The sequence below is a fragment of the Mesorhizobium sp. M1169 genome (assembly GCF_040318345.1).
GTDB lineage: Bacteria > Pseudomonadota > Alphaproteobacteria > Rhizobiales > Rhizobiaceae > Mesorhizobium.
On the sequence record NZ_JAMYME010000021.1, the window covers coordinates 1 to 56145 of the forward strand.

Here is a 56145-nt window from a genome sequence, read left to right on the forward strand (position 1 = left end):
CCCGGGCCCCCCGCTTGCCCGGCCCGGGCTCGACCGTGCGCGCCCCCGTTTGCCATACCCCCCCCGGCGCCAGGGGCGCAAACCCGCCGCGGGCCGCCGCCCGCGCCGGCGCCAAGGTGCGCATGGTCGGCGCGGTCGGCAAGGACAGCTTCGCCAGCGACGCTCTGGCGCTGCTGCGCGACGGCAAGATCGACCTGTCCGGCGTCGGCGAGACCTTTGCCTCGACCGGTACCGCGTTGATCATGGTCGGCGCCGACGGCGAGAACGTGATCGCCGTTGTGCCGGGCGCCAATGATTCGGTCGTGCCGGGTGACCTTTCCAAGGCTTTCGTAAAAAACGGCGACGTCGTGCTGCTGCAACTGGAGATCCCGCTGCAGACCGTCGAGGCAGCACTCGACGCGGCAAGCACGGCCGCCGCGATCACCGTGCTCAACACCGCACCTTTCCATGGCGACGCGGCCGGCTTCCTCGGCAAGGCCGACTATCTCGTCGCCAACGAAACCGAGTTCGACCTCTATGGCGAGGCGCTGTCGTTGAATGGCCGCGACCGCCCGGCACGGATGCGCGACTATGCCGCGAGAACCGGCCGCACCATCGTCGTCACGCTTGGCTCGGACGGCGTTCTGGCGGCAACGCCGGACGATCTCCTGATGGTTCCGGCGCTGAAGATCACCCCGCTCGACACGGTCGGTGCCGGCGACACGTTCTGCGGCTATTTTGCAGCCGGGCTGGCAGCCGGCCTGCCGCTCGACCAGGCGCTAGCCCGCGCTGCCGCAGCCGGTTCGCTGGCCTGCCTGAAAGCCGGTGCACAGCCGGCCATCCCGCTGGCCAGGGACGTCGATGCCGCCCTGCAGAAATCTGCAGGCTAAAGCGGGATGACAGCCATGCGCCCGACGACGAAGCACGCGGTGCCGCCCGCCGGCGACATCTGCCGCCTGTCTGCCGTGGCGCTTGCCGGGAAGATCAGGCGCCGGCAGCTTTCGGTGCGCGAAGTGGTCGCGGCATTCCTCGACAGGATCGAGGCGGTGAACCCGCTGGTCAACGCTATCGTTTCATTGCGTGAGCGTGCCGACATCCTGCGCGAGGCCGACAGCGCTGACGCTCATCTGGCGCGAGGTGGAGATACCGGATCGCTGTTCGGCCTGCCGATCGCGATCAAGGATCTTGCGCTGACAAAAGGCCTGAGAACCGCCTTCGGCTCGCCGATCTTCGCCGATTTTGTGCCTGAGGAAGACGACTTCTTCGTCGAGCGCGTCCGCAAGGCCGGCGCGATCATCATCGGCAAGACCAATGTTCCCGAATTCGGGCTCGGCTCCAACACCTACAACACCGTGTTCGGACAGACGCTCAACGCATTTGACCCGGCGCTGACCGCCGGCGGCTCGAGCGGCGGTGCGGCGGTCGCGCTGGCGCTCGACATGGTTCCCGTTGCCGATGGCAGCGATTTTGGCGGTTCCCTGCGCAATCCCGCTGCCTACAACAATGTCTATGGCTTCCGTCCATCGCAGGGATTGGTGCCGGCCGGCCCAGACCTTGATGTGTTTCTTGCGCAAATGGGCGTCGAAGGGCCGATGGGGCGTAACGTGCGTGACATGGCGTTGCTGCTCGACGTTCAGGCCGGCTATCATCCTCGCGCGCCGCTGTCGCATGATAAGCCAGGCTCGTTCCTCGAAGGGCTGGACGCACCGGCGGCCGGCGGGCGCATCGCCTGGCTCGGCGATCTCGACGGCCATCTGCCGGTTGAAGCAGGCATTCTACAGCTTTGCGAGGCAGCACTCGGCCGGTTCGCGGATGTATCCTTCGAGGCCGAGCCGCTGATGCCGAAATTCGACTTCGAAGCGCTGTGGCAAGCCTTTGTAACGCTTCGCCAGGCGAGCAGCGGTTGTGCGCTCAAGGCGCATTACGACGATCCCTCGAAACGCAGCCTGCTGAAGCCGGAGGCCGTGTGGGAGGTGGAACATGCACTGCGCCTCACCGCGCCGCAGATCCACGCCGCCACGGTGAGGCGCTCGTCCTGGCACCGAATGCTGCTATCGCTCTTCGAGCGTTTCGACCTGATTGCGCTGCCAGCCGCACAGGTCTTTCCCTTCGATGTCGTCACCCACTGGCCAAGGCAAGTGGCCGGGCGTGCCATGGACAGCTATCATCGCTGGATGCAGGTTTCAGCGTTCGCCACGCTGGGCGGCTGCCCGGCTATCAATGTGCCGGCGGGCTTCGACGCCAGGGGCAGGCCAATGGGCATGCAATTGATCGGGCGGCCGCGCGGTGACCTCTCCGTGCTGAGGGCGGCTGCCGCCTATGAGACAACGCTGCCATGGCAGGCCGGCGCCTGCTGAAATCAACTCCGCATTGTCGGCGCCTCGCCGGCTTGCACGCAACTCATCGCCATGCATTGATCGCGACAGCGCGCCGCACGAGCGGCATCTGTGGAGGGAAAAAATGTCGTTGGAACTCTACGCCACCTATGTCGTCGCCTGCATCGTCATCATCCTGGTGCCGGGGCCGACGGTGACGCTGATCATTGCCAACAGCATCCGCCACGGCTCGCGCGCAGGGCTCGCCAATGTCGCCGGCACCCAGGCCGGGCTAGCCATCATGATCGCCATCGTCGGCATCGGATTGACTTCGCTGATCGCGGGCATGGGCCACTGGTTCGAGTGGGTCCGGCTGATCGGCGCCGCCTACCTGATCTGGATGGGCGTGCAGATGTTCCGCTCGAAAGGCAAGCTGAACGCCGACGGAACGGCAAAAAGGCCACGTGGCGGCTTCTTCCTGCAGGGCCTGCTGGTGGCGATCAGCAATCCAAAGACGCTAGTGTTCTTCGGCGCCTTCTTTCCGCAGTTCATCGCTCCCGAAGGCAATTACGCACTACAGATCGGCGTCATGGGTCTCACCGCGATGATCTTCGCCGCAGTCTCGGATTCGACCTACGCGCTGGCCGCCGGCCGCGCCGGACGCCTGCTGTCGGCCGGCCGCCTCAAGCTCTTGTCGAGGATCAGCGGCAGCTTCCTGGTCGGCGGCGGCCTGTGGCTGGCCTTTTCCAAGGCGAAGTAACGGCCGCGAGCCCGGCGACGCCAACAGCAACATCCTGGAATAGGAAAGCCGATTGAAAGTCGGCCTTCAGGCCACCACATGGATCAACAGTTGGGGATTCATGTCTATGCCGTGGAGTTACGCGGATTTGAAAAGGAACGCGTTTGGCGTGATCCTGTTCATCGCTTTGTTCGCGGCGATGGTTCCGTCGGCTCTGAACAAATGGGCGAATGACGCAAGTCCGATCCGATCGGTCGACCCGGTCGATGCGACGATCAAAAGTGGACAGGGTAAAGGGCGCAATATCCAATATCTGCTGGTCCTTGAGAACGGTTCGACGGTCCTCGTTTACGACGACCTCCCGCATCTGATCGGCTCGCGCGTAGGCATCGAGCGCGTCACGCGCGACAATGGCTTCGTCTTTTACCGGTTTGCAAATTGAACGACGATCGATCGATAAGCTGTTTTCAAAGGTGACGCGAGTGACATGGCTTTTTCGGGGAATCGCTCTTGAACAAAGCCCCTATGCTACTCAACTCTAAGGTATGGGGCCGGCAAATCTTTCTCTTAGAACCCGCATTCTTTTGCTTCGGGAAGAGTTTCGCGACAGAGTTGTTGGCATCACAATCTTGTGTGCGCTCGCTCTCGCGATCGCTGTGCCGATTGTAACCAGGCAGAACAGTCCGATCACTGGCACACAACTCGTAGGAGGCACCGTCGAAGATGTTGCGACGATGCCTCTAAATCCGAGGGGTTCCGTCGGACATGGACTTTATTATAGATATGAAGTCCGCCTCTATGAGGGCAACGCTCGGATATTTGTCGATGGTGAGGTGGAAACACCCCACATGATTGGATCGGAAGTCTCGATCGAAGAACAACAACGCCAGGACGGTACCACCACCTACCGCCTGCTCAACTACTGAGCAGCCCTAAAGCCGCCCCAGCCGTTCCAGCAACAGCGCGAAAAACGCATCATGGTCGATGTCGCGCATCACCATGGCGTTCTTCGGCCGCTTGGTCACCCCCCACCAGTCGATCACCGTCATGCCCATGGTGAGCTCCGAGGCGGTTTCCACGCTGACATTGCAGTTGCGCCCCTTGAACAGCTTCGGCTTCAGCAGATACGCGATCACGCAAGGATCGTGCAGCGGGCCGCCGTCGGTACCGTATTTCTCCTCGTCGAAACGTTCGAAGAATTCCAGCATGTCCGCGGTGGCCGTGCCGACCCTGGTGCCGAGCTTGCGGAAGGCCTTCGTACGCTTGGCGGTGGTCAGCGCCTTGTGGGTGACGTCGAGCGGCATCATCACGATCGGAATGCCGGATTTGAACACGACATCGGCAGCATGCGGATCGACATAGATGTTGAACTCGGCGGTCGGCGTGACGTTGCCGCCCTCGAAGAAGCCGCCGCCCATCAGCACGATTTCCTTGATGCGCGGCGCGATTTTCGGCTCGCGGATCAGCGCCAGCGCAACGTTGGTGAGCGGCCCGAGCGCGCACAGCGTGATCGTGCCGCTCTCCTCGTTCATCAGCGTCTCAACGATGAAATCAACCGCATACTCGTCCTGCAGTTTCATCTTTGGTTCGGGCAGTTGCGGCCCGTTGAGGCCGGTCTTGCCATGCACTTCCTCGGCGGTGACGAGTTCGCGCGCCAGCGGCCGGATGGCGCCTGCATAGACCTTGACGTCCGGCCGGCCGGCCAGCTCGCAGATCTTGCGGGCGTTTTTTTCGGTAAGTTTCAGCGGCACGTTGCCGGCCACCGCGGTGATGCCGACGATCTCCAGCTCGGCGCTGCCCAGCGCCAGCAATATGGCGACGGCATCGTCCTGGCCGGGGTCAGTGTCGATGATGATCCTGCGGGATTGGGGCATTTCAATTCCTTGTTTTGGCAAGTCTTTTTGGGCGGGACGTGTGACGGCTTGAAGTCTGCCGGGCGGCGGACCATATCAAGACCATCGGGAAAAATGCCATCCGGGTTTTTCCACTTTATGTCGCTCTTGAGAGGACACTGTAACATGAGCCGAATGACGCCTTTTTCCAGCCCGCTTCTCCTCGGTTTCGATTCCATGGAAAAGACGCTGGAGCGGTTGGCAAAGTCCGGTGACAGCTATCCTCCCTACAACATCGAGCGCCTCAGCGGTGCCGACGGCAAAACCGAAAGGCTGCGTATCACGCTCGCCGTCGCCGGTTTCGCGGAAAGCGATCTCGATGTCACAACGGAGGAGAACCAGTTGGTCGTGCGCGGCCGTCAGAACGACGACACCGAGCGCGAATTCCTCCACCGCGGCATCGCCGCGCGCCAGTTTCAGCGCTGTTTCGTGCTGGCCGACGGCATGCGGGTGATTGCGGCGGAATTGAAGAACGGCCTTCTGTCGATCGATCTCGATCGGCCGGAATCCGAACGGCTGGTACGAAAAATAAACATATCGGTGAAAGACTGATTTTTGCCGATAGCTCTCATGCGGGATGGCCTTGAGCGGCATCTCGCGGCAAGGAGGCTTGAAATGACCAGAACTAACGAAAATATCATCATGACCAGCGGCGAATTCGCCCATCTCGGCGAAGGTTCTGTCGCCTATCTCAGGAAAGTGTCGAGCGACGATCTGCGCGGCCGTTTCCCGGGCCTCGGCGAAATCGCGCCCGGGCTGGAACTGTGGGCCCTGTTTGCCGCCAATGGCCAGCCGATCCTGCTTTCGGACGCTCGCGACCGGGCACTGGCTGGCGCGCTGGAAAACGATCTGACCCCGGTCGCTATCCACTAACGTCGTTATCCACTGACAAATACGGCGCAGCGATCTGGTTGGAAACGGACAGGGCCGCTCACGGCGGCCCTTCAACGGATTTAATCAAAACCTCAGGCGGCGTGCGAGGCCTGTGTGTCCGACAGCAGCGCGTGGATGGCTACGGCGTCGCGCGTGCCCCTGATCTTGGCAACCGTGTCGGCGTCGCGCAGCACCCGCGCAATGCGCGACAGCGCCTTGAGGTGGTCGGCGCCGGCGCCTTCGGGAGCCAAAAGCAGAAACACCAGGTCGACCGGCTGATCATCGAGGGCCTCGAAGTCCACCGGTGTCTCCAGCCGGGCAAAAACGCCGGCGATCCGCTTCACCCCGGCCAGCTTGCCGTGCGGAATGGCGATGCCGTTGCCGACGCCGGTGGAGCCGAGCCGCTCGCGCTGCAGGATGGTGTCGAACACCTCTCGCTCCGGAATGCCGGAAATCGCCGCCGCCCTTTCGGACAGCAATTGCAGCAGCTGCTTTTTGGAGTTCGCCTTCAACGCCGGCATGATTGCCGGAACGCTGACGAGATCGCTCAGATCCATGCTTGAAATCCCTTGTTCGCCTGCCGTCGCCAGTCCCCACGCTCGCGTGCGGCTGGTTTTTACCCCTGCGCGACCTTGGCCGTGGACGGGTCGATCCAGCCAATATTCCCGTCCGGCCGGCGATAGACGATGTTGAGATGGTCGTTTCCGGCATTGCGGAAGACCAGGACCGGGCTGTCCTTGGTGTCGAGTTCGATCACCGCTGACGCCACCGACATGGTCCGCAGCGTCATGGTCGATTCGGCGACGATGGCCGGCGCGAAATTCTCCGGTATGTCCTCCTCGTCGTCGGCAAGCGGCGCCATCACCGTATAGGCGACGTCGGTGAGCTCGCCGTTGCTATTGCCTGAATTGTGCGACTTCAGCCGGCGCTTGTAGCGCCTGAGGCGTGTTTCCAGACGGTCCGCCGCGGTATCGAAGGCAAGCGTTGGATCCTGGGCATCGCCGGTCGCCTGCAGCGAAGCACCGGAGTCCAGCCGGATCATGCAATCGGCCGTGTAGCGCGACCCCGATTTGACGACCACGATTTGCCCTGAAAAGCCCCGATCGAAATATTTCCCGATCACTTCCCCGACACGGTCGTTGATGCGCGTACGGAACGCATCGCCGATATCCATGTGTTTTCCCGATATGCGCAGTGTCATCTGAAAACTGACCTTCCTTGCTCAGGCTTCAAACTGTCCCGAGTTTATACTCGTGGTCCGCGCGCACAAGCTTTTGCGGCGTCACTTGCGCCGATTTTAGATCCGAACTTTCCGGTTGATCACAAGCCGCCTTCTTGGCCGTCCCGTGGCCTACATCGTGACGGACCATCTCTCGTGCGGGCATCGGCGAACTCAAATCCACTCGCCAGCCCGTCCCATGCGGGCGGGCTTCTAGCCACTTCGTCGCCGCTTGTCAATGAAGGGCGAAAGCTGTGGAAATTCCGCCGGAGATCAACGGCCGGCGCTGGCCAAAGCGCGTTTTTCACGCCGCCGCTGCACCGAAGAGGGTATGTTCATGCCTTCCCGGTATTTGGCCACCGTGCGCCTGGCGATGTCGACGCCGCTTTCCCGCAGCATGTCCACGATGGCATCGTCGGAAAGCACATCGATGGCTTTCTCCTCGTCGATCAGCTGCTTTATGCGGTCGCGCACCGCTTCCGACGAATGCGCATCGCCGCCACCTGACGAAGCGATCGAGGCGGTGAAGAAATAGCGCAGCTCGAACACGCCGCGCGGCGTCAGCATGTATTTGTTTGCCGTGACCCGGCTGACCGTTGATTCGTGCATGCCGATGGCGTCCGCCACCGTGCGCAGGTTGAGCGGCTTCAGGTGCCGCACGCCGTGGACGAGAAAAGCGTCCTGCTGGCGCACGATCTCAGAGGCCACCTTGAGAATGGTCTTCGCCCGCTGGTCGAGGCTGCGCGTGAGCCAGTTGGCGTTCTGCAGGCATTCGGCAAGGAAATCCTTTTCCGCCTGGTTTTTCGCATGTGGCGTGACCTGGGCGAAATAGATGTGATCGACCAGCACGCGCGGCAGCGTCTCGGCATTGAGCTCGACCGTCCAGCTGCCGTCATTGGCTGCACGCACCTCGATGTCGGCCACGATCGCATCGCTGGCACCGCGCGAAAACGCCATTCCCGGCCGTGGGTCGAGCGCCCGGATCTCGGCCAGCATGTCGAGCAGATCCTCTTCGTCGACGCCGCAAATCCGCTTCAGCGTCTGGAAATCGCGCCGTGCCAGGAGTTCGAGATTGGCGATCAGCGCCTTCATCGCCGGATCGAGCCGGTCGCGCACGGCCAGCTGCAGCAACAGGCATTCGGCGAGGTCGCGGGCGAATATGCCGGCGGGCTCGAATGTCTGGCAGACCGCCAGGACCGTTGCCACCGCCGTGGCGTCCGTGCCGAGGCGGGCGGCGATCTCGGCCATGTCGGCACGCATGTAGCCGGCCTCGTCGAGGCCGTCGGCAAGCTCGCCTGCGATCAGGCGCGCCGCCGGATCGGCAAAGGCGAGCGCCACCTGCTCGCCGACATGGTCGCGCAGCGTGATGGCCGCCGCCGCCATATCCGCGACGTCGAAGCCGTCGGAGGAAGAGGTGGAACCGTTGCCGGACGCCGATTTCCATTGTGCCGTCAGGTCGGGCCCGAGCCGCTCGCTCGTACCAGGATCGTCGGGAAACAGGTTTTCCAGCGATGTATCGAGCTTTTCCGAGATCGCCTCGGCGCTCCACGCCGTTTCCGCCTCGAACCAGTCGCCGTCGGCAGCCGGTTCCGATGCAGCGTCGCCCTTCTGCGCCTGGTCGCTGGCGGCGTCCTCCTGCGGTTCGGCGCGTTCCAGCAGGGGATTGCGTTCGATCTCGTCGTCGATGAAGCGTTCCAGCTCGAGATGGGTGAACTGCAGCAGGCGGATCGACTGCATCAGCTGCGGCGTCATCACCAGCGACTGCGACTGTCGTAGCTGTAGTTTTGCCGCCAACGCCATGGTTCGGTTTCAAACGCTCCGTCTACGCACCCGCACTGCTGGAAGGAATTTTCCAGGCCAGCATAGAAACTGGCCCGGCTTTTGCTTGTCAAGGCGAGGAGCGGCAAAACTCGCCTGCCGGCACGTTTTCAGGCAGAAAATTGAAGAAAAGCTGCTGGACTACGCCGGAAATCCCGCTCGAGCCGGAATTTCGCATTTAGAGTGTAAATCCCTCGCCGAGATAAAGCCGCCGCACGTCGGCATTTGCGACCACTTCGTCGGCTCGACCATGGGTCAGCACCTGGCCGGCATGGATGATGTAGGCGCGGTCGATCAGGCCAAGTGTCTCGCGGACATTGTGGTCGGTGATCAGAACGCCGATGCCACGTGCCGTCAAGTGGCGCACGAGTTGCTGGATGTCGGCGACGGCGATCGGATCGATGCCGGCGAAAGGTTCGTCGAGCAGCATATAGGCGGGGCGGGTTGCCAAGGCGCGGGCAATTTCGAGGCGTCGCCGCTCACCGCCGGAGAGCGACAGCGACGGAGCCTTGCGCAGATGGCTGATGTGAAATTCCTCGAGCAATTCGTCGAGCAGGCGCTCACGCTCCTTGCGGCTCTTTTCGACGACCTCGAGCACGGCCCGGATGTTTTGCTCGACATTCAGGCCGCGAAAAATCGACGCTTCCTGCGGCAGATAGCCGATGCCGAGACGGGCGCGGCGATACATCGGCATCGACGTGACGTCGAAACCGTCGATTTCGATCGTGCCTTCATCGACCGGCACCAGGCCGGTTACCATGTAGAAACAGGTCGTCTTGCCGGCGCCGTTGGGGCCGAGCAGCCCAACCGCCTCGCCGGCGCGCACGCCCAGCGTCACGCCGCTGACGACTTTGCGGCCCTTGTAGCTTTTGGTCAGCCCCTTGGCGATCAAGGTTCCCTTGAACTTTGCCGCTTCGACGGTGACCCTGGCCGGTGCCGCAAGTTTGCTGGCGGCGCGCCCTGGAAGACGCGCCAGCAGCGACGATATGCCGGTCATCAGGGTTTCGCTGCTCCAGACTTCGCCGGCGGCGTGATCGACATCATGACGCGGCCGCCGCAAGCGTCGACCTGGGCAAGGCCGCTCTTCATCTGCACGGTAAGCTTGCAGCCGACAAGCACGTTATCGCCTTGCGAGAGCACGACCTTGCTGCCCGAAAGCACCAGCACTTCGGTCTTCATGTCGAAGGTGCCGCGGTCGCCGGTGGCAACCTGATTGTCCGATTTGATGTAGACCTTATCGTCGACCTCGAGATGGTCGATGTTGGCGGATCCGGTCATCGCCGCGGCACCCGCGGGCTGGGCGCCTTTAGCGGCGCCTGCATCCCTGACGTAATAGACCGTCATTTTGCCGGCCTTGAGCACGGTTGGACCCTGGACGACGTTGACGTTGCCGGTGAAGACGGCGACGCTTTCCGCCTGGCGCACCTCGAGCTTGTCGCTTTCGATCTGGATAGGCTTGTCGCCCGACAGCCTGAGGCCGGACATTTGGCTGGTGGCACTGGATTGCGCCAGCGACGGCGCCGTCCCGAAGGTCAGCCCCAAGGGCAACCCGAGCGTCAACGCCGAAATCGCGGCGAGGCGCCGTGCCGAACTACTGAACCGCATTGGTCTCTCCGCTCTTTGCCTCTGCCGCCTTCAAACTGGCGGGATCGATGTCGACGCGCACCTTGTTCTCGAAAACCAGGACCTTGCCATTGTCCTGGACCGACATCGAATCCGCCCTGATCCGCGACCCGCCGCGGCTGACATCGACGGGCTCGCTTGTCTTCATAGTGCCTTCGCCCATGTCGAGATAGACTGATTTGAATTTTGCCACCACACCATCCGTGGTCGACACGGTCACATCGCTGGTCAGGCTGAGCGTGTTGCCGTCGCGATCATAGGTGCCGTGCGTGGCATCGATGGCGGCCGTGTTGTCGGTCGCAATCGGCAGCTTGGCCTTGATGCCCTCCAGATCGATGATGCCTTGTTTGCTGACATCCTGTATGGCGCGCAGGGCTGTCATCGAATAGGGCAGGTTCTGTTTGGTGAAGCCGTTGAGCTTGGGGTTCGCCATCACCAGCTTGCCATCGGCAAAGGCGCCGCCGTCGGCCTGCACCTCGATTGCAGCGGGAGCCATGAGATAGGAATAGACGGGAAACGCGACCGCAATCACGGCAGCGACCAGCGGCACGGCCAGCTTGAGGACACGGACCCGGCGCGAATGACGCTGCGCAACGTCAAACGCGTCGACCCGCGCCCGGCCTGCGGCCTTGGGAGCCAACTCCGTCTCGGTGTTGGTCGGTTCGATTGGTCCCGCTAACATGACTGCTTCTTCTAAACCCCTGCCCGCCAGGCCGCCCTATAGGTGGGGTGCCGGCGCCCTCAAGCAAGCACAAGCCGAGGAAAACCGCAAAAATGTGACAGCCGCCCCTGTACAATGAAAATGGCCCCAGCGCAGCCTGTACCTCATACCAGATATGGGCGCACAGTGTTAGAGCCTGTGGAACGTGACAGGTTGAGGCTTGCCGCGAATGCCTAACGGCCTTTGGCGCAAGGCCGTCAGGAAACGGTAGCCGGGCGCGAATGGTTGCTTTAAAAGCATCTGCTCCCACCGACTACGAGGCTGACCATGGTATTGAGAGCCGACGACCTGATCGACCGCCGCCGCTTGCGCCGCAAGCTGACATTCTGGCGTGTTGCGGCGATTATCGTCGCAGCAGCCGGACTGATCGCCTTCTCGGCATGGATCTATGGTGACGACTTCACCGGCGCGGCTGTCGACCACATCGCCAAGGTCAAGATCGAAGGTACCATCACCGAAGACGAAGAACTGATCAAGCGGCTGGAGGCAATCCGTCAGTCGCCGCGCGTCAAGGCTGTGATCCTGTCGATCGATTCACCCGGCGGCACCACCGTCGGTGGCGAATCGATCTATGAGGCAGTGCGCAAGCTTGCCGCCGAAAAGCCGGTGGTGGCCGAGGTCGGCACGCTCGCGGCTTCGGCGGGCTATATGATCGCCACCGCGGCCGACCATATTGTCGCACGCAAATCCTCGATCGTCGGCTCGATCGGCGTGCTGATTCAGTACCCGGACGTCAGCGGCCTCATGGACAAGCTCGGCGTCAAGCTGGAGGAGGTGAAATCCTCGCCCTTGAAGGCCTCGCCTTCTCCCTTCAAGCCGACCAATGACGATGAGCGCGCCATGGTCCGCAAGCTCATCCTCGACAGCTACGACTGGTTCGTCGGCATCGTCGCCGAGCGCCGCAACATGACCAAGCCGGAGGTGCTGGCGCTCGCAGACGGGTCGATCTTCACCGGCCGGCAGGCGGTCACCAACAGATTGATCGACGCGGTCGGCGGCGAGGCCGAAGCAATCGACTGGCTTGCAGGCAAGGGTGTCGATGCCAAGCTCAAGGTGGTGGAATGGAAGGACACGGAAAAACGCGGCGGTTTCCTGTTCTCCAAAGCGATGGCGCAGACCGTCGGTGCTGCGCTTGGCCTGGCCGGCCATGACGGCGACGTCCTTCACGAAATTGGAGCGGACCGCTTGTTTCTTGACGGTCTCGTTTCCGTCTGGCACCCTTGAGGAACCGCTTGGGACGAGTGAAAAACCAAATAAAATCATTCTGATAATTTCGGCGGCACTGCTTTTACGGGGAGCCTTTTCATGATCAAATCCGAACTTGTGCAGATCATCGCCACGCGTAATCCGCATCTTTTCCTGCGCGACGTCGAAAACATTGTCAGCGCCATCTTCGATGAAATCACCGACGCGCTTGCCGAGGGCAACCGGGTCGAGTTGCGCGGCTTCGGCGCGTTTTCGGTGAAAAATCGCCCTGCCCGCACCGGCCGCAACCCGCGCACCGGCGAATCCGTAGAGGTCGAGGAGAAATGGGTACCGTTCTTCAAGACCGGCAAGGAATTGCGTGAAAGGCTGAACGGAGGCAAGTAGGCGTCGCGCCCGCCGTCCCGCTCCGATAGCAGTCCCTACGGAAAAACATGTTCAATCGCTTAATCCTCATCGTGGTCTTCGTGCCGCTGGCCATCATCCTGATCGCGCTGGCCGTTGCCAACCGCGAACCGGTCGCCTTCACGCTCGACCCGTTCAATCCGGGCAACCCGGCGCTGACGCTGACCTTGCCGCTGTTCATATTCCTGTTCCTTGCCCTTGCCATCGGCATGATCGTCGGCAGCCTGGCGACCTGGATCAAGCAAGGGCGCTATCGCAAGCTGGCGCGCCAGCGCGGTGCCGAGGCCGAGAATCTGCGCCAGGCGGTAAGCCGCGCGCCTGCCGCGCCTCGGGGCCAGGCTTTGCCGAAGGCGACAAACTGAAGCGTCGCTGACATATCTTTCGCGGAGCCTTTCATGCTGACCATTTCGGCCGCCGAGGTCGACAGCGCGCTGACCTTTCCCGGACTGATCGAGACGCTGCGCGCCGCCTTTCGCGATGGCGCCATACAGCCGGTCAGGCACCATCATACGATAGAGCGGCCCGACGGCGCCGCTTCAACGCTGCTTTTGATGCCGGCCTGGACCGACTTCAACGCGGCTGGCACCTCCGCCGGCGGTCACATCGGCATCAAGATCGTCACCGTGTCGCCCGACAACAACGCTGTCGGAAAACCCGCGGTGATGGGCCTTTACCTCTTGCTCGACGGCGCCACCGGCGAGCCGCAGGCCATGATCGACGGCCAGCGGCTGACGCAGTGGCGCACGGCCTGCGCCTCGGCGCTGGCCGCCTCCTACCTGGCCCGCGAGGACGCCTCGCGGCTGCTCGTGGTAGGCGCCGGCGCGCTGTCGCCGTTCCTAGCGAAGGCGCATTCGGCTGTGCGGCCGATCACCAGCATCCGCATCTGGAACCGCACGCCGGCCAATGCCGAAAAGGTCGCTGCAAGATTGCGTGCGGAAGGTTTTGCGGCCGAAGCCGCAGGCGATCTCGACGCCGAACTCGGCCAGGCCGACATCATTTCCTCGGCGACAATCACCACCGAGCCGCTGGTCAAGGGCGCCTTGTTGCGACCCGGAACGCATGTCGACCTCGTCGGCGGCTTCACTCCGGCGATGCGCGAAAGCGACGACGACACGGTTGCGCGGGCCCGCGTCTATGTCGACACCCGCGCCGGCGCCACCAAGGAAGCCGGTGACATCGTCCAGCCGCTGGCCTCCGGCGTGTTGAAGCCGGAAGCCATCGTCGCCGACCTTTATGAACTCACGCGCGGCCAGAAAAAAGGCCGGCAGAACGACGACGAGATCACGCTGTTCAAGTCGGTCGGCGCAGCCCTCGAGGACCTCGCCGCCGGCATTGGCGTGTATCGCGCAAGCGTAGGGCAGTAGGGCAGTAGGAAACCGCACTGATCGTGCGGCGCCGCGCCAGCTATATTTCCTGTCACGTACTCCCCTACTGCCTTACTCCCTTTGCCAATAAACCCGCAGCCGATGATTGTCGGGATCGAGCGCGACGAAGGTCCGGCCGAAATCCATGTCGGTCGGGCTCTGCAGGATTTTCAGACCCCGTCCGGCCCAATCGGTGTAGGTGGCATCGACCGCCTCCGGCGTGTCCAGCGCAAAGACGATCTCGGCGCCACCGCCTGCTGCCGCGGCGGCCGGTTCCACGGTGTGACGCGACCAGAGGCCGAGCTTGAAGCCGTTGTCGAGCACGAACAGCACGAAGGTCGGCGAGGTCTCGACCGGCTGCCGCCCAAGCAGCGCGCTATAGAAGGCGCCGCTTTGCTCAGGCTTGTCGACATAAAGGATGACGAAATTGGGCGGTGTCATGAATTGCTCTCCAGATCGTTTCGACTGGAGGAGCATACCGTACGCCACTGCCAGATTCTGGCAGCAGTCTCAACTGAGCAGCAGCCTTAGCTTGGCGTGTCGAGCGTCGCCCGCCATTCTTTGAGCAGCACCTGACGGCGGCGCGGATAGCGCATCTCGGTGGCATTGAGGCCGGATATCCGGTCGGCGCGAAAGTGCCTGAAATCCTGGCGCATCTCGCACCAGGCCGCGACGACGCGCACCTTGTCGAAGAAGCCGAGTGCGAACGGCCAGACAGTGCGCTCGGAGGCAGCGCCGCCGGCGTCGCGATAGACAAAGCTCAGCTTGCGCTCCTCGCGGATGGCCTGCCGCACCACGCCGAGATCGATGCCTTCGGTGACCTCGGTGCGCGACCCGACCAGCAGCGTCGAGGCGTCGAGCTCTTCGCGCAAATCGTCCGGCAGCACCGCCGCGATCTTGGCCAGCGCGTCGGTGGCGGCGTTCGCAAGCCGCCAGTCCGGCTGCTTGGCCACCCAGCGCGAACCGAGCACGATCGCCTCGATCTCCTCATCGGTGAACATCAAGGGCGGCAGCATGAAACCGGGCCTGAGCACGTAACCCAACCCCGCCTCACCCTCGATCGGCGCGCCCTGCCCCTGCAGCGTGGCGATATCGCGATAGAGCGTGCGGATCGACACACCCATTTCGCCCGCAAGGCTGCGGCCGCTGACCGGCCGGCGATGCCGGCGCAGGATCTGGATCAGGTCGAGCAGGCGTTCAGCACGGGACATGAATCATGACCTGGTTTCAATCACGATAGAGCCCCAGCGCTTTCGGCGGCAAGCGACATGGGTGGCGGACGGGAACGTCTGCGTCCTGACGCCGTTGTCTGGCCACTATGGATATGCGCGGGTTCCTGTTGTTCTGGTCGGTTTTGACCGCCATCGTCGCTGCGCTCAGCCTCGGACCATCCTTCGCCCATGTGCTGGAATCGGTGCCGCGGCTGACCAGTTGGCCGCCTTCGCTCTGGCGTGAAACCACTGTCTTCAACGCTCAGTTCCAATTCTTCGCGATTGTCGGCGCACCGCTGGACGTGGCCGCGATCGCCTGTCCGGGGCTTCTCGCCTGGATGCTGCGCAGCGACCGCCCGGCGTTCTGGTGGATTTTGGCCGCCACCGTGCTTTATCTGATGGCCCTCGTGGCGTGGTTTACCCTGGTCAAACCGGCAAACGATGTCCTGGCCACCTGGGTGCCTGGACCGATCCCGGACAATTTCGAAAGTATCCGGAGCAGTTGGGAAACCGGCCATATGGTCGTCACCGGCTTCAAGGCCGTTGGTTTCATAGCGCTCGCAGTCGGCCTGCTGTCGATCAGGCGCGGCTGATCCGGTTTCACACGTCGGCAGCCCTTTTGTTGCGCCGGTCAATGTGCTGTGGCAGAAGCGGCGAGCCGCCGTCCGGAGATGCGCCTTCTTGAAACCTTTTCGCGACAAACGCCGCGACAGCCGCCCGCCCCCGAAGGGCGGGGCGGAGCAGCCGCGGCGGCGCGACGCCGGCCTGACCGCCGGTTCGGAGCCTAAACTGCAGGACCGGTCCGAGCCGAAAGCCGCGCCGCGCCCTCTATCCCGCCGCGATGGCGCGCTGCCTGCCGAACATCTGCCGCTGATCCTCGAGGTCGGCCCCAATCAGGACTACGCGTTGCTCGACAGCGGCGCCGGAGAAAAACTCGAGCAATACGGCCCCTACCGCATCGTTCGGCCGGAGGGCCAGGCGATCTGGCAAAAGGCTTTGCCGGCCAGGGACTGGGAGCGCGCCGACGCCATTTTCACCGGCGATACCGACGAGGAAGGCATCGGCCGCTGGCGCTTCCCCAAGACGCCGCTCGGCGAGACCTGGCCGATGAAGCATGACGGCATAGATTATCTCGGCCGCTTCACTTCGTTTCGCCATGTCGGCGTCTTTCCCGAGCAGGCCTCGCACTGGGACCACATGGCCGGACTGATCGCGGCGGCAAAACGGCCGGTGAAGGTGTTGAACCTGTTCGGTTACACCGGCCTTGCCTCCTTGGTGGCGGCGCGTGCCGGCGCCGAGGTCACCCACGTCGATGCTTCCAAGAAGGCGATCGGCTGGGCGCGCGAAAACCAGCAAATGGCGGGCTTGTCGCAAAAGCCGATCCGCTGGATCGTCGACGATGCCGTGAAATTCGCCGAACGCGAGGAGCGCCGCGGCAGCCGCTACGACATCATCCTGTTCGACCCGCCCGCCTATGGCCGCGGACCGAAAGGCGAGGTCTGGCAGCTGTTCGAGGACCTGCCGGCGCTGACCGATATCTGCCGCACGATCCTGACGCCGAAGCCGCTCGCCGTGGTACTGACCGCCTATTCGATCCGCGCCTCTTTTTTCGCCATCCATGCCCTGATGCGCGACACCTTCGCCGGCATGGGCGGCACGGTCGAGTCGGGTGAATTGATCATCCGCGAGAAATCTGCCGGTCGGGCGCTTTCGACCTCGCTGTTCTCGCGCTGGGTGGCCTGAATGAGTGCGTACGAACGGCACGCGGGCGCGCCAGGGCAGGTGAAGGAAGTCACCAGCCTCGCCAACCCGCTGGTCAAGGACATCAAGGCGCTCGCGCTGAAGAAATTCCGTGACCAGCAGAATGCCTTCATGGCCGAAGGCCTGAAGCTGGTCATCGACGCGCTCGATCTCGGCTGGTCGATCAGGACACTGGTCTTCGCCAAGGCCGGACGTGGCAATACGGCGGTTGAAAAGGTCGCGGCGCGCACGGTCGCCGCCGGCGGCACCGTCCTTGAAGTTTCGGAAAAAGTGCTGGTCGCCATCACCCGCCGCGACAATCCGCAAATGGTCGTCGGCGTGTTCTCGCAGAAATACCTGCCGTTGAAGGACATCCGCGCCCGTGACGGCGACGTCTGGGTGGCGCTCGACCGCGTCCGCGACCCCGGCAATCTCGGCACCGTCATCCGCACGGTCGACGCTGTCGGGGCCAGGGGCGTCATCTTGGTCGGCGAGACCACCGATCCCTTTTCGGTCGAAACGGTGCGCGCCACCATGGGCTCGATTTTCGCCGTGCCGGTCGCCAAGGCGTCGCCCGAAGCTTTTCTCGCCTGGCGAACGAGCTTCCCCGGCCTCGTCGCCGGCACCCATCTGAAGGGTGCGGTCGACTACCGCTCGGTCGATTTTTCAAAGGGCCCGGTGCTTTTGATGATGGGTAACGAGCAGCAAGGCCTGCCTGACGAGCTTGCCGCAAGCTGCGACAAACTGCTGCGGATACCGCAGGCCGGCCGCGCCGATTCGCTCAACCTTGCAGTGGCCACCGGCGTCATGCTGTTCGAGATCCGGCGCGGCGCGCTGGATCTCGGCCCGGAGGACGCCAGATCGTGACATCTCAAACCGTGAAACTGCAAACCATGAAGTCCTGGAGGCCGTATGCTCTTCTGGTCGTCGCCGCGATAGCGCTCGACCAGTGGGTGAAATACCTAGTCGAAACCGGTCTTGCCTTTCAGGAACGGCTCGACCTGCTTCCGTTCCTGGCGCTGTACCGCACCTACAACACCGGCATCGCGTTCTCGCTGTTTTCGTCCTTCGGCGACACCGGCCTGGTGGTCGTCGCGGTTCTGGTGGTCGCTTTCGTGCTCTATCTTGCGGCCCGCACGCCGCCGGGCCACCTGCTTGCCCGCATCGGCTTCGCGCTGATCGTCGGCGGCGCGCTCGGCAACCTGATCGATCGCGCAATCTACGGTCATGTCATCGACTATGTCCTGTTCCATACGCCGGTCTGGTCCTTCGCGATCTTCAACCTCGCCGACGCCTTCATTTCGGTTGGTGCGGTGCTGGTCGTCTTCGACGAACTCATTGGCTGGCGGCGCGGAGCGTCGAGCGATTGACCTCACTCGCCTGGCGCCGCACATTCTGATCTGCAAGCCCGAGGAGAAAAAATGCCCGAAACCTTCAAAGCCATCCTCGTTTCGCGCGACGCCGAGAAAAACCAGTCGGTCGCGGTGACCGAGCTTACCGAGGCAGACCTGATGGAGGGCGACGTCACCGTCGCGGTCGAGGCGACGACGGTGAACTACAAGGACGGTCTTGCAATTACCGGCAAGGCGCCGGTAATCCGCCGCTGGCCGCTGGTGCCGGGCATCGATTTCGCCGGCACCATCATCTCGTCTTCCAATCCTGGCTGGCGCAAGGGTGACAAGGTCATATTGAACGGCTGGGGCGTCGGCGAGACGCATTTCGGCGCCTTTGCAGGGCGCGCCCGCGTCAAGGGCGACTGGCTGGTGCCGCTGCCGGACGGCATGAGCCCGCATGATGCGATGGCGGTCGGCACCGCCGGCTACACCGCCATGCTTTGCGTCATCGCGCTGGAGCGGCACGGCATCGTGCCCGATCGCGGCCCGGTGGTGGTGACCGGCGCTGCCGGTGGCGTCGGCTCGATCGCGGTCTCGATCCTGTCCAGCCTCGGCTATCACGTCATCGCCTCGACCGGCCGCGCTGCCGAAAGCCCCTATCTGATCGACCTCGGTGCCGCGGAAGTGATTTCACGCGACGAGCTCGCCCAGCCGGCAAAACCGCTCGCCAAGGAACGCTGGGCCGGCGGCGTCGATGCGGTCGGCAGTCACACGCTGGCCAACGTTCTGTCGATGACCTCCTATGGCGGCGCCGTTGCCGCTTGCGGCCTCGCCGGCGGCATGGGCCTGCCGGCCAGCGTCGCCCCCTTCATCCTGCGCGGCGTCTCGCTGCTCGGCATCGATTCGGTGATGGCGCCGAAGGCGGTCCGCCTCGAGGCCTGGCGCCGCATCAGCGCCGATCTCGACCACGCAAAGCTTGCCAGCCTGTCGACGAGCATCGGCTTCGACGGCATCATCGGCGCCGCGCATGACATCGTCGAGGGTAAGATCCGCGGCCGCGTGGTGGTGGATATGTGAGCCCCCAAGGGATAAAAAAGAGCGCGACCGCTAAAATTCGAGCGATCAACCACAACCTTCGATAAGCTCTCTCTGGCAGGATTTCCGTATGATTGCGGAACCCGGCATCAGAGAGGCGGAACCAGCCGAACGGGCCGACGGGACGGCCCCCGCGGCGCCAGGACGGCAGCTTGTCGCCGCGCCACCGCTGGCGCCGGAACTGCCGGCCTCCAACCGCGAAGGCCTGCCCTTCCTGACGCTCGTCGCCATCGTCGTGCTGGCAGGCTTTTCGCATCTGACCGGGGCGCCGGTCTTCATCACCATCGGCCTTTTGGCGACAGCCATCGCCGGGCTCGCCATGCATCTGCGCAACAGGCGCACCGAGCGCCGCGCGGTTGCCCTGCTCGATGCCACGACCGCCCGCAGCCGCGCCGAAATCGAGACGCTGGCCGACCGCATGTGGGAGATGCAGGAGAGCGAGGAGCGCTTTCGCGGGCTGATCGATGCACTCGGCGATCTCGTCGTCCATCGTGACCGCGACGGCCACATTGTCTACGCCAACAAGGTTTTCGCCGACCTTGTCGAAACCGACCAGCGCGACCTTGCCGGCAAGACCCTGGCCGAACTAGGCATCGATGTCGGCATCGTCCCCGACGCCGCGTTTTCCGACCATGAATGCCTGAGTTCCACCGACGTCGCCATTCGCACGCCGGATGGCCCACGCTGGTTCTCTTGGATCGAGCTGTCGGTGCGCGACAAGGACAGCGGCGCCGTTTCGCATCGCGCCATCGCCCGCGACATCACCGCTCGCAAGCGCGCCGAATCCTCGCTGATCACCGCCCGCGAGCGGGCCGAATATGCGAGCCAGGCCAAATCGCGCTTCCTCGCCACCGTCAGCCATGAGATCCGCACGCCGATGAACGGCATCATGGGCATGGCCCGGCTTCTCGCCGACACCAGCCTTTCGCCCGAGCAGCGGACCTATGTCGGCGCCATCTCGACCTCGGCCAGCGCGCTGCTGGCGCTGATCGAGGACCTGCTCGACTACTCCAAGATCGAGGCCGGCCGCTTCGATCCCGAACCGCAACCGATGTCGGTGCGCGAGATCGCCGACAATGTCATCGAGCTTTTGGCGGCGCGGGCTTTTGCCAAGGATATCGGCCTCGGCTGTCATGTCGAACCCGACGTGCCGCAGCTGATCACCGCCGACCCCGGCAGGGTCAGGCAGGTGCTGCTCAATCTCATCGGCAACGCCGTCAAGTTCACCGACAGCGGCGGCGTCCTGGCAAGCATCGCCCGCGTCCGCACCGAAACCACCGACCGCATCCGCTTCACCATCACCGACACCGGCCCCGGTCTGCGCGAGGAGGACATGGAGCGCATATTCGAGGACTTCGAACAGGCTGACGGCACCTCGACCCGTGCGCATGGCGGTGCCGGCCTCGGTCTCGCCATTTCCAAGCGCCTGGTGACCGCCATGGGCGGCACTATCTCTGTGTCAAGCCGGCTTGGCCAGGGGTCCGAATTCGTCTTCGAGATTCCCGCTATTTCCGCCGTCGAGGCGCCGCAGATCCGCCAGGACGCGCTGTCGGGCCGGCATGCCGTGATCGTGTCGAAGAACCTGGTCGAGGCCGAAGCCCTCGCCCGCACCATTCGCGCCAATGGCGGCACGGTCGATCTGGCCACCGCCGCCGCCCAGGCCACCCCTTTCGCCGAGAGCTGCGACGTGCTGCTGATCGATGCTGCCATGGAGCAAAGCGACGGCAGGCTGCTCAGGCGCCTGCGCCAGAGCGGATTTGCCGATTGCGAGGCAGTGACGCTGATTGCACCGACCGACCGTGGCATGCTTGGCGAGTTCCGTGCCAATGGTTACGCCACCTTCCTTGCGAGGCCGGTGCGCGGCGAGACATTGCTGCGCGTGCTTTTGACCAGCCACGCGCCGGTCATCGCCGAGCCGCAACTGCAAAGGCGCGGCGCGCAGGCGGGGCACGCCATTGGCGCCCGCCAGCAGGGCCTGTCGGTGCTGATCGCCGAGGACAACGACATCAACGCCATGCTGGCCCGCGCCACGCTGCTGAAGGCCGGGCATCGCGTGAAAGTGGTCGGCAACGGCAAGGCCGCCGTCGAGGCGGTCATCAGCACCGGCCACAAGCACCGTTACGACGTGGTGCTGATGGACTTGCATATGCCTGTCATGGACGGCCTGGACGCCATCGCCGCCATCCGCCGCCATGAGGAGGAGACCGCGGTGCCGCCAGTGCCGATCATGGTGCTGTCGGCCGACAGCCAGGAAAAGACCCGCCACGCCGTGCTCGCTCACGGTGCCAGCGGCTTCGTCACCAAGCCGCTCGACCCCGATGCCCTGGTTCATGCGGTCGAAGGGCAAGCGGCCGCCTGAGGCACAACATAGACGGTTGATAGATTGCCCAGCCGACGAAGTATTGCCCGCAGAGCCGTATCACGGTACTGTCACAATCCTGTTGCACCTACACCGTATCCCCGTGCCAAGAGGGATGGCTCGAAGGAGAATCACTCGTGCATACAGTCATGCCGGAATGTGATGCTCGGCCGAACGCCAGCGGGCCTTTGCTCGTCGGCCGGAACGCCGATGCCGTCATAGAAGGCGCATCGCTCGGCCGCATCGGCAATCTCGAAGTGCGGCTCGCCCGCAACGAGGCCGAGATCGCTGCCGCGCAGGAAGTGCGCTACCGGGTGTTCTACGACGAGCTTGGTGCCAGGAAGGACCTGTTCCAGATGCAGGACCGCCGCGATGCCGATCGCTTCGATCCCCTCTGCGATCATCTGCTGGTCTTCGATACTTCGCTTTCCGGCCCCGAGCATCGCCGCATCGTCGGCACCTACCGCCTGCTGCGGCAGGAGATTGCCGCGGCCGCCGGCGGCTTCTATTCCGAAGGTGAATTCGAGCTGACCAAGCTCATCGCGCGGCATCCCGGCCAGCGCTTCCTCGAGCTCGGCCGCTCCTGCGTTCTGCCGGAATACCGCTCGAAGCGCACCATCGAGGCGCTGTGGCAAGGCATCTGGGCCTACATCAACCATTACGGCATCGGCGTGATGACCGGCTGCGCGTCGTTCCACGGCACCGTGCCTGCGGCACATGCCGAGGCGCTGACCTATCTTGCCCACCACTGCCGGACGAATTCATCCTGGGACGTGCGCGCCGTCGCCGGGCGCTATTGTTCCATGGATCTGATGCCGATCGAGGCCGTCAACACCAAGGCGGCGATCGCCGCGATGCCGCCGCTGGTCAAGGGCTATCTGCGCGTCGGCGCACGCATCGGCGACGGTTGCGTCATCGATCGTGAATTCTCGACGGTCGACGTGTTCGTGGTGATGCCGGTCAAGGAGATCGGTGCCCGCTACGTCAATTATTATGGCGGAGAAGCGCAGCGGTTTGCGGCCTGAATAAGGGAGTAGGCGGAGAGAAGGCAAGGGCGCGAGTAGGCAATTGCTACTTTACCCGACGTAGCGCTATTCCCTACTCCCGTACTGCCCTATTCCCCTACTCCCCTAACTTACGCATCTTTCTCAGCCTGCTCGTTGACCGGCCCCGGCTCCACTGGCGCTTCGCTTGCGACATGCTTGGGGCCGCCCTTGGCGACGCCGACCATGGCCGGCCGCAGAACACGCTCGCCGATCGAATAGCCGGGCTGCACGACCTGCACGACCGTGTTGGCCGGTACGTCGGGATTGGGCACCTCGAACATCGCCTGGTGGAAATTCGGATCGAATTTCTCGCCCTCGGGCTCAAGCTTCTTCACGCCGTGGCGTTCCAGCGCCGACAGCATGGCGCGCTCGGTGATCTCGACGCCGTCGATCAGCGCCTTGAAGCCGGCATCGCCCGACGCCTTGGCCTCCTCCGGGATGGCATCCAGCGCACGGCGCAGATTGTCTGACACCGAAAGCATGTCGCGGGCAAAATTGGCAACCGCATAGGCGCGCGCATCGTGGACGTCCCGCGCGGTACGGCGGCGCAAATTCTCCATGTCGGCCGCGACGCGCAGCGCGCGATCCTTCAGCTCTTCGTTTTCCTTCAGAAGCCGCACAAGCGCCTCATAGTCGCCGTCGACGCCACCTTCCCTTGGCTCCGCGGCAGCCTCGGTCTTCTCGGCTTCATCGGGCGCGCGTTCGTCTTTTGCCTGGTCGCTCATCGCCGTTTCCCGTCATTTTCGAATGGTGTGGATTTGCGCCCGATATCGAGGTTTAGCGGCCAAAAATCAAGGGGCAAGCGATACTGCAGCCGCTGTCGCTGCTTGATGGCGGACGGCGCAGACCTTTCGATTTTAATTCAAACTTTACCGTACCCGACGGCTTTGCTTGCCGGGACACTACAATGCGGGAACCATTCCTCCCTTGGAAGAGTTTCGAAGCCGACACAGGATTTTGGATGATGCCCCGCAGGAATGGCGAAAAACGCGACGGGCTCGCCGCCGATATCCGGCGCCAGCTCGGCACCGAGGCGACCAAGCGCTTTCTGCGCACCTTACCGGCCTTCCGCACGGAGTCCGATATTCCCGACCGTCTGAAGGAATTGCTCGACCGCCTGGACGGCGTCGAAGCCAAGGTGGTCGCAGGCGGGCGCCGTCGGTAGACACCGTCGCCAGCAACGCGACCTGCGATTGCGGCCGCAATTCCTCGCCATCGCGCGACATTTACCCGCAGTAACTTTGCGTGATCTCCGCCTTGCGGCAGCGCGCCGCTCCGCCTATGTTTCATGATGAACATGATTTCCCCCGAAGCTGTGGCAAACAGCAAGCGCGCCTGGTTGAAGATCCTGTCGCGCTATAAAAAGCCCGACAGGCGTCGCAGCGCCGTCGAACTCGCCATCACCCTCATCCCCTTCGCCACGCTGTGGGCACTGTCCTCGGCCGCTTATGCCTATGGCCATTGGTGGGGTCTGGTCCTCATCCTTCCGGCAGCCGGCTTTCTGGTGCGTATCTTCATGATCCAGCACGATTGCGGCCACGGCTCCTTCTTTGCCAACCGCTATGCCGACGACTGGATCGGCCGCGTGCTTGGCGTGTTGACGCTGACGCCCTACGATTGCTGGCGCCGCGCCCACGCAACCCATCACGCCAGCGCCGGCAATCTCGACGAGCGCGGCACCGGCGACATCAAGACACTGACGGTCGCTGAATATCGGCAACTGTCATGGCGGGGCCGGCTCGCCTATCGCCTCTATCGTCATCCGCTGGTGATGTTTGGCCTTGGCCCGATATGGATCTTCATTTTCGAGCAGAGACTGCCCTTGGGCATGATGCGGGGCGGTTTCACCCCCTGGGTGTCGTCGATGTCGACCAATCTCGCCATCGCGGTCATCGCCGCGCTGCTCATCTGGTTCGTTGGCCCCGGCGCGTTCCTGGTCGTGCATTTGCCGATCGTCATCCTCGCCGGATCGGCCGGCATCTGGCTGTTTTATGTCCAGCATCAGTTCGAGGAGACGGAGTGGACAAAGGACTCCGAGTGGGAATTCCAGCACGCTGCCCTGCACGGTTCGTCCTATTACGACCTGCCGCCGGTGCTGAACTGGATCACCGGCAATATCGGCGTCCACCACGTGCATCACCTCTCGGCCAAGGTGCCATGCTACCGGCTTCCGGAAGTGTTGAGGGACTATCCGGAGCTGCGTGAGATCGGCCGCGTCACACTCCTCGACAGCCTGCGCTGCGTCAAGCTGGCGCTGTGGGACGAGAGTCGCAGCAAGCTGGTATCGTTCCGCGAAGCGCGGATGGCCGTGTAAAGCATACCGCCGCACCTAAAGCGCGTCGCGCTCGACCGGCCTCACGCGACGCGCTTTAGGTTGTTGTTTATGCATGCCGTTATCGCAAAACCGCTGACACTTTTGCGCGACATGCGTTAGGGGTGCGGCGGGCTCCACATTCCGAGCTTAAGCCGCCCGGCGCTGGTCGCGCATCAGGATCTCGCCCTGGCGGATCTCGGTGCCCAGCACTTTCAGGCATTCGCGCATGAAGGCGGCAAGGCCCGGCCAGCCCTTGGCCGACACCAAATTGCCGTCGACATGGGCGCCGGTCGGCGCAACATCGATATAGATGCCGCCGGCCAGCGTGACTTCCGGCTCGCAATATTGCAGCGCCGCGACTTCCCTGCCGCGCACCACGCCGTCGACCGCGATCAGGATCTGCACGCCGTGGCAGATGGTGAAGATCGGTTTTCCCGTCTCATGGAAATGCCGCACCAGCGCCTGCACGCGCTTGTCGATGCGGATATATTCCGGCCCGCGCCCGCCCGCCGCGTAGACGGCATCGTAGTCGGCCGGATTGACCTCGGAAAACGTCTTGTTGAGGATGTAGTCGTGGCCGAGCTTTTCCGTATAGGTCTGGTGGCCCTCGAAGTCGTGCAGGGAGGTCTTCAGGATATCGCCGGCCTTCTTGTCGGGGCAAACGACATGGACGGTGTGGCCCACCGCATGCATGGCCTGTTCAAAGACGAAAATCTCGTACTCCTCGCTGAACTCGCCAACGAGCATCAATATCTTCTTGCCAGCCATACCCGGTTCCTCCCTTGTGGCCACATTTATTCGGATCGCGAAATAATGGGCCTATCCTAAGGCGGAGAGGCGCAAAATAAAAGGCTGAATCGGGAATGTGGTCCGACCAGACAGGGCTTCTGGCCCTCTGGAGCGGATCAGCCGGCGCGCACCCGCCGCCAGGAATATTTCGGGCCTTTGGCCTCCGGCTTCACCGCCGGCTGATAGAACAGCGGCAGTCCGCCGGTGCGGCCTTGCTCGAGCCGCTTCAGCAGCACCGGGTGCGATACCTCGAATTCATCGAAGCCGACGCGCAGCATATGCGGCAGCTGATCGATCAGCACCTGCCCGGTGGCGCGCATAGCGCCTGCAAAATGATAACGGCTGCGCAGCAATTCGCCCTTGGAGAACGAGCGGCCGTCATTGAACGCCGGAAACGCCAGCGCAACCAGCGACAGCTGATCGAGCAGGCCTGCGATCTTCTCAAGCTGATCGCCGGGCTGCAGCAGCACACCGATGCGCTCCTTCGCCGACCGCCGCACCTCCGGATCGAGGCCCAGAAACGCCTGCAACGGCAGGATGAAACGGCCATTGCCGACCAGCGCCTCGGCGCTTTCGGCATGAACCCACTCGTCCTCGCGGAACCCATCCGGTGTCCACAGCCGCATGGCGTTTTCGGCTATCAAGTCGCTCATCAAGAAAATTCCCAAGTCCAAAGATTCTAAGTGCAAAACACCTCAGGGTGCGTTGAGATTCAGGTCAGGCCGAGCCGGAGCCGAAGGCGGGCGCGAAGCGACCAAACTGCGTGGCTTCCGAGAACCGGAGCGGAGCGTACTTTGGGTACGTGAGCGCCGGAAGCGCAGGAAGCCGCCGTTTGAAGGCCGGCTGAATATCAATATACCCTAAAGTGATGCGTCGGTCAGCGACCTTTCCAGCCCCGACAAGTGGATGCCGCATTCGGTCTTGGCGTGCCCGGCCCAGCGGCCGCTGCGCGCATCGTCGCCCGGTTGCACCGGCTGCGTGCATGGGAAACAGCCGATCGACAGATAGCCATAGGCGACCAGCGGGTTTTCACGCAGCGCATGCGCGCGCATGTAGCGGGCCTGGTCCGATGTCGTCCAGTGCGCCAGCGGATTGATGCGGATGCGCGAGCCGACCGCCTCGAACACTGGGAGCGCTGCCCGGGTCGCCGCCTGGAAGCGCTTGCGGCCGGTGAACCAGGCGCGGAACGGCTCAACGCCGCGCGCCAGCGGCTCGACCTTGCGCACGTCGCAGCAGGCGTCGGTGTCCGTCTCGTTCAGATTGCCGGTCGGGTCGATCCTTGCCAGCGCCGCATCGTCGGGCCTGATCACCCGGATATCGCTCAGCCCGAAATCGGCGGCCAGCGCGTCACGATAGCCGAGCGTTTCCTCGAAATGCTTGCCGGTGTCGAGAAAGATCACCGGCAGCGTGCGGTCGATCTCGGCGATCATGTGCAGCAGCACCGCCGAATCCGCGCCGAAGGACGAGACGGCGGCGATTTCGCCGTGAAAGAACTCCCGGGTCGACCGCTCGATGATCTCCAGCGGCTTCAGATGGCCGTAGAGCGCGTCGAGACCCGCCGCTTGGGCGGCGATGCCGGCCTCCACGTCGACGATACGGTCAAGCGGCCTTGGCTTCGCCAGCATAGAGCGCCTCCTTGAACGGCGCGGGACCGACTCGGCGGTAGGCGTCGATGAATCTTTCGTTTCTGTCCAGCCGAAGCCCGAGATAGGTCTCGACGATCTGCTCGATGGCATCGGTGATCTCTTCCGAACTGAAGCCGCGGCCGATGATCTCGCCGACCGAGGTGTTCTCGTCGGCCGAGCCGCCGAGCGTCACCTGGTAAAGCTCGGCGCCTTTCTTCTCGACGCCCAGGATGCCTATATGGCCGACATGGTGATGGCCGCAGGCATTGATGCAGCCGGAAATCTTCAGCTTCAATTCGCCGATGTCGCGCTGGCGCTCCAGCGAAGCAAAGCGCCGCGAGATTTCCTGCGCCACGGGAATGGAACGCGCCGTTGCCAGCGCGCAATAGTCAAGGCCGGGGCAGGAGATGATGTCGCTGATCAGGTTGGAATTGGCCGTCGCCAGCCCGATATCGACAAGCGCGTCATAGACCGCCTTGAGGTCGGCCCGCGCGACATGCGGCAGGATCAGGTTCTGCTCGTGACTGACGCGCAGCTCGTCGAATGAATATTTTTCGGCAATGTCGGCGACCGCTTCCATCTGGCTGTCGGAGGCATCGCCCGGCGTCTCGCCGATGCCCTTGAGCGAGATGGTCACCGCCGCGTAGTCCGGATGGCGATGGGTGACCACATTCTGATCCAGCCATTCGGAAAAGCTCTTGGAGTCGAGGCGGGCAAGCTTGACCGCCTCGTCGCCTTCCGGCCGGTCGACAAGCGGAGGCGGCGCGAAATAGGCATCGATGGCGCGGATGTCTTCTTCCGGCAGCCTCAGCTCGGCGTCCTTCAACTCCTGCCATTCGGCCTCGACCTGGCGGGTGATCTCCTCGACGCCGGTCTCATGGACCAGGATCTTGATGCGCGCCTTGAACTTGTTGTCGCGCCGGCCATAGAGGTTGTAAACGCGCAGGATCGCCGTGCAGTAGGACAACAGATCCGCTTCGGGCAGGAAATCGCGGATCTTCTTGGCGACCATTGGCGTGCGGCCCTGGCCGCCGCCGACATAGACGGCGAAACCGAGCTCGCCGGCGGCGTTCTTCTTCAGATGCAAGCCGATGTCGTGCGTCTGGATGGCGGCGCGGTCGCGCTCGGCGCCGGTCACCGCGATCTTGAATTTTCGCGGCAGGAACGAGAACTCCGGATGCACCGAGGACCATTGCCGCAGGATTTCGGCATAGGGGCGCGGATCGGCAACCTCGTCAGCGGCGGCGCCGGCGAAGTGGTCGGCGGTGACGTTGCGGATGCAATTGCCGCTGGTCTGGATGGCGTGCATCTCGACGCTTGCCAGATCAGCCAGGATCGCCGGGATGTCCGACAGCGCCGGCCAGTTGAACTGGATGTTCTGGCGCGTCGTGAAATGGCCGTAACCTTTGTCGTATTTGCGGGCGATGTGGCCGAGCATGCGCAGCTGCTTGCTGTTCAGCGTGCCGTAGGGCACCGCGATGCGCAGCATATAGGCATGCAGCTGCAGATAGACGCCGTTCATCAGCCGCAGCGGCCGGAACTGGTCCTCGGTGATCTCGCCGGCAAGGCGCCGCGCGACCTGGTCGCTGAACTCGGCGACGCGGGCCTTGACGAAATCGTGGTCGAACTCATCGTAACGGTACATATTCAGGTCTTTCCGGGCGCGTCCGCCCGTTATTTTCTTCGTTCGAGCATGATCGGGATCATGCTTGTGTCATCTATGCCGCGCGTGCGGCTTGCGGACGGGCCTGCTTGCCCAGGTCGTTGCGGGTGGTCGGGCCGGCGGCACGGATCTTTTCACGCAGCCGGACCGCTTCGACCGTGCCGTTGGCCACGGTCACGTCTATCAGGTTGACGTCGACCACTTCGTTGTTGGCGGAGGCCTTGGCGCCGATTGCCTCCAGCCGGTCCTCGGCCGCCTTGTCATGGGCGATGTCGGCATGGTCGATGATCTCGGCCCAGCCGCCATTGGCGTACCAGACGGCTATGCCGTCGGCGAGGCGGTTCGCGGTCAGGACTTTCATTGGCTCACTCCTTGCGCGGCAGCACTCGCCACGCTTTCCTGCCTGTGTGCCGCCAGCGGCTCGGACCGTTCGAAATTGGCCCCGGCGACCGCGTCGCCGATGATGGTCATCACCGGGCCGCTGAGGTCGGCGCGCGCCTCCAGCGACGGCAGGTCGGCGAGCGTGCCGTGGAAACGGCGGCGGTTGGCAAGGCTGGCATTCTCGACCACGGCGACGGCCGTATCCGGCGACAGGCCGGCTTCGATCAGCCGGCCGGCGACCTCGGCGGCGACCGAGCGGCCCATATAGACGGCGACCGTCGCGCCGGAAATGGCGAGCTTTGCCCAGTCGGGCAGCGAATTTCCCTTGAGGTCATGGCCGGTGGTGAACACCATCGACGACGACACGCCGCGCAGCGTCAGCGGCAGTTCGAAATCGGCGGCGGCGGCGAAGGCCGCGGTGACGCCCGGAACCACTTCGTAGGCGACGCCGGCATCGCGAAGTGCCGCCATCTCCTCGCCGGCCCGGCCGAACACCAGCGGGTCGCCGGACTTCAGCCGCACGACACGCTTGCCGGCGTGGCCAAGCTCGACCAGCAGCGCATTGATCTCGGCCTGGCTCTTGGAATGGCAGCCCTTGCGCTTGCCGACCGGCAGGCGCTCGGCATCGCGACGGCCCATTGCGACGATCGCCTCCGGCACCAGCGCGTCATGGACGATCACGTCGGCTTCCATCAGCAGGCGATGGGCGCGCAGCGTCAAAAGGTCCTCGGCGCCTGGACCGGCGCCTACAAGCGCGATATGGCCCGATGCCGGTTCTGTCGAAAGCAGCAAGCCGACGGCCGCATCATGCGCCTGCGAAAGCTCGCCTGCCTCGACAGCGCGGGCCGGCGCGCCGCCAAAGAAATCGCTCCAGAAGCGGCGGCGGGCATTGCCCTTCGGCAGCAGTCTTTCGGCGGTGTCGCGAAAAGATGCGGCGAGCGCCGCGAGCGGCCCGAGCGAGGGCGCCAGCATGCGGTCGATGCGGCTGCGCAGCATCTGCGCCAGCACCGGGCCAGCACCTTCCGTGCCGATGGCAATGGCGACCGGCGCGCGGTTGACCAGTGCCGGCGTGAAGAAATCGCATAGCTCCGGCCGGTCGACGGCATTGACCGGAATGCCCAGCCGGCGCGCATCCCCGGCAACGCGGCGATCGAGCGCCTCGTCGCCGCTGGCGGCAAACACCATCACCGCACCATTGAGATGTGCTGCATCATAGACGTCGGCGATGTGGGCGGCCCCCGTCTCGGCGATAAAGGCCAGCAGCTCCGGGCTTGTTTCATCGCTGACGATGCGCAGCACAGCGCTCGACTGCGCGAGCAGCCGCGCCTTGGCCAGCGCTTCCTCTGCGCCGCCGACGATGGCTATGGCTTCGCCCTCGACCCGCATGAAGACGGGAAAGGCATTGAGCTTGGGTGTGGCTTGCGGCATGACGAGCGGAATCCTGGAACCGTTTGTCAGTTCTACGCGGAGGCGCGAAAAACCAGAAGGCACCCACTCGCGCATCGCTTCGTAGCAGGCAATCTCTTTTCTGCAAGCATGAAGGCCAAGAGAAAAATATTCCACATTCAAATGCGGGGCAGATTGAAGCTGCTGTTGCAGCCCTTGATCCGCTGCCTTTTTAGCGGCCGGAGGAGCTAACCACAAAACAGATTTTTCTAAATTCTATCAATTTAGTAGATTAAGCCGCCGGATGCTGACCGAGCGATCGACGGCAGCCGCGCACTCTCGCCGACCCCTGTCGGAGCACCGGGTCCGAGTGCCGGAACATTCCCGCCTCGGCACGCGTTTGCCCTATGGACCCAGGCCCGGTCACACCCCTGCGGCAAAGGCCCGGCGATGGGTTCGAAAAATCAAAAAAGGAGCGCCCCATGAGCAACGTCAGACTGAAACGCGGACTGTGGATCGTGGTGGCAGATGGCGAAAAGGCGCTGTTCCTCGAGAACCGTGGAGACGTCCAATATCCCGACCTTCAGGTCGTGCACGAGATGGAGCAGGAAAATCCGGCAACCCGAGAACAAGGCACGGACCGCCCCGGCCGCTACAGCGACGGCCCTTCCGTCCACCGCAGTGCGGTCGAGGACACCGACTGGCACCGTCTCGGCAAGGAGCGTTTTGCCGAAGAGATTGCCGACAGGCTCTACAAGCTCGCGCACCGCGGCAGCTTCAAGGAGATCGTGCTGATCGCGCCGCCGCCGGTGCTGGGCGACATGCGCAGGAAACTGCACAAGGAGGTCACCGACAAGATAACGGCCGAAATTCCAAAGACGCTGACCAACCACAGCATACCCGATATCGAGAGCCTGCTGCAGGCGACCTGATCGGGCATCGGCGGCGCGCAACTTTCGTTTCCGTAGCAATAGCCTGGCTGGAGCAGGCCGCGCCGGGTGGCAACGCTTGCCGGCTCAACGCCTTTTTGCCGCCTTGCCATCGATTTCATGGGGATTGCGGGTTGTTTCGCGACTGTCCCAGCCTCCATACTGCCAAGGCGGCGGCTTTTGGACGGCGCATATCCGACATCGCGATTCCTGAAGGCGCTCCATAGACAATGCCGCATGACACGCCCCTTATCGCCACCATCGTCGCCGGTCTGGGGCTGGCTTTCGTCTTCGGCGCACTTGCCAACCGTTTTCGCGTGCCGCCGCTGGTAGGCTATCTCATCGCCGGCGTTCTGGTTGGACCGAACACGCCGGGTTTCGTTGCCGATGCCGGCCTCGCCAATGAACTTGCCGAGATCGGCGTCATCCTGCTGATGTTCGGCGTCGGCCTGCATTTCTCGCTGAAGGACCTGTTGTCGGTCCGCGCCATCGCCGTGCCCGGCGCCATTGTGCAGATCGGCTTCGCGACAGCCCTCGGCGCCGGCCTTGCCTGGATGCTCGGCTGGTCGATCGGCGCGGGACTGGTCTTCGGCCTGGCGCTTTCCGTGGCCTCGACCGTGGTGCTGTTGCGCGCCCTGCAGGAGCGGCGGCTGATCGAGACCGAGCGCGGCCGCATCGCCGTCGGCTGGCTGATCGTCGAGGATCTGGCGATGGTGCTGGCGCTGGTGCTTTTGCCGGCGTTGGCCGGCGTGCTCGGCGGCCAAGAGCAGGTGGAGGTGCACTCCAGCGGCCTGCTGTCGCTGCCGGCGAGCTACGGCGTCTGGGGCGTCGTCGCCGTCACACTGGCCAAGGTCGCGGCCTTTGTCGTGGTCATGCTGGTGGGCGGCCGCCGGCTTATCCCCTGGATCCTGCACTACGTCGCCCATACCGGATCGCGCGAACTGTTCCGGTTGGCGGTGCTTGCGATTGCGCTTGGCGTCGCCTTCGGCGCGGCCAAGCTGTTCGGCGTGTCGCTGGCTCTCGGCGCTTTCTTCGCCGGCATGATCATGAGCGAATCCGAGCTCAGCCACCGGGCGGCCGAGGAATCGCTGCCGCTGCGCGACGCCTTTTCCGTGCTGTTCTTCGTTTCGGTCGGCATGCTGTTCGACCCGTTCAGCGTGATCAGCAATGGCTGGCCGATCCTGGCGACGCTGGCCATCATCGTTGTCGGCAAGTCGCTGGCAGCCTTCGTCATCGTCGTCGTCTTCCGCTATCCGGTCGCAACCGCATTGATGATTTCGGCAAGCCTAGCCCAGATCGGCGAATTCTCGTTCATCCTGGCTGAACTCGGCGTCGGGCTGAAACTGCTGCCCGAACAAGGCCGCGACCTCATCCTCGCCGGCGCCATCCTGTCGATCGTCCTCAATCCGCTGATGTTTCTTGCCGTCGACCGGATGAAACCCTGGCTGGAAGCACGCGCCGGCAGGACGGCGCCGTCCGGCGAAGCAAGGCCGATCGGCCCGGCGACCGAGCCCGGCCAGGTGGCTTCGGTCGCGGCGCCTGCGAACGAGGATGGCCCACCGCCCAGGACGAGGCTGACCGGCCACACCATCCTGATCGGCTACGGCCGCGTCGGCAGCCTCGTCGGTACATCGCTGAAGCAGGCCGCCCTGCCCTTCCTCGTCATCGAGGATGCCGACAAGACGCTGGCGAAGCTCAAGGCCGAAGGGGTCGAAACCGTACCCGGCAACGCGGCGAGTGGCGACGTGTTCGCCGCATCCAATCCCGAGGGGGCGAAGCGGCTGATCCTGGCCATTCCCAACGCCTTCGAGGCCAGGCAGGTCGTTCTGCGCGCCCGGGCCGCCAATCCGACAATCGAAATCATCGCCCGCGCCCATTCCGATGCCGAGGTCGAGCACCTCAAAAACCTTGGTGCCGACACCGTCATCATGGGCGAACGCGAGATCGCCCGCGGCATCGTCGAGGTGGTGACGGCGAGCAGGATCGAGCCGGCTTTGGCTAACGACACCGCTACGACGGCTACTCTTTCACAATCGTGATTCCTGCATCGATCAGAAATTTTCTGATTTTTTGAATGTCTTCGGGCGGAACATCCCACCGCCATGACACAGGCGACAGTTGCCGCAAGACACCATAGGCGTTGTCTTGAATCCAATTCTGCAACCGCTTGCGGTCGATCCGACGTTCCAAATGCCCCTGGGACAGCAAGTTGAATGGGAACACATCACGGAGATTTACGTCGAGGTGCCGTTCATCACTTCGCGCATGAAAGGTCCGGCCGAAAACAAAGGATTGGGCCCGTAGCTGTTCTGGCGGGCCATAGAACGTTTTGTCGACGGTCGCGAAGCGGGAAGACGTTGAGCCATGCGCAAACGCTCTTGGGCCCCAGAAATATGGCATGGACAATCCTATGCCATAGATCGGCTGAAGCTCTTGAACGAGCAGTTTGATGATTCTTTCGAAGGTTTTTTTCGCGTCTGCGTTAGCAGCTCGATCGATGTGAATCTCGAAGAGCCTGAAACGATCGACAGAGCAACCAATGTCTATGGAAAAATCCGATAGCACATCCGGACTTCTCTTCCACAAGTACCCGACCGACTGCCAATCTTTCTTGGTTATGACGTCGCGTTTCGCAAAGTTTCGGTAGAGATAATCCTTGCCCGTCTTTTCGTCGGTGACCGTGGCGATATCAGGCTCACAGCCGAGGACCTCGACTATGCGATCCAGTATGTCGCGCGCGCCGGAAATATCTAAACTGGCGGCCCATTCGTAGATAATAAGCGATCCAACCACGTTAGTTTCGGTGAAACGCGCATATCGATCGGTCTGCTCGCTCAAACGTGCTGGCCGCCATTGATATGGATTTCCGAGCCGGTCACGTAGGACGCCTGCTGCGAGCACAGGAAGAAGATGATGTCGGCGACTTCTGCCGTGGTGCCCAGCCGCCTCAGCGGGATGGTCTCGACGATTTTTTCGGTGCCCGGCGACAGGATCGCGGTGTCGATCTCGCCCGGCGCAATGGCGTTGACGCGAATGCCGTGCGGGCCGAAATCATGCGCCATCTCGCGTGTCAGCGAGCCGAGTGCTGCCTTCGACGTCGCATAAGCGGTACCGGCGAAGGGGTGCACCCGGGTGCCGGCGATCGAGGTGACGTTGACGATCGAGCCCTTGGCCGATGCCAATTCCTTGAACAGTCCGCGCGCCAGCATGATCGGCGCAAAGAAATTCACCTGGAAGACGTCGCGCCAGACATGCATCGGCGTGTCGATCGAGTTCATGCGGCTGTTGCCGTCCTTGAGCTTGGGCGAGATGCCGGCATTGTTGACCAGCGCATGCAACTGCCCGCCATGCGCCTCCAGCCGGTGGCGGATTTCCGAGATGGCGATGCCGACATCCTCCTGGTCGGCGAGGTCGACCTTGATGTGGTCTTCAGGTCCGGCCGGCCACGGGCAGTCCTCGGCAAAGGCCTGGCGCGAGCAGGTGATGACGCGCCAGCCTTCGCGTGAAAAGCGCTTGACAGTGGCATGGCCGATGCCACGGCTGGCGCCGGTCAGCACGATGGTTTTTCTGGTGTCGGTCTCTGCCATTCGCGGTCTCCAAACGGGAGATGTAGCGGAACGCGGCAGCGGTGGCGAGGGGCCCGTCGCTCAGCCGCCTGTCAGAATGTCCAATATCGAGGTCTGCCGCTTCTTGACCGGGCCGCCGACATTGCCGGGCGGCACCGGATGCTTGATCGATCCGGTGGCGCTGTCGACGCCCGGCATGGCCAGGCCGCCGGCATCGACCGTCTCGGCAGGACGCACGGGACGCGAAGCCGACTGGGTAGCTGCCACAGGCGGCGCCGATTGGCCGACGGAAGCGACCGGCGCCGGCGGCGCCGTGTCGGACGGTATGTCGTCCGGGACGATGGTGTCGGGCGGCGTCGACTTCCAGGTTCCAGGCAGCGGCCGCACCGGCACGCCCTCATGCGCGGCGACCATGAACTCGTGCCAGGCCTGCGCCGGCAATGCGCCGCCGGTGACCTTCTTCATCGCGCTGCCGTCATCATTGCCGAACCAGACGCCGGTGGTCAGATTGGCGGTATAGCCGATGAACCACGCGTCGCGCGAATTCTGGCTGGTGCCGGTCTTGCCGGCCGCCGGCCAGGCGAACGCCGCCTTCCTGGCCGTGCCGATCTCGACCGTGCCGGTCATCATCGAGTTCATCATGCCGACAACATCGGGATTGACGACCCGCGGCGCACCGCCGCCATTGTTTTCGTAGAGCACCTTGCCGTCGCTCGTCGTGACGCGGCGGATGAAATGGATGTCCGGCTTGTAACCGCCATTGGCGAAGGGAACATAGGCCGAGGTCAGTTCCAGCGGCGTCACTTCCGAGGTGCCGAGCGCGATCGAGGTGTTGGCCGTCAGCTCGGACTGGACGCCCATGCGGTGCGCCGCCTCGACCACCGCATTCGGCCCGACTTCCATGGTCAGCTGCGCGGCAACCGAATTCAGCGATTTTGCCAGCGCCGTCGCCAGCGTCACCTTGCCGAAATATTTGCCGCCGTAATTGTCGGGCGTCCAGTTGCCGATCCTGATCGGCGCGTCGTTGCGCACGCTGTCGGGCGTGCGGCCGGATTCCAGCGCCGCCATGTAGACGAACGGCTTGAACGCCGAGCCCGGCTGGCGGCGCGCCTCCGAGGCGCGGTCGAACTGGCTGGTCGAATAGTCGTAACCGCCGACCATCGCACGCACCGCGCCGGAATTGTCGATCGACACCAGCGCGCCCTGGCTGACATTGAGCTTCTTGCCGCTCTGGTCGATCAGCCGGCGGATCGATTGCTCGGCGAGTTTCTGCAGCGTCAGGTCGACGGTCGTGTCGACGACGATATCGCGGCGCACGTCGCCGATCAGGTCGGGCAGTTCTTCCATGATCGTATCGGCGACGTAGTTTTCCGAGCCGGTCCAGTAGGACGGCGCGCGTGTCGCCGGCGCGCTCATTGCCGTGGTCTGCTCCTTGGCGCTGATCTTGCCCTCGTCGCGCATCGCGGCGAGCACCAGCTGCGAGCGCTGCTCGGCCGCCTTCGGGTCGCGCGCCGGCGACAGCCGCGACGGCGCCTTGAGCAGACCGGCGAGAAGGGCGGCCTCCGACAGCGTGACGTCACGCGCGCTCTTGCCGAAATAGCGGCGCGAGGCCGCTTCGACACCATAGGCGCCAGAGCCGAAATAAACCCGGTTGAGGTACATTTCGAGGATCTGGTCCTTCGTATGCTTGTGCTCCAGCCACAGCGCCAAAAGCACTTCCTGCACCTTGCGTTCCAGCGTGCGGTCCGGCGTCAGGAACAGGTTCTTGGCCAGCTGCTGGGTCAGCGTCGAGCCGCCCTGCGAAAAATGCCCGCCCAGAACATTGGTCACCATGGCCCGGGAAAGGCCGATCGGATCGATGCCGAAATGCGAATAGAAGCGGCGGTCTTCGATGGCGATGACGGCTTCGGGAATATAGGGCGACATTTCGTGCAGGCCGACGGCCTCGCCGCCGCTCATGCCGCGATTGCCAAGCAGCTGGCCGTCGACCGAGACGATCTTGATGTTGGGGGCGCGGTCGGGAATAGCCCAAGTGGTGGCCGCCGGCATTTTCGCGCCGTAATAGACGACGATGCCGGCAGTGGCGATGCCGCCCCAGATGGCCAGCACGAAGCACCAGTAGAACAGCCGGGCAAGCACGCCGAACACGCCGCGCCGGCTTTTGCCGCGCCCGCCGCGCGGCGGCTTGGCCTTGGACGATTTGCGCTTTGCAGCGGCTTTTCGGTTGCTCGGCACGACGCGGTCCTCCTCGCTTACCGAAAAACCGGCCGAGGATCTCGCCCCCGGCGATGCCTCGAAGCTGGGCTCGATGCGGCTGTCTTTCCGGTTCGCCATGCGCTGTGCTGTCTTCCCCATGCCTATGGCGTTGGGGTTGAAGACTAGATGCGGCGGTTTAAAGGCGGGTTAAGTCGGGAAAAATCGAAATAAACTGTATTCAGTCGCTTGCCGAACGGCTGCGGCCCGCGACAGCGCCAAAGCCGGAAATGAAAAACCCGCCTCGGCGGGCGGGTCGTTGGAGCCACTGAGCACCATAGCGAAATTAGTAGCATAGCTGCCGGCACAAAGCAAGAACAAAATGCGCGTTGCCTCAGAATAATCACTTCAGTTCGGCGGCTGCGACAACCCTCAGTCGTCGGCATCCGCATCGTCGGAGGCCGGCCGCCAGCTGATCGGCTCGATCTTCCTTTGCGTATGGCCGTCCGTATAGGCCCACCAGCCAGCGTCGCTTTCGTCCCAGTCGCCGCCTGCCGCCTTCAGCCGGTCGAGCGAACGGTATTGCGCGATGCTCTCGTTTATCACGCCGTCGCTGTCCTGCCAGTAGACGGTGACCTTGGAGCCGTCCTTCGGTGCCGTTTCGATTGATTTTCGGGCAGCCATTTTCATTTCTCCCGGTGAAGCGAACGGAACGCCGGGACAAGCGTCTGGTTCCTGGCCGATGGCCTTTAGGAGAATTCGCTCCGGCGAGACATATGGCGTGGTTTTCGAGAACCGGAGCGCAGCGGACATTTGGGTCCGTGAGCACCGGAAGCGGAGAAAACTGCGCCAGATGGCCGCCGGAGTAGAATTATCATGAAGGCCATTAGCTGTGGGCGAAGATATCCTCCTCATCCCAGCCCATCAGGTCGAGTTTCGCACGCGTCGGCAGGAAGCGGAAGCACGCATCGGCCTCCCTGGTCCGGTTGTCGCGCGCCAGACGCGCGCTCAGTACGTCGCGCAGCCGGTGCAAATAGAGCACGTCGGAGGCGGCATATTCGAGTTGCTCGGGCGACAGCGTCTCGGCGGCCCAGTCCGATGATTGCTGCGCCTTCGACAGGCCGATCCCGAGAAGCTCGAAGCAGATGTCCTTCAGCCCGTGCCGGTCGGTGTAGGTGCGCGTCAGCCGCGACGCGATCTTGGTGCAGAACACCGGCCCCGGCATGACGCCGAAGGCATTGTAGAGAACGGCGAGATCGAAGCGGCCGTAATGGAACAGCTTGGTGATGCTGCGGTTCTTGAGCAGGCTGACGAGGTTCGGCGCCTTCTTCTGGCCGGGCGCGATCTGGATGACGTCGGCCGAGCCGTCGCCCGGCGAGATCTGCACGACGCAGAGCCGGTCGCGATGCGGGTTCAGCCCCAGCGTCTCGGTGTCGATGGCGACCGCCCCGACATCGTAATGCAGCAGGCCGGGCAGATCGTTTTTGTGGAAACGTATGTCGCTCATCGTCTTCTCCGGTCGCGGCCCCGTGCAGCGATGCGCGACAGACCGTGCCCGTCCTTGCCGCGATCCGGCGAAAAATCAACAAAAACTTGAGTCTGGCGCAATTTCAGCGTGTCAGCGCCTCGAGAATGCGCGCCCAGGAGCGCTGGCCCTTGTGGAAGGAGCTCATCTCGTACTTCTCGTTCGGCGAGTGGATGCGGTCGTCGTCGAGGCCGAAACCGACCAGCAGCGATTCCATGCCGAGATAGGTCTGGAAATCGCCGACCACCGGGATCGAGCCGCCGCTGCCGGTCACCACCGCCGGCTTCGGCCATTCGTCGGACAGCGCCTGCTTGGCCTTGGCGAGGAAGGGCGAGTCGTAGGAAAGCTGGATCGCCGGCGAGCCGCCATGCGGGTGGAATTCGACCGAGCAGTCGGCCGGAACCCGCTGCCTGACGAATGCCTGGAAGGCGGCGCGGATTTTTTCCGGATCCTGTTTGTGGACCAGGCGGAAGGAGATTTTTGCCGAGGCTTGCGCGGCGATCACCGTCTTGAAGCCCTTGCCGGTATAGCCGCCGATAATGCCGTTGAACTCGGCCGTCGGCCGCGCCCAGGTCAGTTCGAGCACCGAGCGGCCCTTTTCGCCGGACGGGATCGACAGGCCGATCGGGCCGAGGAAGGTCTCGGCCGTCTCACCGAGCGACAGCCACGACTGCAATATCTGCGACGGCGTTTCCTCGACGCCGTCATAAAAACCCGGAATGGTGACGTGACCATCCGCATCGTGGATGTCGGCCAGAATTTTTGCCAGGATGCGGATCGGATTGGCGGCCGCACCGCCATAGAGCCCGGAATGCAGGTCGCGGTCGGCGGCAGTCACCGTGATCTCCTCGCCGACCAGCCCGCGCAGCGAGACGCAGATCGACGGCGTATCGCGGTCCCACATGCCGGTGTCGCAGACCAGCGCGAAATCGGCCTTGAGCTCATCCGCATTCGCCTCGAGAAACGGCTTCAGCGACGGCGATCCGGACTCCTCCTCGCCCTCGAACAGGATTGTGATTCGGCACGGCAATCCGCCATGCACCTGCTTCCACGCGCGGCAGGCCTCGACGAAGGTCATCAGCTGGCCCTTGTCGTCGGCCGCGCCGCGGCCGGTGATCACCTTGTGGCCGGGCTCGATCTCCTTGACCGCCGGCGCGAACGGGTCGCTTTCCCACAGCTCGATCGGATCGACCGGCTGGACGTCGTAATGGCCGTAAAACAGCAAATGCGGCGCGCCCGCCGGCCCATCGTGATGCGCGACCACCATCGGATGGCCTGGTGTGTCGCGCACGCTGGCGTCGAAGCCGATCAGCTTGAGCTCGGCGACCAGCCATTCGGCGGCCTTGCGGCAGTCGGCGGCGTAGTCCGGATCGGTGGAGATCGACTTGATGCCGAGCAGGCCGAACAGGCGTTCCAGGCTCTGGTCGAAGTTCTTGTCGAGGCGGTCGAGAACAGGGGAAACTGCGGACATCTGGCGGGCCTTTCGATTCTGGCGGCGAATCTAGAGCCCATGTTGCGAAACGGAAAGCCCGCGACCGTTGGGCCACAGCTTCCTGTCCAAAGGCAAAAAAATGCCGCCGTGGTGGAGGGAACCACGGCGGCCTCTACTCGAAACGATGCGGCAGCCCGGAGAGGGGGGATAGGCTGCCGCAAGTGTCCGGGATAGGCGGGGGACGGGCCTTGCTCCGGACTTCGGCGAAAACTGCCGATGGCGTTTATCTGTGTCTGCGAACGTGGCGATTCAAGGGCACAAAAATTACACTTTTGTAACATAGCCGTGAGCGAACAAAGCTCCGGCCAGGCCGCATGGCAGGCCAGGCTCGCACGCCATTTGTCAGGGTGTTGCCGGAACCCTTGGCAGAAGCCGCCTTTGGCATGGACCGCGGCGCTGCGCCGCGCTATTCCCTCGTGCCATGAAAAAAGGCGATCATCTCTTCCTTGTCGACGGCTCCGGCTACATCTTCCGTGCCTATCACGCGCTGCCGCCGCTGTCCCGCAAGTCCGACGGGCTGCCGACCAGTGCCGTGCTCGGCTTCTGCAACATGGTCTGGAAGCTGACGCAGGACGCCCGCAACACCGATGTCGGCATCGTGCCGACGCATTTCGCCGTGATTTTCGACTATTCGTCGAAGACCTTCCGCAACGACCTCTACCCCGAATACAAGGCCAACCGCTCGGCGCCGCCGGAAGATTTGATCCCGCAATTCGGCCTGATCCGCCAGGCGACCAGGGCCTTCAACCTGCCGTGCCTTGAGACGGAAGGCTACGAGGCCGACGATTTGATCGCCACCTATTGCCGGCTTGCCTGCGAAGCCGGCGCCGACACCACCATCATCTCTTCCGACAAGGATCTGATGCAACTGGTCGGCCCAACGGTTGCCATGTACGACCCGATGAAGGACCGCCAGATCGGTGTTCCCGAGGTGATCGAGAAATGGGGCGTGCCGCCACAGAAAATGATCGACCTGCAGGCGCTGACTGGCGATTCGGTCGACAATGTGCCGGGCGTGCCCGGCATCGGGCCGAAGACGGCAGCGCAATTGCTCGAACAGTTCGGCGACCTCGACACGCTGCTCGCCCGCGCCGGCGAGATCAAGCAGGACAAGCGGCGCGAATCGATCATCGCCAATGCCGACAAGGCACGCATTTCGCGTGACCTGGTGAGGCTGAAGAACGACGTGCCGGTGACCGAAGGGCTTGACGAATTCGTATTGCATGCGCCGGACGGCCCCAGGCTGATCGGCTTCCTCAAGACCATGGAATTCTCGACGCTGACCCGCCGCGTGGCCGAAGCGACCGGAACCGACGCCGGCGACGTTCCAGCCACCCCCGTCACCATAGAGCGTGCCGATACCGCGCATGGCCCCGATATGGGTTTTGGCGTGCCCGCGGCCGCCGAGAGCGCACCGCCGTCGGACGAAGCGGCACTCGAAGCTCCGGCCGCAGCCAAGCAAGGCGACACCCCATCCCTGCTTTCGGCGCTTCGCCTGGAGGCTGCCACCGCCCGCAAGATCGACACCGGCGCCTACACCTGCATCCGCGACGCCGCGACGCTGAAGGCCTGGATCGCCGAGGCGATGGAGAGAGGCATCGTCGCCTTCGACGTTAAGACGTCCTCGCCCGATCCGATGCGGGCCGAACTGATCGGCCTTGCCATGGCCGTCGCGCCCGGCCACGCCGCCTATGTGCCGCTTGCCCACAAAAACGGCAATGGCGACCTGCTCGGCGGCGGCGCGGTCGAAAACCAGGTCCCGATCCGCGACGCGCTGGCGTTGCTCAAGCCGCTGCTCGAGGACAAATCCGTCCTCAAGATCGTGCACGACATGAAATACCGCCTTGTCGTCATGAGCCGTCACGGCATCGAGATCGGCCCCTATGACGACACCATGCTGATCTCCTACGTGCTCGAGGCCGGAACCCACGGTGGCCACGGCCTGGAGGCGCTGGCCGATAAATGGCTCGGCCACGCGACCATTCCGCTGAAGGAACTGGCCGGTTCGGGAAGAAGCTTCGTCGGCCTCGATCAGGCCGACCTCGGCAAGGCGACGGCTTACGGGGCCGAGCACGCCGACGTCGCGCTCAGGCTCTGGCAAGTGCTGAAGCCACGGCTTGCCGCCAAGGGCCTGGTCTCGGTCTATGAACGGCTTGAACGGCCGTTGGTGCCGGTCCTGGCACGGATGGAGCAGCGCGGCATCTCCGTCGACCGGCAGATCCTGTCGCGGCTCTCCGGCGAACTGGCACAGGGTGCCGCACGGCTCGAGGACGAGATCTACCAGCTGGTCGGCGAACGCATCAACATCGGCTCGCCAAAACAGCTCGGCGACATCCTGTTCGGCAGGATGGGTCTGCCCGGCGGTTCAAAAACCAAGACCGGCCAGTGGTCGACCTCGGCGCAGCTTCTCGAAGACCTCGCCGCCGAAGGCCACGAATTGCCGCGCAAGATCGTCGACTGGCGCCAGCTGACCAAGCTGAAATCGACCTATACCGATGCGCTGCCCGGCTTCATCCATCCCGACACCAAGCGCGTCCACACCTCCTACGCGCTTGCCGCGACGACGACCGGGCGGCTGTCGTCCTCGGATCCCAATCTGCAGAACATTCCGGTGCGCACCGTCGAGGGTCGAAAGATCAGGACGGCCTTCATCGCCGACAAGGGCAACAAGCTGGTTTCCGCCGACTACAGCCAGATCGAATTGCGCGTGCTCGCCCACGTCGCCGAAATCCCGCAGCTCAAGCAGGCCTTCGCCGATGGCGCCGACATCCACGCCATCACCGCGTCTGAAATGTTCAACGTGCCGGTCGAGGGCATGCCTTCGGAAGTGCGCCGCCGTGCCAAGGCGATCAATTTCGGCATCATCTACGGCATTTCGGCCTTTGGCCTCGCCAACCAGCTGTCGATCGCGCGCGAGGAAGCCGGCGACTACATCAAGAAATATTTCGAGCGCTTTCCCGGCATCCGCGACTATATCGATGCGACCAAGGCCTATGCCCGCGAGCACGGCTTCGTCGAGACCATTTTCGGCCGCCGCATCCACTATCCGGAAATCAGATCGTCAAATCCTTCGGTCCGGGCGTTCAACGAGCGCGCCTCGATCAACGCACGCCTGCAGGGCACCGCCGCCGACATCATCCGCCGCGCCATGATCCGTATGGACGAGGCGCTGGAAAAAGCCAGGCTTTCCGCCCGCATGCTGCTGCAGGTGCATGACGAACTGGTCTTCGAGACGGTCGAAGCCGAGGTCGAGGCGACGATCCCGGTCGTCTGCCACGTCATGGAGAACGCCGCCATGCCGGCGGTGTCGATGTCGGTGCCGCTGCACGTCGACGCCCGCGCCGCCAACAACTGGGAAGAGGCGCATTAAGGCGGGCCACAGAGCCATGTTCGGTTCAAGGTTCACGAGCAGCAGCGGTATGCTATAGTGCCCGTATGATCACCAAGGCACTTGAGAATCTGGTAAGGCATGCGGAAGCTTGGCCTCGCGAAGACCAGGAGGAGCTTGCTGATTACGCCCGCGTCATCGAGGCGCGGCGGACTGGCGTGTATGCGATGTCGGAATCAGAGCGCAGCGCGGTCACAGCGGGCCTAGCAGAGGCCGATCACGGCACTTTCGTAGATGAGGATACCGTTCGCGCGGCCGACACCCGCCGCAGGCTATGAAGGTCCGATTTACGCGGCAAGCCTTTGCCGAACGCGAGGCGATTTTCAACTACCTCGAAGAGCGGGCGCCTCAGGGCGCCCTTTCAGTCATTTCTCGGATCCACGCTGGGATTTCGCGACTTGCCGAATTTCCCGAAAGCGGTCACGCGACCGACATCCCTGGCGTTCGCGTCCTCTTCATAGGCCGCTACCCTTATAAGGTCTTCTATCGTGCCCGTGCCGACGCAATTGAGATCCTGCACATCCGGCATACCTCAAGGAGACCCTTTCCCTACTGAGCCGATCCGGGAACACCCGGCGAGGGCTCGGAAAACCTTGCTCCGCCTTCGCCGCGTTGCTCCGGCCTCAAGCCGCCTCGGCCAAACACTTCGCACATGTCCCACGAAACTCGATCACCGCCTTCTTGGCGGCGAAGCCGGTCGAGCGCACCCATTCGTCGAGCCGGTGGCCGACATCATGGTCGGAGAACTCGGTCACCTGGCCGCAGGTGTCGCAGATGGCAAACGCCGTCATCGAATGGCTGTGGTCGTGCGGCTCGGCACAGGCGACGAAGGAATTGAGGCTTTCGAGCCTGTGCACGAAGCCGGATTTCACCAGCGTGTCGAGCGCCCGGTAGACCTGCAGCGGCGCGCGAAAACCGCGCTCGCGCAATTGGTCGAGCAACGTATAGGCGCTGAGCGGGCCGCTGGCGGCCTCGAGTTTCTCGAGCACGCAAAGCTGGTTCTTCGTCAGTACATCCCTTGCCGCCATGATCCCGTTCCAAGCCGCTCCGTGCCGATCGCTGCCATTAGGCATGCAATCCGGCCTCTTCCACTGAGATAGCGACGAACTGCCTTTTTTGCTACTGTTTCTATTCGCAGCCGGTGGTCGGCTGGCCGGCGACGCCATATTCAAAATACTGACAAAATCCTCGGCCAGGCTGGCCGTGCTTGGAAATTCGATCGGGCTTGGGGAAGCAATCATGATCAAAGTGACGCGGCGGACGCTGCTTGCCGGCACGTCCGCGCTGGCCGCTGCCGGCCTGGTGCCGTTTCGGGCATTCGCAGCGGCGCGCACCTACCATGCGCTGCTTGTTGCCTGCACCGATTACCCGAACCTGCCGAAGAAAAACTGGCTGATCGGACCGAAAAACGATGCCGGCCTGGTGCGCGATTACCTCCTGGGGAACACGCCCGCGCCGGTAAAATTCCTGGCCGAAAACGTCACGCTGCTCGCCAAGGATGTCGAAGGCGCCAACGGACCGCCGACACATGCGGCGATCAAGGCGGCGTTGGCCGATCTTGCCGTCAAGGTCCAGCGCGACGATTTCGTCTACCTGCATTTGTCCGGTCACGGCGCGCAGCAGCCGGCAGCGAACAAGGGCGACGAGACGGACGGCCTCGACGAGATTTTCTTGCCGTCCGACATCGACAAATGGGTGAACCGCGAAAAGGGCGTGCCCAATGCGCTGGTCGACAACGAGATCGGCACCGCTCTCGACGTTATCCGCGACAAGGGCGCCTTTGTCTGGGCCGTGTTCGACTGCTGCCATTCCGGCACGGCGACGCGCGCCGCCGAGGTCGACGACGAGCTGGAACGCAAGGTCGAGTTCGCCGATCTGGTCGGCGGCGACGACGCTGCCAGGGCGGCTGCGGTGAGAGCCTATGACGAGATTGCGTCGGCCGCGTCACGCGGCTTTGACGAGGACGGGCAGCGCAAGCCGGCCTTCAAGCTGACGCCGACCGGCGCCGAGCCGACCACCAAGGGCAAATTGGTCGCCTTCTACGCGGCGCAGACGGTGGAGACGACGCCCGAGATGCCGCTGCCCAAGGGCACGGCCGATGCACCGCGTTTCGGCCTGTTCACCTTCACCATCCTGTCGAAACTGGCCGAGAACCCCAACATCACCTATCGCCAGCTCGGCCAGGCCGTGCTGCAGCAATATTCGGCGGACGGCCGCACCCGGCCGACGCCGCTGTTCGAAGGGGAACTCGACGCACGCGTCTTCGGCACCGACAAGACAGACGCGGTCATGCAATGGCCGATCGTCATCGAGAACGACAAAGCCACGATCGGCGCCGGGTTGCTGCAACGCCTCACCCCCGGCAGCAGGCTCGCAATATTGCCGTCGGCGCTGTCGCCGCTGTCCGAGGCGCTTGGCTATCTCCAGGTTCAGTCGACGAAAAACCTGGAAAGCCGGGTCAAGCCGGTCGAGTTCGGCGGCAAGCCGGCGCTCAAGCTGGCCGATATCCCCGCCAATGCCTATGCACGGCTGGCCGAGCTCGCCGTCGACTACAAGCTCGTGGTCGCGCGGCCGGCTGCGGCCAAAGGCCTCGAGAAAGAGGCCGCGCTGGCGAACTCGGTTCTCGACGAACTGGCGGCCAGGAAGAGCTCAGGGTTTCACATCGCGCTGGTCGAGCCGGGCAAGAGCGCAGATCTGCGTCTCGCAGTGCTGCGCGAGAACGCCATTGCCGGCGCCGCAGAAGATGCCACCGACGCGCCGGCGCTGTGGTTCCTGCCGGCTTCGGGCGACATGACGCTCAAGGGCGGCAGCAAGCCGCCGTTGATCGTCATTCATCCGGACGGCCGCGAAAAGTTGATCGAGGCCGCCGCAGGGAATCTGACGAAAATCTTCCGCGCCATTGGCCTGTCGAGGCTGGCCGCCGCCTCCGATTATCGGCCGGAAGAGGTCAGCGTCGAGTTCCGGATCAAGCGTTTTGACAGCGACACGCTGCAGCCGATCGAAGCGTCGACTGTGCCGCGTGTTTCGCCCGACGATCAGGTCCACGTACTGGCCAGGAACGGTTCGACCAACCTGGTCGACATCAACGTGCTCTACGTCGGCTCCGACTATTCCATCCAGCATTTTCTTGCCGAGCGCCTGACCGAAGGCGCCGTGCTCGAGGAAGGCCTGTTCAAATTCACCGACACCAGCTTCGGCATGGAGCGGATGATCGCCGTCTTGACCGAAGCACCGCCGCAGAGCGAGAAGCAGGATCTGAGCTTCCTGGCGCAAGAGGGCGTTGTCTCGGTAACGCGCGGACTGGGACAGCCAAGCTTCGCCGACATGCTGGCCGATATCGGCATGGCGCCGGCGACACGGTCGGCCATGCGGCTGACCGACGACAAGGGGTCGAAGGGCGCCGTGATGATTTTTCCGATGGAGACCGTGCCGCGCGCCTGAGGCGCGGTCAGGTGCCCGGCCGGGCCTCTTGCCTAATCGGCTGATAATGAACATTCTTCGACCACCGCTGTCGGCGGCCGAACGGAACGGGTGAGGGCGTTCGTGAACAGGATCGTATTTTCGTGGCGCGCAACAACCGCCGGCCTTGTCGCCGGGCTGTTGCTGGCCGCCAATGCTTCGGCGGACGAGGCTTGCGGCCTCTGCGCCAAGGAGGTCGTCATCAATTCCGAACTGGCGAGCTGCTTTCTCGACCAGTACGACCGGATCGCCAAAACCGGCAACACCGCCGTTGTCGTCGATCTCAGCAGCTGCGCCTCGCGCGGCGTGGTCGAGCCGTTGCCGTCGCCGGGCAAGGCGCAGGTGGAGCCTGACGTGCAGTTCATCGTTTCGCGCACGCAGCTGGATTGCCTGAAGAAGAAGCTGGAGACGCCGGGCATCGTGCTCGACCCGTCCGCCACCATAGAATTGGACAGCTGCGGATGACGAAAGCGGGGGGCAACGCAACGCAGCAGGCAGTGACGGCGCCGGTACCGCAAAAGAAGCCGGTGTCGCTGCCGGAAACCGTCGAAGGCCTGCCGTGGGTGAGCAATCACGAGGTCAAGAAGGAGGCGAACCCATTCACCGATCGCGACTGGCGCATGCTCGTCTATGCCTGGTCCGGATTGCTGGTGCGCCTGGCGATCATCTTCACCTTGATCTTTTCGGTCTACCAGTTCCTGGCGAACCAGGAGCAGAAGCGCATCGAGCAGACGATGTCGCTGGTCGAGCTCTGGGAAAGCAAGGATTACCAGCAGGCGCAACGGGCCCTCAAGCAACGCCTGGCGGCGCTCAACGCCAAATACGGCAATCTGCTCAGTGCCAATCCGACGCCGACCGAGGAACAGGTGTTCAGACAGCGCATCGGCATCGAAGCGATGAGCGCTACCGGCGGCGACATGCCGCTTGCCGACTTCAGCGACAATTTCGACCGCGTCGTCTATTTCCTCAACCGCCTTTCCTTCTGCGTCGAAGGCAGGCTGTGCTCGCGCGACGTCGCCGACTCCTATTTCCGCGACTATGCCGCTTCCTTCTGGAGCTATTTTGCCGGCTATATCGATAAGGAGCGCAAGGCCGGTTCACCGACTTTCGCCCAGCCGATCGAGAACTATGTGCGCCAGGCGCCACCCTCGGCCCAGTCCAGATAATTCCCGAAAATGCGAAAGCCGGCGACGGAAATGCTCCGCCGCCGGCCGGTTTTCCGCGACGATCGCGGCGGAAACTCTGCAGGCCTATTTGTACAGGCTGTTGATCCACTGGACGTTGATGGCGTTCAGACGCACGGCGGTATTGGCATCCGGGCTCTCGGCCACGTTCACGCCGGTGATGACGCGCTGCTTGGAGCCATTGTCATAGGCATAGACCGAGCTGCCGCTCGACCCGGGATAGGTGTCGCAGTCGTACTGGAAATACTCGGTGGCGATGTTTTCGGCATGCACTTCGCAGGTCGCCTTCCACATCGTGCCCATCGGCTTGTCGCCGGGATAGCCGATGATGTTGGCGGTGAAATCGCCGAGGTCGTCATAATTGGCATAGCCGAGCCAGCCGAGGTTGGTGCCGACATCCTGCTTCAGGGTGACGATGCCGAGATCCCACGGCACGACCGAGCCGTAAAAGCCCTGGTAATTGTCGATGAAGCCCTGGATGACATAAGCGCTTTCATAGGTGAAGGCGCCGAACGGCGCGTCGTCGGCAGTCTTGCCGTTGAGAGCCGGCACGAACAGGATATCGTCGAGCCAGGCCTTGTCCTCGTGGCTGTAGAGGCAGTGCGCCGCGGTGAGCACCGTGCGCGGGCCGATCAGCGTCGCCGAGCAGCTGCCATAGCTGCCGCTCTTCGATTTGCCTTCGAGATAGCCGATCGCGGTGAATGGGTAGGTTTTAGTATTCTTGATCTGCTCGCGGTCGTCCGTGCCGAACACCTGACGGCCAGCCTCTTCGCCTCCGCTCAGTCCGGAATTGTCGGACTTCTGCCCGTCGGCGGGCGCGTTCATGTCCTTGATGACAAGGTCCTTCAGCGTCTCGTTCGGGTCAATCTTGATGTCCTTGCCATCGGCGGAGCGGCCGACGATGCCATAGGATTTGACGGCCGTTGCTTCGTCGGTGAGCGGCGCGGCGCGGTTGGCCTCGTCGTCGGTCAGTTTCGGCGGGGCGATTGGTTTCGCCCGGCCGGGCTTGTAATCGCCCGATGTTACATCCCGCATGCTTTCGCCGTTGCCGGCATTGGCGGAACCTGGATCGGCAGCCAAGGCAGGAACCGCCCACATTGCGGTGGAAAGCAACGCGGACGCAATAATGCTATGTGTCAGTTTTGTCATGGTGAGACTCTCCCAAAAGTCAGCAAGGACTGGATCAAGATACAGAAATATTGTCGAGATCGTGGTGGCGCAAAAAAATGAAATTGGTTACCGGTGCCTTTACCGGGCCATTATTCAGTGCAGCCAGTTTAGGTCCCCGCCAAAAATGCCTGCAACGGTATACTGCCTAAAATAATCCAACATTGGCAACGACAAATTGCTTCCACATAGCCCGTGGGGGGCTATAGGATTTTGGGCGGGTTGGCTCGACAGCACGACTAGCAGAAATGGTGCTCGGCTTTGTGACGGATCGTGCTTCGCCGTGGAGCATGATCTCACCGGCCGGTTCCATTTCAGTGGACCATGCGTCGGCGACTGACCTGTCGGGAACATCGTCTCAGGGGGTTCGAGGTGAAGATCATCCATAGGTTCAGACCGATTGCCGCCGCCGCGCTGCTCGGCATCGCGGCGGCCTTGCCGGCCGTCAAATCCGTTCATGCCACGGACGCGGCCGCTCGGCCGGAGGCGGCGATCTCGCCGATGAAACGCGTGGCCGAGGCCAGGGCCAAGGCCAGGGCGGAGAACCCCGACGGCGCCGATCGCGTCTACGGCGGCAAAGAGGCCGAGAAGGGCGCTTACCCGTTCCAGGTGGCATTGCTGACCGCCGGCAAACTGGACAAAAGCCCGGCCTCGCAGGCGAATGCGCAGTTCTGCGGCGGCAGCCTGATCGCGCCGCAATGGGTGCTGACGGCGGCGCACTGCCTCAATGACGACGGCGAGCCGATTTCGCCTGATATGGTCACCGTGCTCACCGGCGCCACCGATCTGAGCGAGGGCAAGCGCTACAAGGCGGTGGAGATCATCGTCAACGAGGGCTACAGCGAGCAGACGCTGGACAACGATCTCGGCTTGATCCGGCTGGCCGCGCCGGCCGATGCCCCGACCATCAAAATTGCCCGTGAGCCGACACCGGACGCCGGCAAGACGACGGTCACCGGTTGGGGCAAGATGCAGGACGGAACGTTTCCCACCGCGCTGATGGTCGCCGACCTGGACCTCCAGCCGAACGCAACCTGCAACAGCGGCATCAAGGCGATTTATGCGCATGATTTGAAGGCAGCGCTCGGCGAGCTCGCCCGCCGCATGCGTTATTCGGAAAGGGGCATCGAGGCGGCCGCCAACGCGATTGCAGCCGATATGGCCGATCCGCTTACCGGCAACATGATCTGCGCCGGCACGGCCAGCGGCGAGCGCGACGCCTGCAATGGCGACAGCGGCGGACCGCTGTTCGTGACCGGCGCCGATGGTCCGGTGCAGGTCGGCGTCGTCAGCTGGGGCGAAGGTCCGGCCGACGGCGGCACCGCCTGCGGCCACAAGAACGCCTACGGCATCTACACGCGGCTGGCCAATTACACCGGCTGGATCGAGGAGAAGATGAAGACGGCGGCGCCCGCAGCGCCCAAAGCCCTCGGCACGGCGCAGAAGCCCGCCACGCCCTGACCGGTGTCATTTGCTGAACCAATGAACAGCGGGAGCAATCCCGCCGTTTCTGCCCGGAACCTTAGGTTGGGACTAAAACCAGCGATCGCGGCGCTGGTCTGTGGCGGCCAAGGCGAGGCCCAGTAGCGCCCCTACGGCCGCTCCGAGTATGAAGGCGGACGATATTGTGCCAGGATTCTCCTGGACCACCCCGGACACCGTCTGTGCCCTGTTGCGCAGGGCTTGTGCCGTCCGGGAGGCGCGCTCAGCAGCGTTGCCATACCAATCGCCGGCGTCCTCGATCGCCTCTTCCGCGCGTTCCGCCAAGGTTCGGTTGATCTTGTTGATCTCGCGCCTCAGCTGCGCGACCTGCTTCTCCAGGGCTTCCTGAGCTTCACGTTGAGTCATCTTCGGTGCTGCGGATTCGTTCGGTTCGTCGGCCATGGTAATCTCCTTTGCTCAGGCTCGGCTCAACGGCCGGCCCACTGTGCAGGTTCCTCCGCAAAACGCGTATGTCCGGTGTTTGTTCGGTGAGAAACCGGCTTTTGTCCGGCATGTCTGCGAATTCGGCATCAACATCGGATCGTTCCGGCGCTCCCCGCGTTGGTGAAAACGCCACAAGGGAGGAACCGCCATGGATGACGATCGGCATGAAAAAATTCGGCAGCGAGCCTATGAAATCTGGGTGCGCGAGGGGCGTCCGCACGGCGAACATGAGCGTCATTGGCAGCAGGCAAAACATGAGCTTGGTCTCGACGACGCGGACCGCGTTGCGGCGGGAACGATCGCCAGTTCCGACGTTCTGACGGTCGAGGCACTGGCGATGCGCACCGGGATAACCGGTGATCAGGCGCAAGAGCTGATCGACAGGCTTGGCAACGACAGGGCGACGCTGGAGGAAGCCGCGCGGAACCTCAAGGCAGCCGAAAGCTAGCCGCTGGCTGTCGAGGTCGAAGACGGCTGCCAACTGAAGTGGCAAATCTGACCCCGCGCACGCGAGTTGCCGGACTTATTGTATCCCACGGCATCATCGCCGCGTCCGCATGCGCCGACCGCGGTCGGCGCCAGGACGCTGGCCTATGATGCCGAAATAAATTTTGATAAGGATTGCAGATGTACTGGAGAGTAGAGGAAGATGTATTGAGGTACCGTCCACCTCTTGTCGGCAGTGCGCGATGTCGGGTTGGACCCTGTGCGCGCGGGACTGGTGAGGCAGGCGGCCGATTGGCCTGGTCAAGCGCCCGGGCGCATCTGACGGATCAACTCGACGGCGTTGTGGATCTGAGACCGATGAAGGACCGGCTGCCATCGTCGACGGGCTGTTCGATTTGCTCGACACGGATGTCGCGGCTCAAAAAGGTGTACCGTCACCGTAATTAAATTTCACCAGTTACCGGGCGGACTGTACTGAATGATAGCGATCTTGCCTACTATGCTGTAAATCCATTCAATTCATTGAGGTTTCCGTAATGAGTAATCGGATATCGTGGATTGAGAATACCGAAGTAACTTTGATTAGAATCGAATTGTATTCGGTTGTGATTGAAGCTTTGTCCTTAGACATGGGAGATAGGATATCGATAGATATAAATAGCGATTTTAAAATCTATATTTCAGATGAGCTCTCAAAGTACGATGTCGTAAAACACAACGGATCACTTCCAATTCTTTGGAAATTAATAGGTATGAGCATAGTTTCCGTAAAATTCGATCAAGACGCCCTCGAAATAGAGCTCAACGACGGCGTACGCATCTCTGTCGAACTAGAAATTGGAAAGTTGGAGCAAGTTAGCTTTCGCCGCACAAAGCCAGATACACTCGAACACCTTCCCTGAAGCCCGGCAGAAATTACGGTGACAGTGCACTCTTTACTATGTTCGCCCGGCTGTCGTTGTGTAGATTGACCGCGTGGCTCAAATGCTCGCATCGTCGTTCCCGGTCTGAGTCGTGGATGCCGTCATCGCCTGCTTCCTCGGCGGCCCCTTGCGCTCGGCCGATGCCGCCCAGAGATTGATGTCCGACTCGCGGGCAAAGCTGTCGATCTCGGCGAGTTCGGCATCGCTGAAGTCGAGCGCCTTCAGCGCGCCGACGCAATCCTCGACCTGTTCCGGCCGGCTGGCGCCGATCAGCGCCGATGTGACCCTGCCTCGGCGCAGCACCCAGGCCAGCGCCATCTGCGCCAGCGTCTGGCCGCGGCGACGGGCGATGACGTTCAGCGCCTCGATATTGGCGATCGATTTGTCGTTGATGAATGCCGGGCGCAGCGACTTGCCCTGGCTGGCGCGGCTGCCATCGGGGATGCCGCCGAGATATTTGTCGGTCAGCATGCCTTGCGCCAGCGGCGAGAACACGATCGAGCCGACACCAAGCCCCTCCAGCGTATCGAGCAGGCCATCATCCTCGACCCAGCGGTTGAGCATCGAATAGCTCGGCTGATGGATCACGCAAGGCGTGCCGAGCTGCTTCAATATGTCGGCGGCCTCGCGGGTGCGCTGCGAATTATAGGAGGAAATGCCGGCATAGAGCGCCTTGCCCGAGCGCACCGCGTGATCGAGCGCGCCCATCGTTTCCTCCAGCGGGGTGTCGGGGTCGAAGCGGTGCGAATAGAAGATGTCGACATAGTCGAGCCCCATCCGCTTCAGGCTCTGGTCGAGGCTGGCCAGCACATATTTGCGGCCGCCCCACTCGCCATAAGGCCCTGCCCACATTTCGTAGCCGGCCTTGGTCGAGATGATCAGCTCGTCGCGATAACCGGCAAAGTCCGTCCGCAGGATCTCGCCGAACGCCCGCTCCGCCGAGCCGGGCGGCGGGCCGTAATTGTTGGCGAGGTCGAAATGCGTGATGCCGAGATCGAACGCCCTGCGCGTGATCGCCTGCTTGGTTCTATGCGACGTGTCGTCGCCGAAATTGTGCCACAGCCCAAGCGAGATCGCCGGCAGCTTCAGGCCGGACCGCCCGCAGCGATTGTAGACCATCTTGTCATAGCGGTTTTCGGCGGGGACATACGGCATGGGAAATCCTCAAATCGAAACGAGCCCGACGGCTGCCGCCGCGACAGTGGGGCAGTCGAGCTTGCCACCCTTAGCCTCTCCCCGCGCAAACGGGGAGAGGCTTTTTGCGGTGCTTGGGAGGCGCGCCGCCTACTTGGTTTTCTTCTTCGCCAGCAGCTCCTTCGCCGCCTTGACGCCGAGTGCCGCGGGCCGCTCGCAGCTGGTCTGCATGGCGACGAACTTTCCGGTCTCGCCCGAACGCAACAGTCCGGTCATGACGTCGACGGCATGCAGCGCCAGTTCCATCGAGCAGCGGTGCGGCCGACCTTCCCTGATCGCGATCGCCATGTCGGCCAAACCGGCGGTGCGGTAGTTGGCCATCATGCCTTGCGAATGCATCTCGTTGGGCACGCCGAACGGATGCGGCCATTTCGGCAGCTTCTTCACCGGCTTGGCGGCCTCGGTGAAACGCACGTCGCCGCCGAAGAAATTCGGATCCGGCACGAACACCGTGCCCGCCTCGCCATAGAGTTCCATCGGCGCGTGGCCGTGGCTCCAGACGTCCCAGCTGGTGTTGAGCGTCACCACGGCACCGTTCTCGAATTCCAGCACGCCATGGATCGTCGTCGGCGTGGAGACCGGGATCTTTTCGCCGGCGCGCGGCTTCGAGCTGATGATGCGTTCCGTCATCGGGATCGAAGCGAAGGCGGCGACCTGCTTCACCGGCCCGATCAGCTGGATCAGGTTGGTGATGTAATACGGTCCGATATCGAGCACCGGCCCGGCGCCCGGCTGGAAGAAGAAGTCCGGATTGGGGTGCCAATGCTCCATGCCATGGCTCATCACATGACAGGTGCCGCTGGTGATCCTGCCGAGCCTGCCGGTGTCGATCAGGTCGCGGACAAGCTGGTGCGCGCCGCCGAGGAAGGTGTCGGGCGCCGAACCGATGCGCAGCCCCTTGCTTTCCGCCCGTTTTTTCAGGTCGAGCCCTTCCTTGACCGACAGCACGAAGGGCTTCTCCGAATAGACGTGCTTGCCGGCGTCGAGGATCTGCTTCGACACCTCGTAATGCACCGCCGGAATGGTCAGGTTGACGATGATGTCGATATCGTCGGCCTTGAGCAGCCCCACGACGGTCTCGGCGCGCAGCTTGAACTCTTTTGCCCGCGCTTTCGCCGCTTCCATGTTGATGTCGGCGCAGGCGCGCATCTCGATGCCGCGAAACAGCGGCGCCAGCGAGAAATACGCCTTCGAGATGTTGCCGCAGCCGATGACGCCGATGCCAAGTTTTGTTGCCATGCTGATGTGCTCCTAATAGGTCTTGGCGGCTGCGATCGAGCGGCGGGCGAAGCGCTCGATATCGTTGGGATTGTCCTGTTCCATGACGTAGTATTTTGCGGCGCTTTTGGCGCGTAGCGCCTTGATCAGGCCGGGCCAGTCGATGGTGCCGTGGCCGACGTCGGACCAGCCGTCCTCGTCGAGGCCCTCGCCCGGCTTGGCCAAGTCCTTGACATGGACGGCGACGATGCGCTTGCCGTGCTTCTCGATCCAGGGCAGCGGATCGACGCCGCCGCGCACCACCCAGGCGACGTCCATCTCCCAGCCGATGTCGGGCGCGGAGGACAGGATATGGTCCTGCGGCACCGAGCCGTCGGCAAGCGCCTTGAACTCGAAATCATGGTTGTGCCAGGCAAAGCCATAGCCGGCTTTCCTGGCCG

56 protein-coding genes (1 of these 56 only partly in view) are annotated in these 56145 nt (G+C 63.2%); 28 read left to right on the top strand and 28 right to left on the bottom strand.

Annotated features, from left to right (window positions below):
• Positions 1-14: 14 nt before the first annotated feature.
• From NKH41_RS20070 to NKH41_RS20085, 4 genes are all read left to right on the top strand, one after another.
• Complete coding sequence (locus tag NKH41_RS20070) at positions 15-869, top strand: PfkB family carbohydrate kinase (RefSeq protein WP_352933534.1); 855 nt, start codon at positions 15-17, stop codon at positions 867-869.
• Positions 870-875: 6 nt separating this feature from the next.
• Positions 876-2336 carry an amidase gene (locus tag NKH41_RS20075; protein ID WP_352613033.1) on the top strand — a complete coding sequence of 487 codons (1461 nt, stop codon included), beginning with the start codon at positions 876-878 and terminating at the stop codon, positions 2334-2336.
• A gap of 103 nt (positions 2337-2439) precedes the next feature.
• A complete protein-coding gene (locus NKH41_RS20080) occupies positions 2440-3054 on the top strand; it encodes a LysE family translocator (RefSeq protein WP_352469436.1) in 615 nt (204 codons plus the stop codon).
• A 52-nt stretch (positions 3055-3106) separates the two neighbouring features.
• Positions 3107-3475, top strand: a complete 369-nt coding sequence (locus NKH41_RS20085; RefSeq protein ID WP_352469435.1) for a hypothetical protein — start codon at positions 3107-3109, stop codon at positions 3473-3475.
• Positions 3476-3965: 490 nt separating this feature from the next.
• On the opposite strand, the gene NKH41_RS20090 is transcribed toward NKH41_RS20085, so the two are convergent.
• Positions 3966-4907, bottom strand: coding sequence for a nucleoside hydrolase (locus NKH41_RS20090; RefSeq protein ID WP_352469434.1), 942 nt, complete (start codon positions 4905-4907; stop codon positions 3966-3968).
• Positions 4908-5051: 144 nt separating this feature from the next.
• Here NKH41_RS20090 and NKH41_RS20095 point away from each other — a divergent pair, with 144 nt between their 5' ends.
• The gene (locus tag NKH41_RS20095; protein ID WP_023675270.1) at positions 5052-5477 is read left to right on the top strand and encodes an Hsp20 family protein; all 426 of its coding nucleotides are present in this window, start codon (positions 5052-5054) and stop codon (positions 5475-5477) included.
• A gap of 63 nt (positions 5478-5540) precedes the next feature.
• A complete protein-coding gene (locus tag NKH41_RS20100) occupies positions 5541-5798 on the top strand; it encodes a BQ00720 family protein (protein ID WP_023675269.1) in 258 nt (85 codons plus the stop codon).
• A gap of 92 nt (positions 5799-5890) precedes the next feature.
• Here NKH41_RS20100 and ptsN read toward each other — a convergent pair whose 3' ends face one another.
• From ptsN to lptC, 6 genes are all read right to left on the bottom strand, one after another.
• Positions 5891-6355, bottom strand: coding sequence for a PTS IIA-like nitrogen regulatory protein PtsN (gene ptsN / locus NKH41_RS20105; protein ID WP_023675268.1), 465 nt, complete (start codon positions 6353-6355; stop codon positions 5891-5893).
• Positions 6356-6414: 59 nt separating this feature from the next.
• Positions 6415-6999 (bottom strand): ribosome hibernation-promoting factor, HPF/YfiA family, encoded by a 585-nt coding sequence (hpf, locus tag NKH41_RS20110; protein ID WP_023675267.1) that lies wholly within the window; start codon positions 6997-6999, stop codon positions 6415-6417.
• 291 nt (positions 7000-7290) lie between these two features.
• Positions 7291-8817 carry an RNA polymerase factor sigma-54 gene (gene rpoN, locus NKH41_RS20115; RefSeq protein WP_352767040.1) on the bottom strand — a complete coding sequence of 509 codons (1527 nt, stop codon included), beginning with the start codon at positions 8815-8817 and terminating at the stop codon, positions 7291-7293.
• A 196-nt stretch (positions 8818-9013) separates the two neighbouring features.
• Positions 9014-9832: an LPS export ABC transporter ATP-binding protein gene (gene lptB, locus NKH41_RS20120; RefSeq protein ID WP_292664962.1), complete on the bottom strand. Its 819-nt coding sequence runs from the start codon at positions 9830-9832 to the stop codon at positions 9014-9016.
• Entirely contained in the window at positions 9832-10440 is a 609-nt protein-coding gene (locus NKH41_RS20125; RefSeq protein WP_292664963.1) for an LptA/OstA family protein, read from the bottom strand. Before NKH41_RS20125 ends, lptB begins: the two co-directional genes overlap by 1 nt.
• Entirely contained in the window at positions 10427-11140 is a 714-nt protein-coding gene (gene lptC, locus NKH41_RS20130; RefSeq protein WP_352502649.1) for an LPS export ABC transporter periplasmic protein LptC, read from the bottom strand. The genes NKH41_RS20125 and lptC overlap by 14 nt, the downstream gene beginning before the upstream one ends.
• 306 nt (positions 11141-11446) lie before the next feature.
• On the opposite strand from lptC, the gene sppA reads away from it, so the two are divergent.
• The 4 genes from sppA to lhpI all read left to right on the top strand — a co-directional run bounded on the left by sppA (position 11447) and on the right by lhpI (position 14151).
• Positions 11447-12403 (top strand): signal peptide peptidase SppA, encoded by a 957-nt coding sequence (gene sppA, locus NKH41_RS20135; RefSeq protein WP_352502648.1) that lies wholly within the window; start codon positions 11447-11449, stop codon positions 12401-12403.
• 81 nt (positions 12404-12484) lie between these two features.
• On the top strand, positions 12485-12769 hold the full coding sequence (locus NKH41_RS20140) for an integration host factor subunit beta (protein ID WP_023675261.1): 285 nt from the start codon (positions 12485-12487) through the stop codon (positions 12767-12769).
• A gap of 47 nt (positions 12770-12816) precedes the next feature.
• Positions 12817-13149, top strand: a complete 333-nt coding sequence (locus tag NKH41_RS20145) for a DUF1049 domain-containing protein (RefSeq protein WP_352767039.1) — start codon at positions 12817-12819, stop codon at positions 13147-13149.
• Between the two features lie 33 nt (positions 13150-13182).
• Entirely contained in the window at positions 13183-14151 is a 969-nt protein-coding gene (lhpI, locus tag NKH41_RS20150; protein WP_352767037.1) for a bifunctional Delta(1)-pyrroline-2-carboxylate/Delta(1)-piperideine-2-carboxylate reductase, read from the top strand.
• A gap of 72 nt (positions 14152-14223) precedes the next feature.
• On the opposite strand, the gene NKH41_RS20155 is transcribed toward lhpI, so the two are convergent.
• Together NKH41_RS20155 and NKH41_RS20160 are read right to left on the bottom strand one after the other, a co-directional pair.
• Positions 14224-14592, bottom strand: a complete 369-nt coding sequence (locus NKH41_RS20155) for a VOC family protein (RefSeq protein ID WP_352469426.1) — start codon at positions 14590-14592, stop codon at positions 14224-14226.
• An 86-nt stretch (positions 14593-14678) separates the two neighbouring features.
• Complete coding sequence (locus tag NKH41_RS20160) at positions 14679-15362, bottom strand: helix-turn-helix transcriptional regulator (protein ID WP_352468341.1); 684 nt, start codon at positions 15360-15362, stop codon at positions 14679-14681.
• A gap of 107 nt (positions 15363-15469) precedes the next feature.
• Here NKH41_RS20160 and NKH41_RS20165 point away from each other — a divergent pair, with 107 nt between their 5' ends.
• The 7 genes from NKH41_RS20165 (at position 15470) to olsB (ending at position 22915) form a co-directional block, all read left to right on the top strand.
• Positions 15470-15955: a DUF1772 domain-containing protein gene (locus tag NKH41_RS20165; protein ID WP_352539414.1), complete on the top strand. Its 486-nt coding sequence runs from the start codon at positions 15470-15472 to the stop codon at positions 15953-15955.
• A gap of 88 nt (positions 15956-16043) precedes the next feature.
• Complete coding sequence (locus NKH41_RS20170; protein WP_352767034.1) at positions 16044-17105, top strand: RsmD family RNA methyltransferase; 1062 nt, start codon at positions 16044-16046, stop codon at positions 17103-17105.
• Positions 17106-17969, top strand: coding sequence for a TrmH family RNA methyltransferase (locus NKH41_RS20175; RefSeq protein WP_352767032.1), 864 nt, complete (start codon positions 17106-17108; stop codon positions 17967-17969).
• Between the two features lie 26 nt (positions 17970-17995).
• Positions 17996-18472 carry a signal peptidase II gene (gene lspA, locus NKH41_RS20180; RefSeq protein ID WP_352454178.1) on the top strand — a complete coding sequence of 159 codons (477 nt, stop codon included), beginning with the start codon at positions 17996-17998 and terminating at the stop codon, positions 18470-18472.
• A gap of 51 nt (positions 18473-18523) precedes the next feature.
• Positions 18524-19513 carry an acrylyl-CoA reductase (NADPH) gene (gene acuI / locus NKH41_RS20185; RefSeq protein ID WP_352767031.1) on the top strand — a complete coding sequence of 330 codons (990 nt, stop codon included), beginning with the start codon at positions 18524-18526 and terminating at the stop codon, positions 19511-19513.
• A gap of 88 nt (positions 19514-19601) precedes the next feature.
• On the top strand, positions 19602-21890 hold the full coding sequence (locus tag NKH41_RS20190) for a PAS domain-containing hybrid sensor histidine kinase/response regulator (RefSeq protein ID WP_352767030.1): 2289 nt from the start codon (positions 19602-19604) through the stop codon (positions 21888-21890).
• Positions 21891-22039: 149 nt separating this feature from the next.
• Positions 22040-22915 carry a l-ornithine N(alpha)-acyltransferase gene (gene olsB, locus NKH41_RS20195; RefSeq protein ID WP_352767302.1) on the top strand — a complete coding sequence of 292 codons (876 nt, stop codon included), beginning with the start codon at positions 22040-22042 and terminating at the stop codon, positions 22913-22915.
• A gap of 110 nt (positions 22916-23025) precedes the next feature.
• Here olsB and grpE read toward each other — a convergent pair whose 3' ends face one another.
• Positions 23026-23661 (bottom strand): nucleotide exchange factor GrpE, encoded by a 636-nt coding sequence (gene grpE, locus NKH41_RS20200; RefSeq protein ID WP_023675250.1) that lies wholly within the window; start codon positions 23659-23661, stop codon positions 23026-23028.
• Positions 23662-23897: 236 nt separating this feature from the next.
• Between grpE and NKH41_RS20205 the strand changes: the two genes are divergently transcribed.
• Both NKH41_RS20205 and NKH41_RS20210 read left to right on the top strand, forming a co-directional pair.
• Positions 23898-24101: a hypothetical protein gene (locus NKH41_RS20205; RefSeq protein WP_023675249.1), complete on the top strand. Its 204-nt coding sequence runs from the start codon at positions 23898-23900 to the stop codon at positions 24099-24101.
• Between the two features lie 126 nt (positions 24102-24227).
• Positions 24228-25250 carry a fatty acid desaturase gene (locus NKH41_RS20210; protein WP_352469420.1) on the top strand — a complete coding sequence of 341 codons (1023 nt, stop codon included), beginning with the start codon at positions 24228-24230 and terminating at the stop codon, positions 25248-25250.
• A gap of 147 nt (positions 25251-25397) precedes the next feature.
• Here the strand turns inward: NKH41_RS20210 and NKH41_RS20215 are convergent, their stop codons facing one another.
• The 6 genes from NKH41_RS20215 to cysG form a co-directional block, all read right to left on the bottom strand.
• On the bottom strand, positions 25398-26018 hold the full coding sequence (locus tag NKH41_RS20215; RefSeq protein WP_352539419.1) for a DJ-1/PfpI family protein: 621 nt from the start codon (positions 26016-26018) through the stop codon (positions 25398-25400).
• A 137-nt stretch (positions 26019-26155) separates the two neighbouring features.
• The gene (locus tag NKH41_RS20220; RefSeq protein WP_352539420.1) at positions 26156-26692 is read right to left on the bottom strand and encodes a DUF934 domain-containing protein; all 537 of its coding nucleotides are present in this window, start codon (positions 26690-26692) and stop codon (positions 26156-26158) included.
• Between the two features lie 207 nt (positions 26693-26899).
• On the bottom strand, positions 26900-27664 hold the full coding sequence (locus tag NKH41_RS20225) for a phosphoadenylyl-sulfate reductase (protein WP_352767026.1): 765 nt from the start codon (positions 27662-27664) through the stop codon (positions 26900-26902).
• Positions 27639-29309 (bottom strand): nitrite/sulfite reductase, encoded by a 1671-nt coding sequence (locus NKH41_RS20230; RefSeq protein WP_352469418.1) that lies wholly within the window; start codon positions 29307-29309, stop codon positions 27639-27641. The genes NKH41_RS20225 and NKH41_RS20230 overlap by 26 nt, the downstream gene beginning before the upstream one ends.
• Before the next feature lie 73 nt (positions 29310-29382).
• Complete coding sequence (locus NKH41_RS20235) at positions 29383-29688, bottom strand: DUF2849 domain-containing protein (RefSeq protein ID WP_352469417.1); 306 nt, start codon at positions 29686-29688, stop codon at positions 29383-29385.
• Positions 29685-31136 carry a siroheme synthase CysG gene (cysG, locus tag NKH41_RS20240; protein ID WP_352539422.1) on the bottom strand — a complete coding sequence of 484 codons (1452 nt, stop codon included), beginning with the start codon at positions 31134-31136 and terminating at the stop codon, positions 29685-29687. The genes NKH41_RS20235 and cysG overlap by 4 nt, the downstream gene beginning before the upstream one ends.
• 440 nt (positions 31137-31576) lie before the next feature.
• Here cysG and NKH41_RS20245 point away from each other — a divergent pair, with 440 nt between their 5' ends.
• Complete coding sequence (locus NKH41_RS20245; protein WP_352448343.1) at positions 31577-32026, top strand: baeRF12 domain-containing protein; 450 nt, start codon at positions 31577-31579, stop codon at positions 32024-32026.
• A gap of 227 nt (positions 32027-32253) precedes the next feature.
• Entirely contained in the window at positions 32254-34062 is a 1809-nt protein-coding gene (locus tag NKH41_RS20250) for a cation:proton antiporter domain-containing protein (RefSeq protein ID WP_352767023.1), read from the top strand.
• Here NKH41_RS20250 and NKH41_RS20255 read toward each other — a convergent pair.
• The 6 genes from NKH41_RS20255 to NKH41_RS20280 all read right to left on the bottom strand — a co-directional run bounded on the left by NKH41_RS20255 (position 34043) and on the right by NKH41_RS20280 (position 40778).
• The gene (locus tag NKH41_RS20255; protein ID WP_352767022.1) at positions 34043-34861 is read right to left on the bottom strand and encodes a hypothetical protein; all 819 of its coding nucleotides are present in this window, start codon (positions 34859-34861) and stop codon (positions 34043-34045) included. The two genes, NKH41_RS20250 and NKH41_RS20255, sit on opposite strands and share 20 nt — an antisense overlap.
• Positions 34858-35610: an SDR family NAD(P)-dependent oxidoreductase gene (locus NKH41_RS20260; RefSeq protein ID WP_023675240.1), complete on the bottom strand. Its 753-nt coding sequence runs from the start codon at positions 35608-35610 to the stop codon at positions 34858-34860. The genes NKH41_RS20255 and NKH41_RS20260 overlap by 4 nt, the downstream gene beginning before the upstream one ends.
• A 60-nt stretch (positions 35611-35670) precedes the next feature.
• On the bottom strand, positions 35671-37923 hold the full coding sequence (locus NKH41_RS20265) for a transglycosylase domain-containing protein (RefSeq protein ID WP_352767020.1): 2253 nt from the start codon (positions 37921-37923) through the stop codon (positions 35671-35673).
• Positions 37924-38214: 291 nt separating this feature from the next.
• Positions 38215-38466 carry a hypothetical protein gene (locus tag NKH41_RS20270; RefSeq protein WP_352539425.1) on the bottom strand — a complete coding sequence of 84 codons (252 nt, stop codon included), beginning with the start codon at positions 38464-38466 and terminating at the stop codon, positions 38215-38217.
• A 202-nt stretch (positions 38467-38668) separates the two neighbouring features.
• Positions 38669-39289: a ribonuclease D gene (locus NKH41_RS20275; protein WP_352767018.1), complete on the bottom strand. Its 621-nt coding sequence runs from the start codon at positions 39287-39289 to the stop codon at positions 38669-38671.
• Between the two features lie 103 nt (positions 39290-39392).
• On the bottom strand, positions 39393-40778 hold the full coding sequence (locus tag NKH41_RS20280) for a M20/M25/M40 family metallo-hydrolase (protein WP_352539426.1): 1386 nt from the start codon (positions 40776-40778) through the stop codon (positions 39393-39395).
• A gap of 442 nt (positions 40779-41220) precedes the next feature.
• Here NKH41_RS20280 and polA point away from each other — a divergent pair, with 442 nt between their 5' ends.
• Together polA and NKH41_RS20290 are read left to right on the top strand one after the other, a co-directional pair.
• Positions 41221-44169, top strand: a complete 2949-nt coding sequence (polA, locus tag NKH41_RS20285; protein ID WP_352469411.1) for a DNA polymerase I — start codon at positions 41221-41223, stop codon at positions 44167-44169.
• Between the two features lie 292 nt (positions 44170-44461).
• The gene (locus tag NKH41_RS20290) at positions 44462-44743 is read left to right on the top strand and encodes a type II toxin-antitoxin system RelE/ParE family toxin (protein WP_352448351.1); all 282 of its coding nucleotides are present in this window, start codon (positions 44462-44464) and stop codon (positions 44741-44743) included.
• A 67-nt stretch (positions 44744-44810) separates the two neighbouring features.
• Here NKH41_RS20290 and NKH41_RS20295 read toward each other — a convergent pair whose 3' ends face one another.
• Complete coding sequence (locus NKH41_RS20295) at positions 44811-45215, bottom strand: Fur family transcriptional regulator (protein WP_023675234.1); 405 nt, start codon at positions 45213-45215, stop codon at positions 44811-44813.
• 211 nt (positions 45216-45426) lie between these two features.
• Here NKH41_RS20295 and NKH41_RS20300 point away from each other — a divergent pair, with 211 nt between their 5' ends.
• The 3 genes from NKH41_RS20300 (at position 45427) to NKH41_RS20310 (ending at position 48812) form a co-directional block, all read left to right on the top strand.
• The gene (locus NKH41_RS20300) at positions 45427-47628 is read left to right on the top strand and encodes a caspase family protein (protein ID WP_352767016.1); all 2202 of its coding nucleotides are present in this window, start codon (positions 45427-45429) and stop codon (positions 47626-47628) included.
• A 102-nt stretch (positions 47629-47730) separates the two neighbouring features.
• A complete protein-coding gene (locus tag NKH41_RS20305) occupies positions 47731-48111 on the top strand; it encodes a hypothetical protein (protein ID WP_352474870.1) in 381 nt (126 codons plus the stop codon).
• Positions 48108-48812 (top strand): DUF4760 domain-containing protein, encoded by a 705-nt coding sequence (locus NKH41_RS20310; RefSeq protein WP_352767014.1) that lies wholly within the window; start codon positions 48108-48110, stop codon positions 48810-48812. The genes NKH41_RS20305 and NKH41_RS20310 overlap by 4 nt, the downstream gene beginning before the upstream one ends.
• An 84-nt stretch (positions 48813-48896) precedes the next feature.
• Here the strand turns inward: NKH41_RS20310 and NKH41_RS20315 are convergent, their stop codons facing one another.
• The gene (locus tag NKH41_RS20315; RefSeq protein WP_352474872.1) at positions 48897-49979 is read right to left on the bottom strand and encodes a trypsin-like serine peptidase; all 1083 of its coding nucleotides are present in this window, start codon (positions 49977-49979) and stop codon (positions 48897-48899) included.
• 390 nt (positions 49980-50369) lie between these two features.
• Between NKH41_RS20315 and NKH41_RS20320 the strand changes: the two genes are divergently transcribed.
• Positions 50370-51458, top strand: coding sequence for a S1 family serine peptidase (locus tag NKH41_RS20320; RefSeq protein WP_352767012.1), 1089 nt, complete (start codon positions 50370-50372; stop codon positions 51456-51458).
• Between the two features lie 72 nt (positions 51459-51530).
• Here NKH41_RS20320 and NKH41_RS20325 read toward each other — a convergent pair whose 3' ends face one another.
• Positions 51531-51881: a hypothetical protein gene (locus NKH41_RS20325; RefSeq protein WP_023675228.1), complete on the bottom strand. Its 351-nt coding sequence runs from the start codon at positions 51879-51881 to the stop codon at positions 51531-51533.
• 190 nt (positions 51882-52071) lie between these two features.
• Between NKH41_RS20325 and NKH41_RS20330 the strand changes: the two genes are divergently transcribed.
• Complete coding sequence (locus NKH41_RS20330) at positions 52072-52371, top strand: DUF2934 domain-containing protein (protein ID WP_352767010.1); 300 nt, start codon at positions 52072-52074, stop codon at positions 52369-52371.
• A 979-nt stretch (positions 52372-53350) separates the two neighbouring features.
• Here the strand turns inward: NKH41_RS20330 and mgrA are convergent.
• The 3 genes from mgrA to NKH41_RS20345 form a co-directional block, all read right to left on the bottom strand.
• Positions 53351-54448 carry an L-glyceraldehyde 3-phosphate reductase gene (gene mgrA / locus NKH41_RS20335; RefSeq protein ID WP_352767008.1) on the bottom strand — a complete coding sequence of 366 codons (1098 nt, stop codon included), beginning with the start codon at positions 54446-54448 and terminating at the stop codon, positions 53351-53353.
• Between the two features lie 129 nt (positions 54449-54577).
• A complete protein-coding gene (locus NKH41_RS20340) occupies positions 54578-55726 on the bottom strand; it encodes a Gfo/Idh/MocA family protein (protein ID WP_352767006.1) in 1149 nt (382 codons plus the stop codon).
• Between the two features lie 12 nt (positions 55727-55738).
• Positions 55739-56145: the 3' portion of a sugar phosphate isomerase/epimerase family protein gene (locus tag NKH41_RS20345; RefSeq protein ID WP_352767005.1), read on the bottom strand. Its footprint extends 340 nt past the window's final position; the window shows 407 of its 747 coding nt (coding positions 341-747); its start codon lies beyond the right edge, outside the window; it ends in the stop codon at positions 55739-55741.

Bases quoted from the DNA above. Each gene is read 5' to 3' on its own strand.
- lptC (WP_352502649.1), bottom strand. From the start codon at position 11,140: ATGTTAGCGGGACCAATCGAACCGACCAACACCGAGACGGAGTTGGCT.
- ptsN (WP_023675268.1), bottom strand. From the start codon at position 6,355: ATGGATCTGAGCGATCTCGTCAGCGTTCCGGCAATCATGCCGGCGTTG.
- lspA (WP_352454178.1), top strand. From the start codon at position 17,996: ATGAAGTCCTGGAGGCCGTATGCTCTTCTGGTCGTCGCCGCGATAGCG.
- mgrA (WP_352767008.1), bottom strand. From the start codon at position 54,448: ATGCCGTATGTCCCCGCCGAAAACCGCTATGACAAGATGGTCTACAAT.
- NKH41_RS20100 (WP_023675269.1), top strand. From the start codon at position 5,541: ATGACCAGAACTAACGAAAATATCATCATGACCAGCGGCGAATTCGCC.
- NKH41_RS20280 (WP_352539426.1), bottom strand. From the start codon at position 40,778: ATGTCCGCAGTTTCCCCTGTTCTCGACCGCCTCGACAAGAACTTCGAC.
- NKH41_RS20300 (WP_352767016.1), top strand. From the start codon at position 45,427: ATGATCAAAGTGACGCGGCGGACGCTGCTTGCCGGCACGTCCGCGCTG.
- NKH41_RS20215 (WP_352539419.1), bottom strand. From the start codon at position 26,018: ATGGCTGGCAAGAAGATATTGATGCTCGTTGGCGAGTTCAGCGAGGAG.
- NKH41_RS20095 (WP_023675270.1), top strand. From the start codon at position 5,052: ATGAGCCGAATGACGCCTTTTTCCAGCCCGCTTCTCCTCGGTTTCGAT.
- polA (WP_352469411.1), top strand. From the start codon at position 41,221: ATGAAAAAAGGCGATCATCTCTTCCTTGTCGACGGCTCCGGCTACATC.
- NKH41_RS20340 (WP_352767006.1), bottom strand. From the start codon at position 55,726: ATGGCAACAAAACTTGGCATCGGCGTCATCGGCTGCGGCAACATCTCG.
- NKH41_RS20290 (WP_352448351.1), top strand. From the start codon at position 44,462: ATGAAGGTCCGATTTACGCGGCAAGCCTTTGCCGAACGCGAGGCGATT.
- NKH41_RS20090 (WP_352469434.1), bottom strand. From the start codon at position 4,907: ATGCCCCAATCCCGCAGGATCATCATCGACACTGACCCCGGCCAGGAC.
- NKH41_RS20210 (WP_352469420.1), top strand. From the start codon at position 24,228: ATGAACATGATTTCCCCCGAAGCTGTGGCAAACAGCAAGCGCGCCTGG.
- rpoN (WP_352767040.1), bottom strand. From the start codon at position 8,817: ATGGCGTTGGCGGCAAAACTACAGCTACGACAGTCGCAGTCGCTGGTG.
- lptB (WP_292664962.1), bottom strand. From the start codon at position 9,832: ATGACCGGCATATCGTCGCTGCTGGCGCGTCTTCCAGGGCGCGCCGCC.
- NKH41_RS20155 (WP_352469426.1), bottom strand. From the start codon at position 14,592: ATGACACCGCCCAATTTCGTCATCCTTTATGTCGACAAGCCTGAGCAA.
- NKH41_RS20190 (WP_352767030.1), top strand. From the start codon at position 19,602: ATGATTGCGGAACCCGGCATCAGAGAGGCGGAACCAGCCGAACGGGCC.
- lhpI (WP_352767037.1), top strand. From the start codon at position 13,183: ATGCTGACCATTTCGGCCGCCGAGGTCGACAGCGCGCTGACCTTTCCC.
- grpE (WP_023675250.1), bottom strand. From the start codon at position 23,661: ATGAGCGACCAGGCAAAAGACGAACGCGCGCCCGATGAAGCCGAGAAG.
- NKH41_RS20295 (WP_023675234.1), bottom strand. From the start codon at position 45,215: ATGGCGGCAAGGGATGTACTGACGAAGAACCAGCTTTGCGTGCTCGAG.
- NKH41_RS20075 (WP_352613033.1), top strand. From the start codon at position 876: ATGACAGCCATGCGCCCGACGACGAAGCACGCGGTGCCGCCCGCCGGC.
- NKH41_RS20160 (WP_352468341.1), bottom strand. From the start codon at position 15,362: ATGTCCCGTGCTGAACGCCTGCTCGACCTGATCCAGATCCTGCGCCGG.
- NKH41_RS20220 (WP_352539420.1), bottom strand. From the start codon at position 26,692: ATGAGCGACTTGATAGCCGAAAACGCCATGCGGCTGTGGACACCGGAT.
- hpf (WP_023675267.1), bottom strand. From the start codon at position 6,999: ATGACACTGCGCATATCGGGAAAACACATGGATATCGGCGATGCGTTC.
- olsB (WP_352767302.1), top strand. From the start codon at position 22,040: ATGCCGGAATGTGATGCTCGGCCGAACGCCAGCGGGCCTTTGCTCGTC.
- NKH41_RS20330 (WP_352767010.1), top strand. From the start codon at position 52,072: ATGGATGACGATCGGCATGAAAAAATTCGGCAGCGAGCCTATGAAATC.
- NKH41_RS20325 (WP_023675228.1), bottom strand. From the start codon at position 51,881: ATGGCCGACGAACCGAACGAATCCGCAGCACCGAAGATGACTCAACGT.
- NKH41_RS20205 (WP_023675249.1), top strand. From the start codon at position 23,898: ATGATGCCCCGCAGGAATGGCGAAAAACGCGACGGGCTCGCCGCCGAT.
- NKH41_RS20230 (WP_352469418.1), bottom strand. From the start codon at position 29,309: ATGTACCGTTACGATGAGTTCGACCACGATTTCGTCAAGGCCCGCGTC.
- NKH41_RS20145 (WP_352767039.1), top strand. From the start codon at position 12,817: ATGTTCAATCGCTTAATCCTCATCGTGGTCTTCGTGCCGCTGGCCATC.
- NKH41_RS20270 (WP_352539425.1), bottom strand. From the start codon at position 38,466: ATGGCTGCCCGAAAATCAATCGAAACGGCACCGAAGGACGGCTCCAAG.
- NKH41_RS20165 (WP_352539414.1), top strand. From the start codon at position 15,470: ATGGATATGCGCGGGTTCCTGTTGTTCTGGTCGGTTTTGACCGCCATC.
- sppA (WP_352502648.1), top strand. From the start codon at position 11,447: ATGGTATTGAGAGCCGACGACCTGATCGACCGCCGCCGCTTGCGCCGC.
- NKH41_RS20125 (WP_292664963.1), bottom strand. From the start codon at position 10,440: ATGCGGTTCAGTAGTTCGGCACGGCGCCTCGCCGCGATTTCGGCGTTG.
- NKH41_RS20225 (WP_352767026.1), bottom strand. From the start codon at position 27,664: ATGCTGGCGAAGCCAAGGCCGCTTGACCGTATCGTCGACGTGGAGGCC.
- NKH41_RS20080 (WP_352469436.1), top strand. From the start codon at position 2,440: ATGTCGTTGGAACTCTACGCCACCTATGTCGTCGCCTGCATCGTCATC.
- NKH41_RS20235 (WP_352469417.1), bottom strand. From the start codon at position 29,688: ATGAAAGTCCTGACCGCGAACCGCCTCGCCGACGGCATAGCCGTCTGG.
- NKH41_RS20310 (WP_352767014.1), top strand. From the start codon at position 48,108: ATGACGAAAGCGGGGGGCAACGCAACGCAGCAGGCAGTGACGGCGCCG.
- NKH41_RS20250 (WP_352767023.1), top strand. From the start codon at position 32,254: ATGCCGCATGACACGCCCCTTATCGCCACCATCGTCGCCGGTCTGGGG.
- cysG (WP_352539422.1), bottom strand. From the start codon at position 31,136: ATGCCGCAAGCCACACCCAAGCTCAATGCCTTTCCCGTCTTCATGCGG.
- NKH41_RS20260 (WP_023675240.1), bottom strand. From the start codon at position 35,610: ATGGCAGAGACCGACACCAGAAAAACCATCGTGCTGACCGGCGCCAGC.
- NKH41_RS20140 (WP_023675261.1), top strand. From the start codon at position 12,485: ATGATCAAATCCGAACTTGTGCAGATCATCGCCACGCGTAATCCGCAT.
- NKH41_RS20245 (WP_352448343.1), top strand. From the start codon at position 31,577: ATGAGCAACGTCAGACTGAAACGCGGACTGTGGATCGTGGTGGCAGAT.
- acuI (WP_352767031.1), top strand. From the start codon at position 18,524: ATGCCCGAAACCTTCAAAGCCATCCTCGTTTCGCGCGACGCCGAGAAA.
- NKH41_RS20315 (WP_352474872.1), bottom strand. From the start codon at position 49,979: ATGACAAAACTGACACATAGCATTATTGCGTCCGCGTTGCTTTCCACC.
- NKH41_RS20175 (WP_352767032.1), top strand. From the start codon at position 17,106: ATGAGTGCGTACGAACGGCACGCGGGCGCGCCAGGGCAGGTGAAGGAA.
- NKH41_RS20275 (WP_352767018.1), bottom strand. From the start codon at position 39,289: ATGAGCGACATACGTTTCCACAAAAACGATCTGCCCGGCCTGCTGCAT.
- NKH41_RS20265 (WP_352767020.1), bottom strand. From the start codon at position 37,923: ATGGCGAACCGGAAAGACAGCCGCATCGAGCCCAGCTTCGAGGCATCG.